This is a genomic window from Pseudomonas sp. TR47, from assembly GCF_044143025.1.
GTDB classification, from domain to species: Bacteria; Pseudomonadota; Gammaproteobacteria; order Pseudomonadales; family Pseudomonadaceae; genus Aquipseudomonas; species Aquipseudomonas putida_E.
In genome coordinates, this window is sequence record NZ_JBHFCS010000001.1 from 1 (window position 1) to 55,249 (window position 55,249).

The 55,249-nt window shown below is 61.1% G+C and carries 57 protein-coding genes and 1 pseudogene (1 of these 58 cut by a window edge); 20 read left to right on the plus strand and 38 right to left on the minus strand.

Annotation, left to right across the window (positions count from 1 at the left end):
- Positions 1-888 (plus strand): LysR substrate-binding domain-containing protein (locus ACEWE8_RS00005; RefSeq protein ID WP_395589203.1); only part of this gene is annotated, 888 nt, incomplete at its 5' end.
- Between the two features lie 43 nt (positions 889-931).
- Here the strand turns inward: ACEWE8_RS00005 and ACEWE8_RS00010 are convergent.
- Positions 932-1,885, minus strand: coding sequence for an AEC family transporter (locus ACEWE8_RS00010; protein WP_046784306.1), 954 nt, complete (start codon positions 1,883-1,885; stop codon positions 932-934).
- Between the two features lie 103 nt (positions 1,886-1,988).
- Between ACEWE8_RS00010 and ACEWE8_RS00015 the strand changes: the two genes are divergently transcribed.
- Positions 1,989-2,876, plus strand: a complete 888-nt coding sequence (locus ACEWE8_RS00015) for a LysR substrate-binding domain-containing protein (RefSeq protein ID WP_046784307.1) — start codon at positions 1,989-1,991, stop codon at positions 2,874-2,876.
- A gap of 28 nt (positions 2,877-2,904) precedes the next feature.
- On the opposite strand, the gene ACEWE8_RS00020 is transcribed toward ACEWE8_RS00015, so the two are convergent.
- From ACEWE8_RS00020 to ACEWE8_RS00085, 14 genes are all read right to left on the minus strand, one after another.
- Entirely contained in the window at positions 2,905-4,218 is a 1,314-nt protein-coding gene (locus tag ACEWE8_RS00020; protein ID WP_046784308.1) for an MFS transporter, read from the minus strand.
- A 72-nt stretch (positions 4,219-4,290) separates the two neighbouring features.
- A complete protein-coding gene (locus ACEWE8_RS00025; RefSeq protein ID WP_009681448.1) occupies positions 4,291-5,130 on the minus strand; it encodes a class II aldolase/adducin family protein in 840 nt (279 codons plus the stop codon).
- A gap of 252 nt (positions 5,131-5,382) precedes the next feature.
- Positions 5,383-5,598 (minus strand): 4-oxalocrotonate tautomerase family protein, encoded by a 216-nt coding sequence (locus tag ACEWE8_RS00030; protein WP_046784309.1) that lies wholly within the window; start codon positions 5,596-5,598, stop codon positions 5,383-5,385.
- 49 nt (positions 5,599-5,647) lie between these two features.
- Positions 5,648-6,745, minus strand: a complete 1,098-nt coding sequence (locus ACEWE8_RS00035) for an alkene reductase (protein WP_080952048.1) — start codon at positions 6,743-6,745, stop codon at positions 5,648-5,650.
- A 28-nt stretch (positions 6,746-6,773) separates the two neighbouring features.
- The gene (locus ACEWE8_RS00040) at positions 6,774-7,340 is read right to left on the minus strand and encodes an OsmC family protein (RefSeq protein ID WP_046784311.1); all 567 of its coding nucleotides are present in this window, start codon (positions 7,338-7,340) and stop codon (positions 6,774-6,776) included.
- A gap of 67 nt (positions 7,341-7,407) precedes the next feature.
- Entirely contained in the window at positions 7,408-8,079 is a 672-nt protein-coding gene (locus ACEWE8_RS00045) for a DsbA family oxidoreductase (protein WP_046784312.1), read from the minus strand.
- A gap of 45 nt (positions 8,080-8,124) precedes the next feature.
- The gene (locus tag ACEWE8_RS00050) at positions 8,125-8,457 is read right to left on the minus strand and encodes a carboxymuconolactone decarboxylase family protein (protein WP_009681453.1); all 333 of its coding nucleotides are present in this window, start codon (positions 8,455-8,457) and stop codon (positions 8,125-8,127) included.
- A gap of 94 nt (positions 8,458-8,551) precedes the next feature.
- Positions 8,552-9,112, minus strand: coding sequence for a TetR/AcrR family transcriptional regulator (locus tag ACEWE8_RS00055; protein WP_046784313.1), 561 nt, complete (start codon positions 9,110-9,112; stop codon positions 8,552-8,554).
- A gap of 58 nt (positions 9,113-9,170) precedes the next feature.
- Positions 9,171-9,956, minus strand: coding sequence for an SDR family NAD(P)-dependent oxidoreductase (locus tag ACEWE8_RS00060; RefSeq protein ID WP_046784314.1), 786 nt, complete (start codon positions 9,954-9,956; stop codon positions 9,171-9,173).
- 409 nt (positions 9,957-10,365) lie between these two features.
- A complete protein-coding gene (locus ACEWE8_RS00065; protein WP_046784315.1) occupies positions 10,366-10,731 on the minus strand; it encodes a histone-like nucleoid-structuring protein, MvaT/MvaU family in 366 nt (121 codons plus the stop codon).
- A 341-nt stretch (positions 10,732-11,072) separates the two neighbouring features.
- The gene (locus ACEWE8_RS00070; RefSeq protein WP_223255076.1) at positions 11,073-11,639 is read right to left on the minus strand and encodes a hypothetical protein; all 567 of its coding nucleotides are present in this window, start codon (positions 11,637-11,639) and stop codon (positions 11,073-11,075) included.
- An 81-nt stretch (positions 11,640-11,720) separates the two neighbouring features.
- Entirely contained in the window at positions 11,721-12,104 is a 384-nt protein-coding gene (locus tag ACEWE8_RS00075; RefSeq protein WP_046784317.1) for a hypothetical protein, read from the minus strand.
- A 2-nt stretch (positions 12,105-12,106) separates the two neighbouring features.
- On the minus strand, positions 12,107-12,577 hold the full coding sequence (locus ACEWE8_RS00080) for a hypothetical protein (protein WP_046784318.1): 471 nt from the start codon (positions 12,575-12,577) through the stop codon (positions 12,107-12,109).
- A 48-nt stretch (positions 12,578-12,625) separates the two neighbouring features.
- Positions 12,626-13,021, minus strand: coding sequence for a DUF6957 family protein (locus tag ACEWE8_RS00085; protein WP_046784666.1), 396 nt, complete (start codon positions 13,019-13,021; stop codon positions 12,626-12,628).
- Between the two features lie 129 nt (positions 13,022-13,150).
- Between ACEWE8_RS00085 and ACEWE8_RS00090 the strand changes: the two genes are divergently transcribed.
- On the plus strand, positions 13,151-13,612 hold the full coding sequence (locus tag ACEWE8_RS00090) for a helix-turn-helix domain-containing protein (protein WP_046784319.1): 462 nt from the start codon (positions 13,151-13,153) through the stop codon (positions 13,610-13,612).
- 274 nt (positions 13,613-13,886) lie between these two features.
- Here the strand turns inward: ACEWE8_RS00090 and ACEWE8_RS00095 are convergent.
- A pseudogene (locus ACEWE8_RS00095) lies at positions 13,887-14,336 on the minus strand (cation:proton antiporter); the annotation flags it as partial.
- Between the two features lie 316 nt (positions 14,337-14,652).
- On the opposite strand from ACEWE8_RS00095, the gene ACEWE8_RS00100 reads away from it, so the two are divergent.
- The 4 genes from ACEWE8_RS00100 to ACEWE8_RS00115 all read left to right on the plus strand — a co-directional run bounded on the left by ACEWE8_RS00100 (position 14,653) and on the right by ACEWE8_RS00115 (position 17,772).
- Positions 14,653-15,000, plus strand: coding sequence for an ArsC family reductase (locus ACEWE8_RS00100; protein ID WP_075043977.1), 348 nt, complete (start codon positions 14,653-14,655; stop codon positions 14,998-15,000).
- A gap of 42 nt (positions 15,001-15,042) precedes the next feature.
- Entirely contained in the window at positions 15,043-16,077 is a 1,035-nt protein-coding gene (dapD, locus tag ACEWE8_RS00105) for a 2,3,4,5-tetrahydropyridine-2,6-dicarboxylate N-succinyltransferase (protein ID WP_046784321.1), read from the plus strand.
- 82 nt (positions 16,078-16,159) lie between these two features.
- Positions 16,160-17,365 (plus strand): cysteine desulfurase, encoded by a 1,206-nt coding sequence (locus tag ACEWE8_RS00110; protein ID WP_046784322.1) that lies wholly within the window; start codon positions 16,160-16,162, stop codon positions 17,363-17,365.
- Entirely contained in the window at positions 17,362-17,772 is a 411-nt protein-coding gene (locus tag ACEWE8_RS00115) for a SufE family protein (protein WP_046784323.1), read from the plus strand. The genes ACEWE8_RS00110 and ACEWE8_RS00115 overlap by 4 nt, the downstream gene beginning before the upstream one ends.
- A gap of 21 nt (positions 17,773-17,793) precedes the next feature.
- On the opposite strand, the gene tcdA is transcribed toward ACEWE8_RS00115, so the two are convergent.
- A complete protein-coding gene (gene tcdA / locus ACEWE8_RS00120; protein WP_046784324.1) occupies positions 17,794-18,603 on the minus strand; it encodes a tRNA cyclic N6-threonylcarbamoyladenosine(37) synthase TcdA in 810 nt (269 codons plus the stop codon).
- 132 nt (positions 18,604-18,735) lie between these two features.
- Here tcdA and ACEWE8_RS00125 point away from each other — a divergent pair, with 132 nt between their 5' ends.
- The 4 genes from ACEWE8_RS00125 to ACEWE8_RS00140 all read left to right on the plus strand — a co-directional run bounded on the left by ACEWE8_RS00125 (position 18,736) and on the right by ACEWE8_RS00140 (position 23,791).
- Positions 18,736-21,327, plus strand: coding sequence for a glycosyltransferase (locus ACEWE8_RS00125; RefSeq protein ID WP_046784325.1), 2,592 nt, complete (start codon positions 18,736-18,738; stop codon positions 21,325-21,327).
- Positions 21,328-21,432: 105 nt separating this feature from the next.
- A complete protein-coding gene (dapE, locus tag ACEWE8_RS00130; protein ID WP_046784326.1) occupies positions 21,433-22,584 on the plus strand; it encodes a succinyl-diaminopimelate desuccinylase in 1,152 nt (383 codons plus the stop codon).
- Complete coding sequence (locus ACEWE8_RS00135; protein ID WP_046784327.1) at positions 22,584-23,396, plus strand: putative RNA methyltransferase; 813 nt, start codon at positions 22,584-22,586, stop codon at positions 23,394-23,396. The genes dapE and ACEWE8_RS00135 overlap by 1 nt, the downstream gene beginning before the upstream one ends.
- Before the next feature lie 17 nt (positions 23,397-23,413).
- On the plus strand, positions 23,414-23,791 hold the full coding sequence (locus tag ACEWE8_RS00140; RefSeq protein WP_012315913.1) for a hypothetical protein: 378 nt from the start codon (positions 23,414-23,416) through the stop codon (positions 23,789-23,791).
- A gap of 99 nt (positions 23,792-23,890) precedes the next feature.
- On the opposite strand, the gene ACEWE8_RS00145 is transcribed toward ACEWE8_RS00140, so the two are convergent.
- Complete coding sequence (locus tag ACEWE8_RS00145) at positions 23,891-24,100, minus strand: cold-shock protein (protein WP_012315914.1); 210 nt, start codon at positions 24,098-24,100, stop codon at positions 23,891-23,893.
- Positions 24,101-24,331: 231 nt separating this feature from the next.
- Between ACEWE8_RS00145 and plsB the strand changes: the two genes are divergently transcribed.
- The 3 genes from plsB to ACEWE8_RS00160 all read left to right on the plus strand — a co-directional run bounded on the left by plsB (position 24,332) and on the right by ACEWE8_RS00160 (position 28,015).
- Positions 24,332-26,818, plus strand: coding sequence for a glycerol-3-phosphate 1-O-acyltransferase PlsB (gene plsB / locus ACEWE8_RS00150; protein WP_046784328.1), 2,487 nt, complete (start codon positions 24,332-24,334; stop codon positions 26,816-26,818).
- Between the two features lie 75 nt (positions 26,819-26,893).
- Entirely contained in the window at positions 26,894-27,292 is a 399-nt protein-coding gene (locus tag ACEWE8_RS00155) for a YbaY family lipoprotein (protein ID WP_046784329.1), read from the plus strand.
- 33 nt (positions 27,293-27,325) lie between these two features.
- Positions 27,326-28,015 (plus strand): DUF4197 domain-containing protein, encoded by a 690-nt coding sequence (locus tag ACEWE8_RS00160; protein WP_046784330.1) that lies wholly within the window; start codon positions 27,326-27,328, stop codon positions 28,013-28,015.
- Between the two features lie 36 nt (positions 28,016-28,051).
- On the opposite strand, the gene ACEWE8_RS00165 is transcribed toward ACEWE8_RS00160, so the two are convergent.
- Positions 28,052-31,117, minus strand: coding sequence for an efflux RND transporter permease subunit (locus tag ACEWE8_RS00165; RefSeq protein ID WP_046784331.1), 3,066 nt, complete (start codon positions 31,115-31,117; stop codon positions 28,052-28,054).
- Positions 31,118-31,123: 6 nt separating this feature from the next.
- Positions 31,124-32,224: an efflux RND transporter periplasmic adaptor subunit gene (locus tag ACEWE8_RS00170; RefSeq protein ID WP_046784332.1), complete on the minus strand. Its 1,101-nt coding sequence runs from the start codon at positions 32,222-32,224 to the stop codon at positions 31,124-31,126.
- A 181-nt stretch (positions 32,225-32,405) separates the two neighbouring features.
- Between ACEWE8_RS00170 and ACEWE8_RS00175 the strand changes: the two genes are divergently transcribed.
- Together ACEWE8_RS00175 and ACEWE8_RS00180 are read left to right on the plus strand one after the other, a co-directional pair.
- Positions 32,406-33,035: a TetR/AcrR family transcriptional regulator gene (locus ACEWE8_RS00175; RefSeq protein WP_046784333.1), complete on the plus strand. Its 630-nt coding sequence runs from the start codon at positions 32,406-32,408 to the stop codon at positions 33,033-33,035.
- 113 nt (positions 33,036-33,148) lie between these two features.
- The gene (locus ACEWE8_RS00180) at positions 33,149-34,114 is read left to right on the plus strand and encodes an RHS repeat-associated core domain-containing protein (RefSeq protein ID WP_080952049.1); all 966 of its coding nucleotides are present in this window, start codon (positions 33,149-33,151) and stop codon (positions 34,112-34,114) included.
- A gap of 39 nt (positions 34,115-34,153) precedes the next feature.
- On the opposite strand, the gene ACEWE8_RS00185 is transcribed toward ACEWE8_RS00180, so the two are convergent.
- Positions 34,154-34,930, minus strand: a complete 777-nt coding sequence (locus ACEWE8_RS00185; protein ID WP_046784334.1) for a class I SAM-dependent methyltransferase — start codon at positions 34,928-34,930, stop codon at positions 34,154-34,156.
- A 104-nt stretch (positions 34,931-35,034) separates the two neighbouring features.
- Between ACEWE8_RS00185 and ACEWE8_RS00190 the strand changes: the two genes are divergently transcribed.
- The gene (locus ACEWE8_RS00190; RefSeq protein ID WP_046784335.1) at positions 35,035-35,655 is read left to right on the plus strand and encodes a hypothetical protein; all 621 of its coding nucleotides are present in this window, start codon (positions 35,035-35,037) and stop codon (positions 35,653-35,655) included.
- A 2-nt stretch (positions 35,656-35,657) separates the two neighbouring features.
- Here the strand turns inward: ACEWE8_RS00190 and ACEWE8_RS00195 are convergent, their stop codons facing one another.
- From ACEWE8_RS00195 to ppc, 7 genes are all read right to left on the minus strand, one after another.
- The gene (locus ACEWE8_RS00195; RefSeq protein ID WP_046784336.1) at positions 35,658-36,344 is read right to left on the minus strand and encodes an extensin family protein; all 687 of its coding nucleotides are present in this window, start codon (positions 36,342-36,344) and stop codon (positions 35,658-35,660) included.
- Between the two features lie 6 nt (positions 36,345-36,350).
- On the minus strand, positions 36,351-37,181 hold the full coding sequence (locus ACEWE8_RS00200) for an oxaloacetate decarboxylase (protein ID WP_046784337.1): 831 nt from the start codon (positions 37,179-37,181) through the stop codon (positions 36,351-36,353).
- A 29-nt stretch (positions 37,182-37,210) separates the two neighbouring features.
- Positions 37,211-38,080, minus strand: a complete 870-nt coding sequence (locus ACEWE8_RS00205) for a DUF72 domain-containing protein (RefSeq protein ID WP_046784338.1) — start codon at positions 38,078-38,080, stop codon at positions 37,211-37,213.
- A 3-nt stretch (positions 38,081-38,083) separates the two neighbouring features.
- Positions 38,084-38,371, minus strand: coding sequence for a hypothetical protein (locus ACEWE8_RS00210; protein WP_046784339.1), 288 nt, complete (start codon positions 38,369-38,371; stop codon positions 38,084-38,086).
- Between the two features lie 129 nt (positions 38,372-38,500).
- Positions 38,501-39,175, minus strand: a complete 675-nt coding sequence (gene tsaB / locus ACEWE8_RS00215) for a tRNA (adenosine(37)-N6)-threonylcarbamoyltransferase complex dimerization subunit type 1 TsaB (RefSeq protein WP_046784340.1) — start codon at positions 39,173-39,175, stop codon at positions 38,501-38,503.
- Positions 39,176-39,262: 87 nt separating this feature from the next.
- Positions 39,263-39,913 (minus strand): adenylate kinase, encoded by a 651-nt coding sequence (gene adk, locus ACEWE8_RS00220; protein ID WP_012270800.1) that lies wholly within the window; start codon positions 39,911-39,913, stop codon positions 39,263-39,265.
- Positions 39,914-40,170: 257 nt separating this feature from the next.
- On the minus strand, positions 40,171-42,798 hold the full coding sequence (ppc, locus tag ACEWE8_RS00225; RefSeq protein WP_046784341.1) for a phosphoenolpyruvate carboxylase: 2,628 nt from the start codon (positions 42,796-42,798) through the stop codon (positions 40,171-40,173).
- A 170-nt stretch (positions 42,799-42,968) separates the two neighbouring features.
- Between ppc and ACEWE8_RS00230 the strand changes: the two genes are divergently transcribed.
- The 3 genes from ACEWE8_RS00230 (at position 42,969) to ACEWE8_RS00240 (ending at position 44,837) form a co-directional block, all read left to right on the plus strand.
- Positions 42,969-43,313, plus strand: coding sequence for a hypothetical protein (locus ACEWE8_RS00230; protein ID WP_039603473.1), 345 nt, complete (start codon positions 42,969-42,971; stop codon positions 43,311-43,313).
- Between the two features lie 271 nt (positions 43,314-43,584).
- The gene (locus ACEWE8_RS00235; protein WP_012315930.1) at positions 43,585-43,998 is read left to right on the plus strand and encodes a DUF4398 domain-containing protein; all 414 of its coding nucleotides are present in this window, start codon (positions 43,585-43,587) and stop codon (positions 43,996-43,998) included.
- A gap of 50 nt (positions 43,999-44,048) precedes the next feature.
- Positions 44,049-44,837 carry an OmpA family protein gene (locus tag ACEWE8_RS00240; RefSeq protein WP_046784342.1) on the plus strand — a complete coding sequence of 263 codons (789 nt, stop codon included), beginning with the start codon at positions 44,049-44,051 and terminating at the stop codon, positions 44,835-44,837.
- A gap of 72 nt (positions 44,838-44,909) precedes the next feature.
- On the opposite strand, the gene ACEWE8_RS00245 is transcribed toward ACEWE8_RS00240, so the two are convergent.
- From ACEWE8_RS00245 to ACEWE8_RS00290, 10 genes are all read right to left on the minus strand, one after another.
- Complete coding sequence (locus tag ACEWE8_RS00245) at positions 44,910-45,236, minus strand: hypothetical protein (protein ID WP_046784343.1); 327 nt, start codon at positions 45,234-45,236, stop codon at positions 44,910-44,912.
- Positions 45,233-46,156 (minus strand): alpha/beta hydrolase, encoded by a 924-nt coding sequence (locus ACEWE8_RS00250; protein WP_046784344.1) that lies wholly within the window; start codon positions 46,154-46,156, stop codon positions 45,233-45,235. The genes ACEWE8_RS00245 and ACEWE8_RS00250 overlap by 4 nt, the downstream gene beginning before the upstream one ends.
- Positions 46,128-47,405, minus strand: a complete 1,278-nt coding sequence (locus ACEWE8_RS00255; RefSeq protein ID WP_039602209.1) for a flavohemoglobin expression-modulating QEGLA motif protein — start codon at positions 47,403-47,405, stop codon at positions 46,128-46,130. The genes ACEWE8_RS00250 and ACEWE8_RS00255 overlap by 29 nt, the downstream gene beginning before the upstream one ends.
- 71 nt (positions 47,406-47,476) lie before the next feature.
- Positions 47,477-48,025 carry a lipoprotein gene (locus tag ACEWE8_RS00260; protein ID WP_046784345.1) on the minus strand — a complete coding sequence of 183 codons (549 nt, stop codon included), beginning with the start codon at positions 48,023-48,025 and terminating at the stop codon, positions 47,477-47,479.
- Positions 48,026-48,054: 29 nt separating this feature from the next.
- Positions 48,055-48,759: a TetR/AcrR family transcriptional regulator gene (locus ACEWE8_RS00265; protein ID WP_046784346.1), complete on the minus strand. Its 705-nt coding sequence runs from the start codon at positions 48,757-48,759 to the stop codon at positions 48,055-48,057.
- Positions 48,760-48,902: 143 nt separating this feature from the next.
- Complete coding sequence (lysS, locus tag ACEWE8_RS00270) at positions 48,903-50,405, minus strand: lysine--tRNA ligase (protein ID WP_046784347.1); 1,503 nt, start codon at positions 50,403-50,405, stop codon at positions 48,903-48,905.
- A gap of 89 nt (positions 50,406-50,494) precedes the next feature.
- Positions 50,495-51,590, minus strand: a protein-coding gene (gene prfB, locus ACEWE8_RS00275; RefSeq protein ID WP_115274014.1) for a peptide chain release factor 2 whose coding sequence is annotated in 2 segments (ribosomal slippage) — positions 50,495-51,517 and positions 51,519-51,590 — 1,095 coding nt in all. Because the reading frame shifts where the segments join, the coding sequence is not laid out codon by codon here.
- 91 nt (positions 51,591-51,681) lie between these two features.
- Entirely contained in the window at positions 51,682-52,686 is a 1,005-nt protein-coding gene (gene wspR / locus ACEWE8_RS00280) for a Wsp signal transduction system regulator diguanylate cyclase WspR (protein ID WP_046784348.1), read from the minus strand.
- A 51-nt stretch (positions 52,687-52,737) separates the two neighbouring features.
- On the minus strand, positions 52,738-53,751 hold the full coding sequence (locus ACEWE8_RS00285; RefSeq protein WP_046784349.1) for a chemotaxis response regulator protein-glutamate methylesterase: 1,014 nt from the start codon (positions 53,749-53,751) through the stop codon (positions 52,738-52,740).
- On the minus strand, positions 53,748-55,249 hold the 3' portion of the coding sequence (locus tag ACEWE8_RS00290; protein ID WP_046784350.1) for a hybrid sensor histidine kinase/response regulator. It continues 766 nt past the right edge of the window; the window shows 1,502 of its 2,268 coding nt (coding positions 767-2,268); the start codon falls outside the window, past its right edge — the gene reads right to left on this strand; it ends in the stop codon at positions 53,748-53,750. The genes ACEWE8_RS00285 and ACEWE8_RS00290 overlap by 4 nt, the downstream gene beginning before the upstream one ends.

A 55,249-nucleotide genomic window follows, 5' to 3' on the forward strand; every position in this document is an offset into this window, starting at 1 on the left:
AAGATTCCTAACTTCGCCACAATCAAAGCATTTGAAGCTGCTGCGCGCCTGGAAAGCTTCGTTGCCGCCGCCGATGAGCTCCATCTATCCGCCTCGGCAGTTAGCCACCAGGTCAGAAAGCTGGAGGCCACTCTGGGCATGGAGCTGTTCAAACGTCAGCCTCGCTCGGTGGAGTTGACGATCCAGGGGCGGGCGCTTGCCCAGCGCTTGACCGTCGCGCTCGACGGCCTGGAGTCTGCACTTTCTATGTGGATGCCGAGCGCCGAGCAACTGCACCTGGCCGTTCATTGCTCGCCAAGCTTTGCTTCCAAATGGCTTTCACCACGCCTCGCTCGCCTCGTCAGTGAACCCAATCCGCTTCATATCCGCCTCACTTCCAGCGCCACGCCGCCTGAGCTCACCCGACACGAGGAGATCGACATTGCGATCACCTACGGGGCGCCGATCCAGCGGGTGGGCGTGATTGCCGAACCTCTGGGGTTGGAGACTATCGCCCCAATGAGCTCGAAGCAGTTCTTCGACGTTTCCCAGACGCTCGAACCGCACCTGCTTAAGCCTGGCTCACTTATCGACTCCCAACTGAGCCCAGTGCGCTGGAGCGACTGGTTCCGCCATGAAGGGATTGCCGAACGCGCAGACTTGGGCGGTTTGTCGTTCGACCGTGCCGCGCTCGTCCTCTCCGCCGCAGCGGATGGGCTGGGTATTGCCCTGGAGTCCACCCGTCTGGCAGAGACAGAGTTGCGCCAAGGCTCTCTGGTCGTACTGAATGGACATCAGCCTCCCTTGCAGCGGGAGATGCATTTCCTCTGCTACCGTGGCTCGATGAAAGGGAGCCGCAAGATTGAGCGGTTCAAGGAATGGATCATGAACCAGATCCATGAAGCTTGATGCTCGCCCTTCACCGCTCCACTGTCAGCAGCAACGGCTAACCCTAGGCCCCTGCAATACCCGTATTCATCCAGATCATCAGCCCGGTTAGGGTAGCCAGGGAACCCAAGGTGGAGATCAGGATGGTGCGGGAGATAAGCCCTGCCTCCCGACGATAGAATTCAGCCAGCATGAAGGGCCCAGTACCGGTGGGCAAGGCGCTGAGCAACAGCGCGGAATTGGCCCACATCGACTGCAGCGCGAAGACTTTGAACGCCAGGAACCAGGTCAGTAGCGGCTGTCCCACGAGCTTGATGGTGACCAGCGGCCAAGGGTTGCTCTTCCCTCCAGTCGACTTGACCGTTTTCTGGCCCAAGAACAGGCCAAGCGAAACGAGAGCACAAAGCGTGGTAGCCGTAGCGAGCATGTCGAGGAAGCTCCTGACTGGGTGAGCCAGCGGAATACCTGTCATTGCCCAGACAGCCCCAGCGATGGGCGCAATCACCAGAGGGTTCTTGGACAGCGCCTTCACTACGACCCCTACTGCTCTGCCGAGATGCCGCTCTTCCTGCAAGCCGATTTCGATGCAGATCACCGCAATGGCGAAGAGCAGGCACACAACGATGATCGTCGAAATGAGCGCCGGTTGAAGACCTGGATGGCCGAAGACAATCGCACACAGCGGAATGCCGATGTAGCCAGTGTTCGCATAGCCAGCGCTCAAGCCGTCGATGCTTGAAGTGGCAAGGCTGTGGCCGGTACTCAACCGCCAAATCAAAGTAGCGACGAAAATGGCCAGCGTGCCGGCTCCGAAGGAAATGATGAAGCCAGGCTGCCAGATTTCAGCCCACGACGCGGTCGCGGTCACCTTGAACAGCAGCGCGGGTAGGCAGAGCCATACCACCATCTTGTTGATCTCGGAGGCGGCCTGGTCTCCGAGTCGGTTGGTCTTGCGGCAGATGAAGCCTGCGAGGATGAGGGCAAAGATCGGCAAAACGATTGCAAGGACGGTGTACATGACTTCCACGTTTGGAGGGGATTTTAGGCCTGCATAGATTAAAATCGCCGACCAATGCAGTCCAATGACTATGAAGTATCAGATCGATACCTCTGGAGCATCAATGATCGAACATCGCCACTTACGCTACTTTCTTGCCTTGGCCGACCACCTGCACTACGGCAAAGCATCAGCGCAGGTAAACGTAGCGCAGCCCTCACTGAGTCGTCAGATTGCTGATCTTGAATCTCAGCTAGGCTGCCGGCTGTTCGCTCGCACCTCCCGGTCGGTGGAGCTCACCGCAGCAGGTTCCGAGTTTCAACGAAGCGCGCAACTGGTCATACAGGCTATGGACTCGGCGATTCGCTCCACTCAAGCTGTCGCTCGGGGCGAGAAGGGGGAGTTGCGTATCGCATTTACGTCCATGATCGCCTGGTCGGGCCTACCCAAGATGATCAAGTCCTACGCTGTAAACGCTCCCGGTGTGAACCTTGAACTGAGCGAGCTGATACCTGGCGCCTTGATGAAAGCTGTCGAGACCGGAGAGTGCGATATTGGCCTGACCTTCAAAGCCACGGTTCAGCCACCGTATCAATATCGGGAATTGCAGCGTGAGTCCCTGAGTATCGCGGTGCCGGGAGATCATCCGCTGGCACGCAAAAAGTCGGTAACAGTCCAAGACCTCATTGATGAGCCCTTCATCTTGAGCCCTCGCGACACCGCCTCCGCCCTGCACGACACAATCTTCAAACTATGTCGAGACAGTGGATTCGAACCTCGCGTGCGGATGTACACCCAGCTGCAAGGGACGATAGTCAATCTGGTTGGTGAAGGTCTCGGCGTCTCGATCATTCCGACGTCCATGTCGAAATCGAATCCAGATTCGGTTCGGTTCATTCCAATTACCAACGCACCCGAGATCACCCTAGGGATGGTCTGGAACATGGAGAACTCCAACCCATGCCTTTCCGCCTTCATTCAATCGGTCGGCGCCCGCCTTGATCAGCCATGATCGCTCGGCGGGCATCGATACTCGATTGCTAACGGTTCACCACCGATTTGGGCATCGCCAGGCAGACCACCGCAGCACACAGCAGCGCAGCCGCGATGCAGTAGAGCGCGATGCTGGTAGAGCCAGTGGTGTCTTTCACCCAGCCGATCAAGTAGGGGCTAATGAACCCAGCCAGGTTGCCGATGGAGTTGATCATCGCGATCCCTGCCGCCGCCGCTACACCGCCTAGGAATGCAGGCGGATAGCACCAAAACTGGCTCATAGCAGTCATCACGCCCATGGCCCCCACCGAGAGAAATGCCACCGTCAACATGGGGTTTTGCTCTGTAGTGGTGGCGAGCACCAACCCCAAGCCGCCGATCACCGCAGGCACCGCCGCATGCCAGCGACGCTCTAGTACATTATCCGAATGCCGCCCGGTCATGACCATGGCAATCGTCGCCAGGGCATACGGAATAGTGGTCAGCAGTGAGACTTCCGCCGCATTCTGAACTCCCGAGTTTTTGATCAGCGACGGAAGCCAGAAGGTGATTCCGTTCAAGCCCATCATCACGCCGAAGTAGCCTGCACTCAGCAGCCACACCTTGGCATTGGTGAAGGCGCTGAAAGCAGAGTGTCCATGGTGCGACTGGTCTTCTCCCTGAAGATTACGCTTTAGGACGGCTTTCTCTTCCGTGGTGAGCCACTTGGCATCGTCCGGATTGTCACGCAGGTAGAAGAGGACGACGAAGCCGGCAATGATCGAAGGTATTGCTTCGAGGGCGAACAGCCACTGCCAGGCTGAATAGCCATGCCACCCGTGAGTGGTCGACATGATCCACCCCGAGAGTGGCCCGCCAAGGACACCCGCCATGGGGATGCCAGTGAGGAACATCGCAGTGATTTTCCCGCGCCGGGAAGACGGGAACCAGTAGGTCAGGTAAAGGATGATACCGGGGAAGAATCCGGCCTCAGCAACCCCCAGCAGGAATCTCAGCATGTAGAACATGGCGGGCGTTTGTACGAACACCATACAGGCTGACAGTACACCCCAGCTGACCATGATGCGGGCGATCCAACGACGAGCGCCGATCTTGTGCAGCATCATGTTGCTCGGCACTTCAAAGATGAAGTAACCGAAGAAGAAGATCCCGGCCCCAAGGCCGTACACAGTCTCGCTGAACTTGAGTTCGTCAAGCATCTGCAACTTGGCAAAGCCGACGTTCACCCGATCCAGGTAAGCGAACACGTAGCAAAGAAAGAGGAAGGGGATCAGTCGAAGGGTTAAGCGCGCGTACAGCTTTGACTCGTCCGGAATGGAACTCGAATCGGGGACGCAGGCAGCATCAAGAGCATTAGGCATCTGCCTATCTCCAGTCATTGTTATTGTGCGGTAAGGAATAGGCGCCGCCCGGACGGACAGCGCCAGAGGGCGTTACGAGAACATGTCAGGCTGCTCAGCCGCAATCTTGTCGTACAGCGCCTGGAAGTGCAGCCAGCCAATGAAGGGGCTGCCCACGTTTTCACGGCTGTAGCGGCAACGCTCTGGCGAGACCAGTTTCGGTGTGATGCCAGAGGCTTCGATCAGCAACTGCTGCTGGCAGCAACGCTCCAGGGCAATGAACCAGAATGCGGCTTCATCGATGCTGTGACGGCTCGCGGTCAGCAGGCCGTGGTTTTGGTGAATAGCAGCGCGCACGTCCTTGAAGTAATCGCAGACGGCGTTACCGGCCTTGGTCTCCACCGCAACGGCACCAGCCTCTGCTGTGATGACGACGTGGTCTTCAAAGAACACGGCAGCATCTTGGGTGATCGGCAGCAGCGGACGCCCGGTGGATGCCCATGCGCCACCATAGATGGTGTGAGCGTGGCACATCGCAACGATGTCCGGGTGCGCTTCGTGAACGGCAGCGTGCAACACGAAACCGGCACGGTTGATGGCGTAGTCACCCTGAACTACTTTGCCCTTGTGGTCGGCCAGGATCAGGTTGGACATCTTGACCTGTGAGAAGTGAACGGCCATCGGGTTCGTCCAGTACAGCTCAGGAAACTCTGGATCACGGACGGTCAGGTGACCGGCAAAGCCGTAATCGAGGCTGTGCTCAGCGAATGCGCGGCACGCTGCCACCAAGTGCTTCTTGCGGTACTGACGCTCTTCTTCGAAGTTCTTGAACTCAGGGATCTCGGGGAAGATGAGCCCTTCCTGTTCAGGCTGATAAATCGAAATGCGCTTCTTACCGCCTGCGGTTGGGTCAAGTTTGAGTACCGATTCCACGATTACCACCTCTGGTTATTGTTTGGGGTGACGTCATGGTCTCGATCTGGCGTGGGGGTGACAAACGATCCGTTTTCAAGCAAGGCTCAATAAAATTCAGTCTTGGCTGTTTGGCATCTACGGCATGAAGCTGGCGTTACGAAAGCTCTCGAGGGCCTGATCGCAATTCAGCCCTTGAAACGCAAAATGCCCTGGAGCGAGTAAACGCCAGGGCACATTGCACTGATGTTGCGATGCAGCGTCGGAAGGGTGTCAGGCGTTTTGCATAGATCTGACTTTGTCAGTGGTAATGAGCTCACCACCGATGCCCCACTCACCGCTCTTCACTTCTTCAAAGATGACCCAGGTCACACCACGCATTTTCTCGCCTTCAACCGAGACCATGGCGTCGGTGATCTTGCTGATGATCTCTGCCTTCTGCTCTGCAGAGAAAACACCTTCGATGCCTTTCACAGTTACCAATGGCATAACCGTACTCCTTCAGTTATTGGGTTATTGCGATGATCAACACGCCTGATTAAGCCTGGTAAGGCGCGTAGTCCGTGTAGCCTCTTGCCCCGATCACACCGTAGAACGTGGAATGATCGCTGGGGGCCAGAGGCCAGCCGTTTTGCATCCGCTCCACCAGATCGGGGTTGGCGATGTAGGAGGTGCCGAAGGCGATCAGATCGTGATTGCCGTTCTGCAGCTCCGCTTCTGCCAGCTCAGCGGTGAAGCCACCTGCGCCAATGACCGTGCCCTTATAGAGCGAGCGGAACTGCTTGTAGAAACCATCCGGGAATGGAACCGCGTCCAGTGTTGGCTGGTAGTTCAGATGGACGAAGGCCAATTCGCGCTCGTTCAATTCGGCAGCAACACTGTTCCAGGTTGCTTCCTCTTCCGGGTACGGGCGAAGGTCATACAGGCGCCCAAACGGCGAGATACGAACACCGACACGGAAGCTGCCAATGGCATCAGCAATCGCGTCGACCGTTTCCAGCAAGAAGCGCTGTCGGTTTTGAATCGAGCCGCCGTACTCATCGGTACGCGTGTTGATTTGGCTGCTCAGGAACTGGTCGAACAGGAATGCGTTAGCCGCCATCAGCTCCACACCATCGAAGCCCGCATCCACCGCTCGCAGTGCGGCGGCAACGAAGTCTTCGGTCACGCGGTGGATCTCATCCACAGTTAAAGCACGCGGGACACTCGGTGCGACCGGGCCAGCCACACCGGGTGCAGTCCAGGCGTAAACCGTAGTACCCACAGCAGGCTCGGCACTTGCCGAAACAGGCGCTGCGTTGCCAGGCTGCAGCGATTCGTGAGACATCCGGCCTACATGCCACAGCTGGGCGAAGATCTTGCCGCCTTTAGCATGAACGGCATCAGTTACCTCGCGCCAAGCGCGGGTCTGCTCGTCGGTGTAAATGCCGGGGGTGTACAGGTAACCGCGCCCCTCGTCGGAGATCGGCAGGCCTTCAGTGATAATTAGGCCCGCCGAGGCCCGCTGCGCGTAATACAGAGCGGTCAGCTCGGACGGCACATTGTCTTCCGTCCGGGTACGGGTCATTGGGGCCATCACAACGCGGTTGGCGAGTTTGAGGCCTTCCAGGTCGTAAGGAGTAAACAGCTTTTTCATGATCTACCTCTGCAAACGACTTCGTGAATCAGGCGGCTGGTTGGCCGGCGATAACTTCCAGCTTGGGCACCATGCGGATGGCCTTCGAGAAGTTGGCGAGGTTCACGGAAGTCTTGGTGACAATGCGGTGTAGCTCTTCCACTTTTTCTGCAGGTGCATCGGTGTGGATGCGCACCACGTAGCTCATCTCGTCGAAGCCTGGGTTGACGCTCTCGTCCAGGCCCAGGAAGCCACGCAGATCCAGCTCACCACTGGTTTCGATTTCCAGACTGTGGATAGTGATGCCCATGGCCGATGCGTTCACCACATAGCCAACTGAGAGGCAGGCGTTCAGGCCAGAGATGAGTAGCTCCTGCGGGTTGGGGGCAGAGTTGGTACCCAGCAGTTCCAGTGGCTCATCAGCCGCGATCTGGACGTTTCGTGGGTAGTCGGTGCCGCTCAGGTGGAAGCGGTCAATGGTCGCCACGGTGCGGGTCTGATGTTCCCACTTGGTGTTGATTTTGAAGCGTGCGTGACGCTTGGCTGGATCTTCAGCGACGCCCTGTGCAAAGGCTTGCAGAGCAGCGACATCGATACCGTTGAGATGCTTGTCCATTTTCAGTTCCTCTCAAAATCGTGGATAAAAAATTAGAATTAAAAAACAGGTGAAGGCGATGGCCTGGTCAGCTCTCGCAACCAGAAATCGAGCAACTTGCTCCACTCACGCTTTCTCCATCGTTCGAAAGATCCTCAACAGCTGATTTCAGCACCTTAGAAAACACCTCAACCTCTTGGGCCCCTGAGAGATAGCGGTTGCCATTGACAACGAACAATGGGATGCCAGTGCCAAGCCCCTTAACGGTTGCTTCATCGCTGAGAATCGCTGCTTCCGAAGAATCGAATCCAAAGAGGTCAGCAGCACCAACTTCAGCTGCAAGATCTTTAAGTGTTCGCTCATCGAAAATGTCGCGCCCCTCTGTAGTTCCAGCTGCGTAGAGTCGCTCTACATATTTCGCCTGTAGCGTCGGACTCGAAATGGCTTTCACGTACTGATGCGCCGCACTGGTGTCCCCGAAACGCATCACATCGAAGCGGTAGTCCAAGCCCTCAAGAGAGGCGACTTCCTGAATAGCTTCCATGAAGACCTGTGCACGAGCCTGGCTACCTGTCTTCAGCACCAGTGCCTTCTCGAATGCGATGGGCTGCATGCCTTTGGCCAAGCGGAAGGCCCTGGGTACAACTTCAACCTCTACGTCGCTCGGAAGAGCGCCGATTGCCTGCTCCAACCGCTTCTTTGCTATCCAGCACCAGGGACAGACAAAGTCGGAATAGACTTCAACCGTGATCTTTTTCATAACTTTCCTCTGCACCTCTGCTGTCACAAAGAACGGCCTGGGCTATCAGCTACGATCCATGGCATCCAGCACGTGGGTGCTGTAAACAACCGCCGCGCCGGCATTCAGATTCACCGCTACTCCAAGTGCCTCAGCCACTTCCTCGGTCGTGATGCCAAGCTTCTTGGCTTCCGCTGCATGGAACGCGATGCAGCCGTCACAGCGAGTCGTTACTGCCACCGCCAGTGCGATCAGCTCGCGAGTCTTCGCGTCCAGGTGATTGGTTTTGTTACCGGCGTTACCGAGCATTGCCACACCCCGCAGGGTGTCAGGCGAATGTGCGCCGAACTCCTTCAGGCGGGCGCTGACGTCGGTGATGGTTTGTTCCCAATTTGGCATGCTAGACATAGTTACCACCCTACTGGTTGATAGGTAAGACATTTCAAAAAAAGGCCGACACGTGACCCGTTTCGGCCCTGTTCTCAAGCAGAGATCAATACTCTGCAACCATCCGAATGACTGACTTATTCACGTGATCATCCTCGTTGGTAGCCCAATTAATGAAGCTTGAGCCTTCAAGGATGCTCAGCAGCAAATACGACTTTTCTCTGGCGCCACGACCTTTGCTAACCTCTCCCGAGGTAATTCCTTGATCCATGACCTTGGTCAACCAGGACAATTGCACGTCGAAGAAACGGCGCGTTTGTCGTTGAAGCCCATCAGGCAAAGCCGCCATTTCTGCAGCCAATGCGCCACACAGAGGCAGCAGCCCACCTTCGGTGCTTGCATGGAACAACACAAAGAACGCATGAAGCCTGTCCAATGCAGTGGGGTGATTGATTTCGATGCGTTCGAACTCAGCCTCCACCCGCGATACGTACTCTTCGACGATTGCAATCCCCAGGTCTTCCTTGGTGGGGAAGTGGTAGTGGATGCTCGCCTTTCGAATACCAACCGCATCGGCAAGATCCGCATAGCTAAATGCCGCGTAACCTTTGGTACGCATCAGCCCTTCAGCGGTTTGAATTAACGCGTCCCGTGTTGCCAGTGCCATAAAATCTCCTGCCAAAATCGCTCGACCAGAAAAGCGATTCCGGCCACTGCACGCTATGTTACTTGCCTTGCTTACGACCGGCCATGACCCCGCCGTCAACATCCCAGACCGCGCCGGTTACCCAAGACGCCTTGTCCGACAGCAGGAAGACGATTGAGTCAGCCACATCACGTGGTGTGCCATTGCGACCCAGCGGGTGGAAATTGTTGAAATCCTTCAGGGCACCGTCCAGCTGATCACCAGGGATGAAGCGTTCGAAGATCTTGGTTTCCACGATACCGGGGCTTACCGAGTTGACGCGGATACCATGCTCTGCCAACTCTGCACCCGCGTGGCGAGTGAGAGTGTCCAGGCCGATCTTGGCCATCGAGTAAGCCGATGCGGGTACGCCTTCAACAGCCTGCCGAGCAGCCGCAGCCGTTACGTTAACGATAGAGCCTGGCTTCTTCTGCGCGACCAACTCCGCAGCCACATGACGGGTCAGGAAGAAAATGGCGCGGTTGAGGTTGAGGAAGTTGTCGTAGTCCTCCAACGAGTGCTCAACGAAGGCCTTGGGGTAATAGATGCCGGCGGAGTTGACCATCAGATCAATATCCTTGTGCTCGGCAGCCAACTTCTCGATCAACCCCTTCACGCTGGCGAAGTCGGTGAGGTCAGCCGAATAGGCAACGACCTTACTCTCACCTACCAGGGCTGCCAGCTCTTTACGGGCCGCTTCGGCCTTCTCGGCACGGTTACCCACGATCACGACTGAGCCGCCTTGTTCCGCCACCATACGTGCGGTTTCAAGTCCGATGCCGCTCGTACCACCTACAACCAGAAGCTTGCGACCTTTGAACTGCATGAGTAATACCTCGTCGGTTTGTCTATCTACTGGTAGGTAGATTAGGCCTGTGTGATTTGAGTGTCAAGCTACCGCCTGTCGTGATCGGCCAGAGGGAGTGGATGACACCGCGAGGGGACGCTAGCCCGGGCGGATCAGAAACCGGTACAACTCAAGGAAGCTAGACCAGCCAATGACCAGCACGAAGACACCATTCATTTGATCGTTCTTGGATTGCCCAAGCCAGGTCGAGACGGAAACAAAAAAACCGCCAACAGGCGGTTTTTAATGGTGTAGCTCGGGGTCTCCGACTCCCCGCGACGGGGTTTGATTTGTCGCTGAAGAGGTCTTTTCCTCAGAGAGGCTTTGGTGTCGGACACATATACGATGAGGCTACCTATCGTGTACTCATTGCGTCAAGGCGCAATGTTTACTGACGCCAGGACTCGACGGTTTCAGCGCCGTGCTCAGCTTTCCATGCCTTCAGAATTGCATGATTACCACCCTTGGTCTGAACCACTTCACCACTGTGCGGGTTTTTATAGATCTTCAGCTCGCGGGGCTTACGGCTGCTCTTTTCCTGGGCGGCTGGGGCCGGAGTACGTGCAGAGGCCTTGGGATCAAGAATGCTGATCACGTCGCGCAAGCTGAAGCCATACTCCCCGAGAAGAGCACGCAGCTTCTCCTCAAACTCCATCTCGGCTTTGATGGCGTCATCACCCTTCATAGCTTCGAGTTCAGCCAGTTGCTGAGCGAGTTTTTGCTCTAGACGACGAAATTCAGCGAGACGGGACATGGGGCGTTTTCCGTAGGAGGCTAATGATCTAGCAAGGTTACAGAATCGGCTGAAGAAAGTCATAGCAATCTCAAGTCGCCTAAGCCCTATGATCCGATGGAGCGGCCCGCCCTTCAGTGACTAGGGTTGTAACGCTAATTCTGGAATGTAACAGCGCCAACGTTACATTCCCAAAACCACGTTACAAGCCCTATAACCATTGGGTTTTCGACCAAATTGCAAGCGGAGCGCGCCGGCCAGGGATGGCCGAAAGGCGGGAGGATCAACGCCCGGAGGGCTAAGCCCGGCAGTAGCAGGGCTTGGTTCACGAGAGCCGTCCGCGACAGCGGCCCGCCCAAGGATCAGCGGTGCAGTTTGCTGAAACGCTCTACAAGCAACGAGGGTGCAATTGACTTCCACGTATCAAGCACTGAAGTCTTGTGAAATAGGTAAATACCGCAACCCACGAAGAACCCTCCTGTCAAAATTCCTATGACTGAGGCTCCGCCATTTATAAAATCCCATTGCTGCGGAGTCGAGCGACCGCTAATCAAAAAATCCGATCCGAAAACCAGGGCAATCCAACTTAAAACAAACGCCACAGCAGCCCAGATCGCAGCAATTACCCAGAAGTGCAGCTGCACTTTATATCTCATGCTGGCCACACGGAGGAGCCGTCCGCTCGTGGTCTTCGCTGCAAGGACGATTGCAGTATTTTTGACCTTATTTTTTGAGTTCTGCACGAGAGCATAGAACTCAACATGTGACCCTTTTTCCAGATCTTCATAGATCTGAATCGGGACTTTAACATTGGGAATTAATATCCCATCAATTTTCATGATGACCTGCACGAAACCCGTGAGATGCTCGAAAACTCGTATGTCCTCTAGGCAGCCAGCAAATTTCAGATATTCAAACTTTATAAACACTTGCAGCTCCTTGCTCAATTGCTGAATGACAGGCAGGGGAAAGCCTTGAGCACAAGTCAACGTGCTCAGACTCGATCTAAATCAGTGCAGCTGTGTATTGGGGAAGTGGTCTCCGACCAAGCGGCAGAAATCCCTCAGGCTCCGGCGCCCACCATCACGGCGAAAAGTTGCCACGACGTATTTCGAGTTCATGGTCGTGATCACCCAAAACTTACCTTCCTTCTTGATAGCCACGATGTCGGAGGTCTGGATCAAGTGCCCATCGGCGAATCGGCCATGAGGCCCTTGCCGCACATGCCCGAAGACGACGCCAACGGCACTGAGTCGATGAATGTGGACATTCACCAGAAACGCAGTGATCTCGCCGTCATACCCCTGGCCCACAGCCCGAGCGATCCGCAGCAGATCGAAATCGCTGTAGCGCTTAACGTGGAAGTCGACCTCTACCGTGTTGTCCTCTGTCATGCCTACGCCCTCCGGGGCTCCGCTGCAGCACTGGCCTGAGCCATACCACGTCGATACAGCTCTTTGACGCCGTTCAGGGAGTCCGCACCGAGACCAGGCTCATGCGTATCGACGTACACAGCACCACCCTCCACTTCCAGAACACAGACGACCACACCAGCCTGGTTGTGTCCCATCGAGAGCGACGTGAGCTTCTCCATCTTCCAACCGGCATCCTTGTTCATCCAGCTCGGGGTAACGGCTTGGACTTCCCGCACAACTAGGCTCTCATCTTGAGCCAACAGCAACTCAACGAGCCGGGCCTCATCGTTGATCATCTCCTCATAATTCCTGAATTGGCCTTCATGGAGACGCTGAACGCTCACGTGGTACCAGTGGGTAGCGAGCGCTCGGGAAACGCCGTGCCAATGCATGAGTCCATCGCCAAACATGCCTGGGATGCCGGCCATGTCGGCTTGGTGGGAATGGAACATATCTTGATCTCTGAAACAGTCGAGTCGTCACAAGCGGGGCCGTGACACTTAGAAGATTGAGAAGATGCCTTGCAGCGAAGACGACTTCCGTTGGCCTGGCCCCTTGAGCAGGTAGACGGTGTTCCTGGTCTCGAAGATGTACCCATCATTGAAGGTTCGAGCGATTGTCGACCGCACCCAATCGCCAGGCTCAAAGCGCCGCTGTTCGTCGTGCACGACATTGTGGGCAAACAAGAACATGGGCTGACATCCAGCCGCAGCTACCTTGGCCTGCTCATCTTCCGTGAGGATGGCATCTAGGATCACCCAATCCTCGACCACGCAAAGAGGCATCCGCTTGTAGTGTTCTCGAGCAGCGAGGAGCACATCGTCAAGGGACAGTTCAGAGCCGACCAGATCAACGCCTCCCTCCCCCAGTAGCCCGTCGCTGAGTGGGCTTTCCATCAAGCACATCCCCGCATTTCATTTTCCATATATTGCAGACCCGAGGGCCTGACCGCCATGTTGAGGAATATATTCGTTTGTTTGGCGATAGGCAAACGCGGCATACATCTTGGTTTTTGGGGATTTGTAATGTCGCTCCGCCAATCCTTTGCGGCAGTGCTCCAGATGCTGCGCCAAAGCAAAGGCAACACGCAGCGCTCCATGGCATCCAGCCTGGATCAAACGACCATCAGCAAGGTGGAGAGCGGTAAGCATTCGGTGACGTTGGATGTGAGCCAAAAATTGGCTGCTGCGCTTGATCTTGAGCTGACCGCCTTGATTGCATTGACCGTTTCTCGGGACAGCAATCGCACGCCTAGGGAAGTCCTCCTCGCCTCGCTGGCCGAGATTGAAGCCCTCGGACTGGCTGACACCAACCAAACCTCGGAGCCTGAAAGAAAGGTTCCGCTCAACGTTTCAGCTGCGCGGAAGAAATGGCAGGCCGTACAGGAGCTGAAGGGAAAAGGGCTTACTCGAAGTCAGGCTGCAAAACAGCTTGGGATGCCCGAGTCGACGTTGCGTCGATTGTGGAATCAGGTGTCCGAAGACTGACGGTTAAGGGGCTGTTCATCTAGATGACACTAACGAAATCGACCACGGTACTGCCCGAGTTATACAGGCGACGAGTCAGCGAATCCGGAGGCAGTGCTCATACCAACCAGGCATCCATCTGGTCGCGGCGGGACATCGCTGAACTGATCGTTCAATTTACCTAATATTGAAGGTGTCCATTTCAGGCTGCGGAGAGATGGACAGTTTCTCGTTTGGACAAACCTAGGTAAACCGGGGGGTTGGCGGTGTCTGTCTGTAGGGCATATAGGGGGTACAAACTCTCCCCCTGAAGCATGCGCATCAGCGGGGTGGGAAGGCGGTCCTGGGTGATGGCCGACACTGCCACGGCGTCGGTAGGCGACAACACGGCCGCCAGGGCAAAGGCCACCGCCAGTGGGATGCTCGGCAGCAGCCAATGGATGAAGTAGCCGGCGCCGACCACCGTGAACAGCACCAGCCCCACGGCAAGTGCCACCACCGGCCCGCGGATGCGCCACAGTTCGCGTTTGGGGATGCGCCAGCCGTCGGCAAACAGCAACGGCGGCAGGAACAGGAAAAGGAACAGCTCAGGATCCAGGGCCACATGCAGCCCCAGGGTCGGCCAGGCCAACAGCGCACCGGCACCGATCTGCACCAGCGGCAACGGCAAGGGGATCACCCGCCCGACCAGTTTCGACACGCTTACCAGCGTCAGCAGGATGAGGACGGTATAGGCTGACTGCATCCGTTAAAGCTTCCTTTGTGAACCGAAGTCAATCCAGGGCGAAAAATCGCCACAGAAGCACTATGTTAGCGGGGTGGGGCAATCATGGGCCGCTGCACCAAAGTCGCAGGAGGCGGATGAATATGTAACATGATGATACTGGAGTTGGGCTGGCAGGGCATGGCGTGAGCCTTACCAGGGCCACTGGGACGCCCCCTCCCCCCGAGTGCGCCCATTTAGCCCCACCCGTGGCGCTCAAAGAGTCGTTCCCGCATAATCGCGCGACTGACATTCGGAAATGGAGAGATTGGGGCAGCCTGTGGCCCCAATGCACACAATGACCTACACGCTCTACGGCATCAAAGCCTGCGACACCATGAAAAAAGCGCGCACCTGGCTCGAAGACCAAGCCATCGCCTACGAATTCCACGACTACAAGACTCAAGGCATCGACCGTGACAGCCTGAACCGCTGGTGCGACGAGCACGGCTGGGAAGTGATCCTCAACCGTGCCGGCACCACGTTCCGCAAGCTCGACGATGCCAGCAAGGCCGACCTCGACCAGGCCAAGGCCGTCGAGCTGATGCTGGCTCAGCCGTCGATGATCAAACGCCCGGTGCTCGACCTTGGCGCACGCACCCTGGTCGGTTTCAAACCTGACCTGTACGCCGCTGCGCTGGCCTGAGTCCATCTACGCATCGCACCCTATTTCGCACGAGGTAATCACATGTCCAATACCCTGTTCAGCCTGGCCTTTGGTGTCGGCTCCCAGAACCGCCAGGGCACCTGGCTGGAAGTGTTCTACGCACAGCCACTGCTCAAGCCGAGCGCCGAGCTGGTCGCCGCCGTCGCGCCGATCCTCGGTTATGAAGGTGGCAACCAGGCCATCACCTTCAGCAATGCCCAGGCCGCGCAACTGGCCGAAGCCGTCAAAGGCATCGATGCCGCCCAGGCTGCCCTGCTGACCCGCCTGGCCGAAAGCCACAAGCCGCTGGTCGCCACCCTGCTGGCCGAAGACGCTGCCCTGGCTTCGACCCCAGAGGCCTACCTCAAGCTGCACCTGCTGTCCCACCGCCTGGTCAAGCCGCACGGCGTGAGCCTGGCAGGCATCTTCCCGCTGCTGCCGAACGTCGCCTGGACCAATCGGGGCGCCGTCGACCTGGCCGAGCTGGCCGAGCTGCAACTGGAAGCGCGCCTCAAAGGCGAGCTGCTGGAAGTGTTCTCGGTGGACAAGTTCCCGAAGATGACCGACTACGTGGTCCCGGCCGGCGTGCGTATCGCCGACACCGCCCGCGTGCGCCTGGGCGCCTACATCGGCGAAGGCACCACCATCATGCACGAAGGCTTCGTCAACTTTAATGCCGGCACCGAAGGCCCGGGCATGATCGAAGGCCGTGTCTCGGCCGGCGTATTCGTCGGCAAGGGCTCGGACCTGGGCGGCGGCTGCTCGACCATGGGCACCCTGTCCGGCGGCGGCAATATCGTCATCAAGGTCGGTGAAGGTTGCCTGATCGGCGCCAACGCCGGCATCGGCATCCCGCTGGGCGACCGCAACACCGTCGAAGCCGGCCTGTACATCACTGCCGGCACCAAGGTCAACCTGCTCGACGAGAACAATGAGCTGGTCAAAGTGGTCAAGGCGCGCGACCTGGCTGGCCAGACCGACCTGCTGTTCCGCCGCAACTCGCTCAACGGCGCCGTAGAGTGCAAGACGCACAAATCGGCGATCGAGCTGAACGAGGCGCTGCACGCCCACAACTGAGAACTCCCGAAGGGTTCGAAGTGTTAAGATCGGGTCTGGCGCACTCACGCCAGACCCGATTTTCATTCCAGGCCCCGTGATCATGTTCCAGCCCTCCCCCTGGCGTGCCGATTTCCCCGCCATCGCCGCCCTGCAACGGCAGCACCAGACCTACCTGGACAGCGCCGCCACCACCCAGAAGCCCCAGGCCCTGCTCGATGCCCTGAGCCACTATTACGGCCACGGCGCAGCCAACGTGCACCGTGCCCAGCACCTGCCCGGCGCGCTGGCGACACAAGCGTTTGAAACCAGCCGCGACAAGGTCGCTGCCTGGCTCAACGCCGCCGAATCGAGGCAGGTCATCTTTACCCACGGCGCCACCTCGGCCCTGAACCTGTTGGCCTATGGCCTGGAACACCGCTTGGAGGCAGGCGACGAAATCGCCGTGAGCGCACTGGAGCACCACGCCAACCTGCTGCCCTGGCAACAACTGGCGCGGCGGCGCAACCTGCGCCTGGTGGTACTGCCACTGGATGAGCATGGCCGCATCGACCTTGACCAGGCGCTGCAGTTGGTTGGCCCACGTACTCGCGTGCTTGCGGTCAGCCAGTTGTCCAATGTGCTCGGCACCTGGCAGCCGCTGCCAGCGTTACTCGCCCATGCCCGCGCCCAAGGGGCGCTGACTGTGGTCGATGGCGCTCAGGGCGTGGTGCATGGCCGCCACGATGTGCAGCAGCTGGGCTGTGATTTTTATGTATTCTCCAGCCATAAGCTCTATGGCCCGGAAGGCGTCGGCGTACTGTATGGCCGTGCGCAGGCGCTGGAACTGCTGCGCCACTGGCAGTTCGGCGGTGAAATGGTGCAACTGGCTGACTACCAGAGTGCCAGCTTCCGCCCGGCACCGCTGGGCTTCGAGGCAGGCACACCACCGATCGCCGGGGTGATCGGCCTGGGGGCAACGCTCGATTACCTGGCCAGCCTCGATGGCCAGGCCGTCGAGCACCACGAGACCCACCTTCACCATCACCTGCTGCGCGGGCTGGCCGACCGTGAGGGGGTGCGGGTACTGGGCACACCACAGGCTGCCTTGGCCAGCTTTGTCATCGACGGCGTGCACAATGCCGACATCGCCCACCTGCTGACAGAGCAGGGCATTGCCGTACGTGCCGGCCATCACTGCGCCATGCCACTGCTCAAAGGGCTGGGGCTCGAAGGTGCTATTCGGGTATCGCTGGGCCTGTATAACGACAGCGATGACCTGCAACGCTTCTTCGATGCCCTCGATCAAGGCCTGGAGCTGCTGCGATGAACCTGCCAGTACACGCCCAGGAAGCATTGGAGCGCTTCGGGCACGCCCGCGGCTGGGAGCAGCGTGCACGGCTTCTGATGCAGATGGGTGAGCAACTGGAACCGCTGAGCGATACGCAGAAGTGCGAGCACAACCGCGTTCACGGCTGTGAAAGCCTGGTATGGCTGGTAGCTGAACAGCACGACGGCCAATGGCAGTTCAAGGCAAGCAGTGATGCGCGGTTGTTGCGTGGCCTGCTGGCATTGCTGCTGGTGCGGGTGCAAGGGCTCGACAGCCGCGAGCTGGCGGCGCTTGACCTGCGCGAGTGGTTTACCCGGTTGGGGTTGGAGCGGCAATTGTCGCCATCGCGCAGCAATGGCTTGCATGCGGTGCTACAGCGGATGGCCGAGCTGGTTTCAGCCAACTGAACCCAGCACCGACCGCGCGCCTTACTCGGCCTTGACCCGCTCCGACGGCCGCCGGGCGCCAGCCACCAGCTTTTCCACCGCCTTGCTCGCCGCCACCATGCCAAAGGTCGCGGTCACCATCATCACCGCGCCAAAGCCCCCGGCGCAGTCCAGGCGCACCCCCTCACCGACAAAGCTCTTCTGCAGGCACACACTGCCATCGCCCTTGGGGTAGCGCAGTTGTTCGCTGGAGAACACGCATGGCACCCCATAATTGCGGCTGACGTTGCGCGAGAAGTTGTAGTCGCGCCGCAGGGTTGAACGCACCCGCGAGGCCAACGGGTCGTTGAAGGTTTTGTTGAGGTCGCCGATCTGAATCTGTGTAGGGTCGATCTGCCCACCTGCTCCGCCGGTGGTAACGATCGCGATCTTGCGCCGCCGGCACCAGGCAATGAGCGCCGCCTTGGCCATCACGCTGTCAATGCAGTCGACAACGCAATCGAGTTGCTCGGTGATGTACTCAGCCATGGTGTCGCGGGTGACGAAGTCAGCCACCGCATGCACCGTACAGGCCGGGTTGATCGCCCGCAGGCGCTCGCCCATCACCTCGACCTTGGGGCGCCCCACCTGCCCTTCCAGGGCATGGGCCTGGCGGTTGGTGTTGCTGACACAGACATCATCCAGGTCGAACAAGGTGATCTCACCCACGCCACTGCGCGCCAGCGCCTCGGCCACCCAGGAGCCCACCCCGCCGATACCGACGACCGCCACATGGGCCTGGTTAAGGCGTTGCAGCCCTTCGTCGCCGTACAGCCGGGCAACGCCTGCAAAGCGCGGATCTTCTGTGCTCATGTTCGTACCCCGAGGCTCATACCGCTAAAACGGCGCGCATTATAGGCCAGCAGCGCGGATGACCTCCATCGTTAGGAAAACACCTACTGATCCTGCTTTAATGTCCTACTACTTCGACAGATATGGACGACAATGTCATCTCGCAAATTCGGCTTGAACCTGGTGATTGTCCTGGCCATCGCCGCACTGTTCACCGGGTTCTGGGCGCTGATCAATCGGCCGGTTTCCGCGCCAGCCTGGCCTGAGCAGATATCAGGTTTCTCGTACTCGCCATTCCGTCTGGGGGAAAGCCCGCAAAAAGGCCAATACCCAAGCGACGCCGAGATGCGCCAAGACCTGGAGCAGATGAACAAGCTGACCGACAGCATCCGTATCTACACCGTCGAAGGCACCCAGGCCGATATCCCGCGGCTGGCAGAGGAGCTTGGGCTTCGCGTCACCCTGGGCATCTGGATCAGCCCGGACCTGGAGCGCAACGAGCGTGAGATCGCCACGGCCATCGAACTGGCCAACACCTCGCGCAGCGTGGTTCGCGTGGTGGTCGGCAACGAAGCGCTGTTCCGCGAAGAGGTCACGCCCGAAGCACTGATCCAGTACCTTGACCGGGTGCGAGCCGCAGTCAAGGTGCCGGTAACCACCAGTGAACAGTGGCACATCTGGAAGGAACACCCGGAACTGGCCAAGCACGTCGACCTGATTGCCGCGCACATCCTGCCCTACTGGGAGTTCGTGCCCATGAAGGATTCCGTGGAGTTCGTCCTCGATCGGGCCCGTGAGCTGAAACAGCAGTTCCCGCGCAAGCCATTGCTGCTCTCGGAAGTCGGCTGGCCGAGCAACGGCCGCATGCGCGGCGGCGCCGACGCCACCCAGGCCGACCAGGCCATCTACCTGCGCACGCTGGTCAACACCCTCAACCGCCGTGGCTACAACTATTTCGTCATCGAAGCCTACGACCAACCCTGGAAAGCCAGTGACGAGGGCTCGGTAGGCGCCTACTGGGGCGTATTCAATGCCGAACGCCAGCAGAAATTCAATTTTGAAGGGCCGGTGGTGGCGATACCGCAATGGCGTGCGCTGGCGGTCGCCTCGGTGGTATTGGCAATGCTCGCCCTCACCGTACTGCTGATCGACGGCTCAGCCTTGCGCCAACGCGGCCGGACGTTCCTCACCTTCATTACCTTCCTCTGTGGGTCAGTGCTGGTGTGGATCGGTTACGACTACAGCCAGCAGTACAGCACCTGGTTCAGCCTGACTGTCGGCGTACTGCTGGCACTGGGCGCACTCGGCGTGTTCATCGTGCTATTGACCGAAGCGCACGAGTTGGCCGAGGCGGTGTGGATTCACAAACGCCGCCGGGAGTTTCTGCCGGTGCAGGGCGACAGTGCCTACCGGCCCAAGGTCTCGGTGCATGTACCCTGCTACAACGAACCGCCAGAGATGGTCAAACAGACCCTCGACGCCCTGGCCGCGCTGGACTACCCGGACTACGAAGTGCTGGTGATCGATAACAACACCAAGGACCCAGCCGTGTGGGAGCCGCTCAAGGCCCACTGCGAAAAGCTCGGCGAGCGCTTCAAGTTCTTCCACGTCGCGCCGCTGGCCGGGTTCAAGGGCGGCGCGCTGAACTACCTGCTGCCGCACACCGCCAAGGATGCCGAAGTGATCGCAGTGATCGACTCGGACTACTGCGTGGACCGCAACTGGCTCAAGCACATGGTGCCGCACTTCGCCGACCCGAAGATCGCCGTGGTGCAGTCGCCGCAGGACTACCGCGACCAGCACGAGAGCGCCTTCAAGAAGCTCTGCTACAGCGAGTACAAAGGTTTCTTCCACATCGGCATGGTCACCCGCAACGACCGTGACGCGATCATTCAGCACGGCACCATGACCATGACCCGGCGCAGCGTGCTAGAAGAACTGGGCTGGGCCGAATGGTGCATCTGCGAAGACGCCGAACTGGGCTTGCGGGTGTTCGAAAAAGGCCTGTCGGCCGCCTACGCCCACAACAGCTATGGCAAGGGCCTGATGCCCGACACCTTCATCGACTTCAAGAAGCAGCGTTTCCGCTGGGCCTATGGCGCCATCCAGATCATCAAGCACCACGCCGCCGCCCTGCTGCGCGGCAAGGGCAGCGAGCTGACCCGTGGCCAGCGCTATCATTTCCTGGCTGGCTGGCTGCCATGGGTCGCCGATGGCATGAACATCTTTTTCACTGTCGGCGCCCTGCTCTGGTCGGCGGCGATGATCATCGTGCCGCATCGGGTCGATCCACCCCTGATGATCTTCGCCATCCCGCCCCTGGCGCTGTTCTTCTTCAAGGTAGCCAAGATCATCTTCCTTTATCGCCGAGCGGTCGGGGTCAACCTCAAGGACGCATTCGCAGCGGCGCTGGCCGGGCTTGCGCTGTCGCACACCATCGCCAAGGCGGTGCTGTACGGGTTCTTCACCAGCAGCATGCCGTTCTTCCGCACGCCGAAAAATGCCGATAGCCATGGATTGCTGGTAGCGATTGCCGAAGCGCGCGAAGAACTGTTCATCATGTTGCTGCTGTGGGGCGCGGCAGCCGGGATCTACCTGGTGCAAGGTTTGCCGAGCTCGGACATGCGGTTCTGGGTCGCGATGCTGCTGGTGCAGTCACTGCCATACCTGGCGGCGCTGGTCATGGCACTGTTGTCGTCGTTGCCCAAGCCCGAGCACAAGATGGCCGAGCCTCAGGAGGCTTGAGGATGCCGGGGCCGCGCAGCGGCCCAATGCCCCGTGCCGACAACCCTTGTTTGATATAAGATAACGCCCCTCGTTTTTCCGCCTTGCCTTGCCCCGGAGTTCCCCATGACGGCCCCAGCCGAGCTCTCGCCTACCCTTCAACTGGCCTGCGACCTGATCCGTCGCCCCTCGGTCACCCCTGTCGACGCCGACTGCCAGGCGCAGATGATGAAGCGCCTGGGCGCCGTGGGCTTTCAGCTCGAACCGATGCGCATCGAGGACGTCGACAACTTCTGGGCCACCCATGGTAACCAGGACGGTCCGGTGCTGTGCTTCGCCGGCCACACCGATGTGGTCCCCACCGGCCCGGTGCAGCAGTGGCAGCATGAGCCGTTCGAGGCACTGATCGATGCCGACGGCATGCTCTGCGGTCGCGGCGCCGCCGACATGAAGGGCAGCCTGGCCTCCATGGTGGTCGCCAGTGAGCGTTTCGTGCAGGACTACCCGAACCACCGCGGCAGGGTCGCCTTCCTGATCACCAGCGATGAAGAAGGCCCGGCCCATCACGGTACCAAGGCTGTGGTCGAGCGCCTGGTCGCGCGCAACGAGCGCCTGGACTGGTGCATCGTCGGCGAGCCGTCGAGCACTACCCTGCTCGGTGACGTGGTCAAGAACGGCCGCCGTGGCTCGCTCGGCGCCAAACTGACCGTGCGCGGCAAACAAGGCCACGTGGCCTACCCGCACCTGGCGCGCAACCCGATCCACCTGGCCGCGCCGGCGCTGGCAGAGCTGGCCGCCGAACACTGGGATGAAGGCAACGCGTTCTTCCCACCGACCAGCTTCCAGATTTCCAACCTCAACTCCGGTACCGGCGCCACCAATGTGGTACCTGGCGATCTGACCGCAGTGTTCAATTTCCGTTTCTCCACCGAGTCGACGGTCGAAGGCCTGCAAGCGCGAGTATCGGCAATCCTCGACAAGCATGAACTGGACTGGTCGATCGACTGGGTGCTTTCGGGCCTGCCATTCCTGACCGAACCCGGTGAACTGCTCGATGCCGTGTCGGCCAGCATCAAGGGCGTCACCGGCCGTGATACCCAGCCGTCCACCAGCGGTGGTACGTCCGATGGCCGGTTCATCGCCACCATGGGCACCCAGGTCGTTGAACTGGGCCCGGTCAATGCAACGATCCACCAGGTCGACGAGCGCATCCTGGCCAGCGACCTCGACCTGCTGACCGAGATCTACTACCAGACCCTGGTGCGGTTGCTCGCCTGATGCTCGCCTGCCCTATTTGCCATGCGGCCCTGACGCGGCTCGACAACGGCGTGGTGTGCCCGGCCGGCCACCGCTTCGACCGTGCCCGCCAGGGTTACCTGAACCTGCTGCCTGTGCAGCACAAGAACAGCCGTGACCCTGGCGACAATCAGGCCATGGTCGAAGCACGCCGGGATTTCCTCGATGCCGGCCATTACGCGCCCGTGGCCCGCCGCCTGGCCGAGCTGGCCAGTGAGCGCCAGCCCGGCGCCTGGCTCGACATCGGCTGCGGCGAAGGCTACTACACCGCGCAGCTCGCCCAAGCCCTGCCACAGGCTGACGGCTACGCCCTGGACATCTCGCGCGAAGCCGTCAAACGCGCCTGCCGCCGCGAGCCTTCGGTCACCTGGATGGTCGCCAGCATGGCCCGCGTACCCTTGGCCGATGCCAGTTGCCAGTTCATCGCCAGCGTCTTCAGCCCGCTGGACTGGGCCGAGGCCCAGCGCCTGCTGAGCCCGGGTGGCGGCCTGATGCGGGTGGGCCCGACCAGCGGCCACCTGATGGAGTTGCGCGAAGTGCTCTACGATGAAGTTCGCCCTTATGCCGACAACAAACACCTGGCCCTGGTACCGCAGGGCATGGCCCATGCCCACAGCGAAACCCTGGAGTTCCGGCTGAGCCTGGCTGCACCCAAAGCCCGCGCCGACCTGCTGGCCATGACCCCGCACGGCTGGCGCGCCAGTGCCGAGAAACGCGCGCGGGTGATCGACCAGGCCGAGCCCTTCGACGTCACGGTTTCCATGCGTTATGACTATTTCGTGCGCCAAGACTGAGCACACCCGGAGCCCTTATGCGCCAACCTGATATCGAGATTTACCTGAAGGACGCTGACGTCGACCACAAGCAGATTGCCCAATGGCTCGGCGAAGCGATCGGCCCCTGCAGCGAATGGCAGCAGAAAGGCCAGACCTTCAAATGCAAGGCCGGTAACATTCCGGTCACCTGGTTACCCAAGGCTGTAGGGAAATGGAACAGCCTTTACCTGGAAAGCGACCAGACCCCATGGGACGATGACGTCGCCTGCGCCCGCGCCGCATTCACCGCACTGGGCGTGGAAGTGCGCTGCGCGCCGGGTGGCTGGGTCGAGGAAGATGGCGAGGAAGATGCCGATCGCTGGATCCGCATCAGCGCTGACGGTGAAGAGGAAATCACCTGGCGTACCTCGTGAGCTGCAAGCTTTAAGCGGCAAGCTGCAAGAGGGTTCGCATCAGGCTGCAAGTTACACGGTCAACTTGCAGCTTGAGGCTTGAGGCTTGAGGTTTGGGACTTAGAGCCCTACCACGTCCTCGGCTTGCAGGCCTTTCTGGCCCTGCACGCAGGAGTACTCGACCCGCTGCCCTTCGACCAGGGTACGATGCCCCTCACCGCGGATCGCCCGATAATGGACGAACACATCCGCACCACCTTCGCGCTGAATGAAGCCAAAGCCCTTGGCATCGTTGAACCACTTTACATTCCCAGTCTCACGAGACGACATCTGAACTACTCCGGATTTTTATTGTGAAGATCGCCTTGTAGACACAGGGGTTCCTCCCCGTGCCGACGCCGCTTGCCGAAATATCCTGCAAGTGGCAGGCCGAGTATATGACACAGAACAAATAATTTTCATGACCGCCGCGCCCTTTGCAGGATTTTGCTGAACTTACGCCGATACGGCAGACTAACTGATTGCACACTTACTAAAAATCACACCCAGGGCACACACCCCATGACCCGTTCTCCCCTGCGCCGCCTGATCTTCGGCGCTCTGCGTCGCCTGTTGTACCTGTGGGTGCGCTCCGAGACCATCAATCAGTCCGCCATGAGCCTGCAACTCGACCGCAGCCGCCCGGTGTTCTTTGCCCTGCCCTCGCCATCGCTCACCGACCTGGCCGTACTCGACCACGAGTGCACCAAGGCGGGGCTGCCGCGCCCGGTACTGCCGGTAGCCGTGGGCACGCTGCACGAGCCGGCCGGTTTCTTCTACCTCACCCCCGACCCGGACTGGCTCGGCCGCCAAGACAAGCGCGGCGCGCCTCCTGCCCTTGAGCGTGTGATTGCAGCAGTCAGCCAGCATGCCGAGGAAGATGCACAGATCATCCCGGTCAGTGTGTTCTGGGGCCAGACGCCTGCAAGCGAATCGAGCCCGTGGAAATTGCTGTTCGCCGACAGCTGGGCGGTAACCGGGCGCCTGCGCCGGTTACTGACCATCCTGATACTGGGGCGCAAGACCCGCGTGCAGTTCTCGGCGCCGATCCAGGTGCGTGACCTGGTGCAGCACAACAAAGGCCATGAGCGCACCGTGCGCATGGCCCAACGCCTGATGCGCGTACACTTTCGCAACCTCAAGACTGCAGTGATCGGCCCAGACATCTCGCACCGGCGCAATCTGGTGAAAGGCCTGGTGCACGCACCACTGGTTCGCCAGGCCATCGGCGAACAAGCCCAACGGGAAAACATTCCCGTGGCCAAAGCTGAAGCACAGGCCCTGCGCTACGGCAACGAGATCGCCTCGGACTACACCTACACCGCGATCCGCTTCCTGGAAGTGGTACTCAGCTGGTTCTGGAACAAGATCTACGACGGTATCAAGGTCAACCACATCGAGCAGGTGCAAGGCATCGCGCCGGGCCACGAAGTTATCTACGTACCGTGCCATCGCAGCCACATCGACTACCTGCTGCTGTCGTACCTATTGTTCCGCAACGGCCTGACGCCACCGCACATTGCCGCCGGCATCAACCTCAACATGCCAGTGATCGGCGGCCTGCTGCGCCGCGGCGGCGCTTTCTTCATGCGCCGCACGTTCAAGGGCAACCCGCTGTACACCGCAGTGTTCAACGAATACCTGCACACCCTGTTCACCAAGGGGTTCCCGGTCGAGTACTTCGTCGAGGGCGGGCGCTCGCGCACCGGGCGCATGCTGCAACCGCGCACGGGGATGCTGGCGATCACCCTGCGCAGCTTCCTGCGCTCATCGCGCACACCGATCGTCTTCGTGCCGGTGTACATCGGCTACGAACGGGTACTGGAAGGCCGCACCTACCTGGGTGAACTGCGTGGCGCCAGCAAGAAGAAAGAGTCGATCTTCGACATATTCAAGGTCATCGGCGCGCTGAAGCAACGCTTCGGCCAGGTCTACGTCAACTTCGGCGAACCGATCCGCCTGGCAGGCTTTCTCGACCAACAGCAACCCGGCTGGCGCGAACAGGCACTTGGCCCGCAGTTCCGTCCGGCCTGGCTGAACGAGACCACCACCCGTCTGGGTGAGACCGTAGCCCGTCACCTCAACGAAGCCGCAGCGGTCAACCCGGTCAACCTGGTAGCCCTGGCACTGCTCTCCACCAGCCGCCTGGCCCTGGACGAAAGTGCCCTGACCCGGGTACTGGACCTGTACCTGGCCCTTTTGCGCAAGGTCCCCTATTCGCAGCACACCACCCTGCCCGAAGGTGACGGCCAGGCGCTGATCGAACATGTCAGGGGCATGAACCTGCTGGCGGAACAGAAAGACGCCCTTGGCCGCATCCTCTACCTGGATGAAGCCAATGCAGTGCTGATGACCTATTACCGCAACAACGTCCTGCACATCTTTGCCTTGCCGGCGTTACTGGCGAGCTTCTTCCACAGCAGCTCACGGATGAGCCGTGAACTGCTCGGGCAGTATGTACACGCGTTGTACCCGTACCTGCAGGCCGAACTGTTCCTGCGCTGGGCACCCGAGCAACTGGACGAGGTGATCGATCAGTGGCTGGCGGCACTGGTCGAACAGGGCCTGCTGCGCCGCGAAAACGATGTGTACGTGCGCCCGGCCCCCAGTTCGCGCCAGTTCGTTTTGCTGACGCTGCTGGCCCGCACCATCACCCAGACTCTGCAGCGCTTCTACATGGCCACCTCGCTGTTGCTCAACAGCGGCCAGAACACCCTCAGCGCCGAAGCACTGGAAGACCTCTGCGTGATGATGGCCCAGCGCCTGTCGATACTGCATGGCCTGAACGCCCCCGAGTTCTTTGACAAGACGCTGTTCCGCCACTTCATCCAGACCTTGGTCGAGCAAGGTGTGCTGCGCCCGGATGGCAACGGCAAACTGGGCTACCACGACAAACTTGGCGAACTCGCCGAAGGGGTGGCCAAGCGTGTGTTGTCGGCAGAGCTGCGCCTTTCGATCCGGCAGGTGGCGCTGCACCGTGAACATGCGCTGGAAGCATCGATCCTCTAAGGCATCATCAACCGGAAAAATCCGTTAAAGTCCTTGGGCTTGGCCACAAGCCAGCCCAAGGACAACGGAGAATCCATGAAAAAGCTCGTTATGCTGTGTTGCGCATCCCTGCTCGCAGCCTGTTCCAGCCACACCCCATCGCCACAGGCCAGCCTGGACGGTGAAGTCTTCTACCTGCAGCGCATTGCCCTGCCGCCCAGCGCCACCTTGAGTGTCGAACTGCAAGACGTGTCGCTGATGGACGCCCCTGCGGTGACCCTGGCCCGCCAAGCTGGCCCGGTCAAAGGCAACGTGCCACTGCCGTTCCACCTCACGTATGACCCAGCCCAGGTCAAGCCTGGCCACCGCTACGCGGTGAGCGCCCGCATCGAGCTGAACGGCAAGCTGCTGTTCATCAACACCGAGCATCATGGGGTCAAACTCGACGGCAGCGATGAGCAGCCAGTACGGATCAAAGTCGATCCGGTGCGCTGATCCCCGCCTACTTCTGTTCAAAAGGAAAGCTTCATGATTCGCTCCTCCCTGCGCTTGACCACCCTGTGCGCCGGCCTGCTGCTGTCGGCCAGCGCGCTGGCCCTGTCACTTGGCGACCTGAGCCAGAAAGACGCCACCGGCGGCCTGAAGGATGCCCTGACCCAAGGGGCACAGCTCGCCGTCAAGCAACTGAGCACCCCAGGCGGGTTCAGCAATAACCCCGACGTACGCATCGAGTTGCCAGGCAACCTCGGCAAAGCCGCCAAAGCCATGAAGATGTTTGGCAAAGGTGATGAGGTTACCGCCCTGGAAGACAGCATGAACAAGGCCGCTGAAGCGGCGGTGCCGCAGGCCCAGGCGATCCTGGTGGACGCGGTGAAGAACATGAGTGTGACCGACGCCAAGGGCATTCTCAGCGGCGGTGACGACTCGGCCACCCAGTACCTGAACAAGAGCAGCCGGGAGCAGATCCGCGCCAAGTTCCTGCCCATCGTCAAGGCGGCGACCGACAAGGTTGGCGTGGTTCAACAATACAACAGCTTTGCCGGCCAGGCGTCAGCCCTGGGCCTGGGCGATGCCAAGAGTGCCAACGTCGAGAGCTATGTGACCGAAAAAGCCCTCGACGGCCTGTTTGAAATGATCGCCAAACAAGAACAGAGCATTCGTCAGAACCCAGCACAGGCGGCTACCAGCCTGGCCAAGAAGGTATTTGGCGCCCTGTGACCCGCGAAGGGAGGGCGACGCCCTCCCCCGCAGCCTTCAGCCCTTCTTCACCCTGAACCACGCCGCATACAATGCCGGCAGGAACAACAGGGTCAGCGCCGTGGCAACGATCAACCCGCCCATGATCGCCACCGCCATCGGCCCATAGAACACGCTTCTGGACAACGGAATCATCGCCAACACCGCCGCCAGTGCGGTCAGCACGATCGGCCTGAAGCGTCGCACGGTAGCCTCGATGATCGCCTGCCAACGGTCCAGCCCCGAGGCGATATCCTGCTCGATCTGGTCCACCAGGATCACCGAGTTGCGCATGATCATCCCCGCCAGGGCAATGGTGCCAAGCATGGCGACGAAGCCGAACGGCTGGCGGAACACCAACAGGAACAAGGTCACGCCGATCAGCCCCAGTGGCGCCGTGAGGAACACCATCACCGTGCGCGAGAAGCTGCGCAGCTGGATCATCAGCAAGCTGAGCACCACTACGATGAACAACGGCATACCGGCGTTCACCGACTTCTGCCCACGCTCGGAGTCCTCGACTGTGCCGCCCACTTCCAGCAGGTAGCCATCAGGCAGCTTGTCCTTGACCTCCTGCAAGGTCGGGGCAATCTGCCTGACCAGGGTCGCCGGCTGCTGCTTGTCATAGATGTCGGCGCGTACGGTCACCGTCGGCAAGCGGTTACGGTGCCAGATGATGCCTTCCTCGAAGCCGTAGTCCAGGGTCGCTACCTGCGATAGCGCCACGCTCTGGCCGTTGTCGGTGGGCAACGCGAGGCTGCCAAGGTTGCCCAGCTCGCCACGTTCCTTCTGCGTGCCGCGCAGAAGAATCTCGATCAGCTCGTTGTCCTCCCGGTACTGGCTTACCGTGGTGCCGGTAAGCGAGCTTCGAAGGAAACTCGACAGGTGCGCGGTACTTACGCCAAGTGCGCGTGCACGGTCCTGGTCGATCGCCAGGAACACCGCCTTGCTCGGCTCTTCCCAGTCAAGGTGCACGTTCACCACATGCGGGTTCTCGCGCACCTTGTCCGCGACTTCGCGGGCCAAGGCGCGCACCTTCTCGATATGCTCGCCCGTCACCCGAAACTGCACCGGGTAGCCCACGGGCGGGCCGTTTTCCAGGCGGGTGACGCGGGCACGCAGGTCAGGAAATTGCTGGTCCACAGTGTTGATCAGCCAACTGCGCAAGCGCTCGCGCTCCTCCATGGACGTGGCCAGCACGACGAACTGGGCAAAGCTGGCGGCGGGCAGTTGCTGGTCCAATGGCAGATAGAAACGCGGCGACCCCGTGCCCACGTAGGCCACATAGTTGTCGATGCCATCCTGCTGCTTGAGCAGGGCCTCCAGTTGCTTGACCCGCTCGGTGGTATTGCCCAGCGACGCACCCTCGGCCAGTTTCAGGTCGACCATCAGCTCTGGGCGGCCGGACGCCGGGAAGAACTGCTGCGGCACGAAGCGGAACAACGCAATGCTGCCGACAAAAGCTGCGATGGTCAGCAGGATGACCGTCTTGCGCCGCCGCACGCACCACTCCACCACACGTCGCACACGCTGGTAGAAAGGTGTGGCATAGGGGTCTGGTGCATGCCCATTGCCGTCATGGCGGGCGGCATGCAGCTTGGCCAGGTCCGGCAGCAACCGTTCACCCAGGTAAGGTACGAACACCACGGCCACCACCCATGAGGTGATCAGCGCGATGGTCACCACCTGGAAGATCGAGCGGGTGTACTCACCCGTACTCGACGCTGCCGTGGCAATCGGCAGGAAGCCGGCAGCGGTAATCAGCGTACCGGTCAGCATCGGGAAGGCCGTACTGGTCCAGGCGTAACTGGCAGCCTTGAACCGATCGAAGCCCTGCTCCATCTTGATCGCCATCATTTCCACGGCAATGATCGCGTCGTCCACCAGCAGGCCCAAGGCCAATACCAGCGCGCCCAGCGAGATCTTGTGCAGGCCGATGCCGAAATAGTGCATGGCGGCAAAGGTCATCGCCAGTACCAGGGGTATCGCCAGGGCCACCACCAGACCGGTACGCAGGCCAAGTGAGAAGAAGCTCACCAACAGCACGATGACCAGCGCCTCGACCAGCACCTGGACGAACTCACCCACGCCCGCCTTGACCGCCGCCGGCTGGTCGGAGACCTTGCGCAGCTGCATGCCGGCCGGCAGGTTGCGCGCCAAGCGTTCGAACTCACCTTCCAGTGCCTTGCCCAGCACCAGGATGTCGCCGCCATCTTTCATCGACACGGCCAGGCCGATCGCGTCTTCGCCCATGAAGCGCATGCGCGGCGCAGGCGGGTCATTGAAGCCACGGTAGACCTCGGCGACATCGCCGATACGGAAGGTACGGTCCCCTACCCGAATGGGAAACTGACGAATCTGCTCGACACTGTCGAACTGCCCGCTGACGCGCAGTTGCAAGCGCTCGCTGGGGGTTTCGAAAAAGCCGGCGGTACTCACCGCGTTCTGCTCCCGCAGCGCTTGCTGCACGGCCTCCAGCGGCACGCCCAGGGTGGCCAGCTTGAGGTTGGACAGCTCGATCCAGATTTTTTCGTCCTGCAGGCCGATCAGTTCGACCTTGCCCACGTCCTTGACCCGTTGCAGCTGGATCTGGATGCGGTCGGCGTAGTCCTTCAGCACCGCATAGTCGAAGCCGGTGCCGGTGAGCGCATAAATGTTGCCGAAGGTGGTGCCGAACTCATCATTGAAGAACGGCCCCTGGATTTCCGGGGGCAGGGTGTGGCGGATATCCGCGACCTTCTTGCGGATCTGGTACCACAGCTCGGGGATGTCCTTGGAATGCAGCGAGTCCCGGGCCATGAAGGTCACCTGCGATTCGCCGGGGCGCGAGAACGAGACGATTTTCTCGTACTCGCCGGTTTCCATCAGCTTCTTCTCGATGCGCTCGGTGACCTGGCGCGACACTTCCTCGGCCGTGGCCCCCGGCCACAGGGTACGGATGACCATGGCCTTGAAGGTAAAGGGTGGATCCTCGCTCTGCCCCAGCTTGGTGTAGGACATGGCGCCAATGGCAGCCAGCAGGATCATCAGGAACAGTACGATCTGGCGATTGCGCAGCGCCCAGGCGGAAAGGTTGAAACCCATCGGGACTTACTCCTTGGCCGTCAGGTTCACCACACGGTTGGTACGGTCCACCGGCCGCACCTCCTGCCCTTCGCGCAGCACGTGGCCGCCGGCGGCAACCACCCAGTCGCCAGGGTTCAGGCCCTCAAGTACGGGGACAGTGTCACTGCCATAAGGCCCCAGGCGCACGACGGCACGCTCCAGTCGACGGTCCTGGTTGACTCGCCAGACGTACGCCTGGCCGTTTTCAGCGGTAATCGCCGAGAGAGGTACAGCCAGCGGGATCAGCCCGTCATGGGCGATGAATACCCGAGCGCTCTGCCCAAGATCGGCGGGCACCTTGGCCGAGTTGAATGCGATGCGTGCGGCGAAGGTACGGGAACGGGGGTCGGCTGCGGGCGACAACTCACGGATACGGCCCTGGAAGCGCTCATTGCGCCGCGACCACAGCTCGACACTGACCTGCTGGCCAACGGCGAAGCGGGCGAACTGCTGCTCCGGCAGGCCGATGACGACTTCGCGTTCACCGTCGGCCGCCAGCGTGAACACCGTCTGCCCGGCAGCCACCACCTGGCCGACCTCGACCTGACGCTTGGCGATCACGCCGGCCTGGGGCGCACGCAACACGGCGTAACCGGCCTGGTTGCCAGCCACGTCGAACTCGGCTTTGGCCTGCTTGAGGCGCGCGAGCCCGGCCCGGTAGAGATTTTCGGCATTGTCGTACAGAGAGTGGCTGACCATCTGCCGATCCAGCAGCTTGCGGTAGCGGTCACGCTCGGCGCGCACCAGCGCCAGGTTGGCCTCGGCGGCCGCCAATTGGGCGCGGTTGGCCTCGAGTTGCAGGCGCACGTCCTGGGGGTCGAGCTCTGCCAGTGGCTGATCGGCCTGGACCCGCTGCCCCTCCTCGACCAGGCGTTTGCTGACCTTGCCAGCGATGCGGAACGCCAGCTCCGGCTCGAAACGCGCTCGCACCTCGCCAGGGTAGCTGTCGGCTGAGGCTTGGGCCGGTTGCGGCTGGACCACCAGCGCCGGGCGCGGAGCAGTGGGCGGGGCGGCTTCCTGCCCGCAGGCCGCCAGCAACAAGGCGGCAGCGGCAGGCAGAGCGAGGCACAAGGCATGACGCAACATGATGAATCCTTTCGCGACGAGCGCATCGAATATTTATACTGTCGAGTATATTAAATCAGGGAACCGAAGCCGGGAAGCCAGCGTCGGAAAGAAAATCAACGTTAACGATGGGCCATTCCCTGAAGCCGGAAGGCAACCGAGCCGGTAAGATGGGGGCCCCTTCAACCAGACACGGATTCCAATGCCCAACGACGCACCCATCGGCCCAGGTCGCCCCAAGGACCTGGCCAAGCGCGAGGCGATCCTCGAAGCGGCCAAGACGCTGTTCCTCAGCCTCGGCTATGCCAACACCAGCATGGATGCGGTCGCTGCGGCGGCAGGTGTTTCAAAACTGACGGTCTATAGCCACTTCAACGACAAGCAGACGCTGTTTGGCTCTGCGGTCATGGCTACCTGCCAGAATCAGCTACCCGACCTGATGTTCGAGTACCCCGAGGGCGCGGCCGTCGAACAGGTGTTGCTGAACATTGCCCGGGGCTTCCAGGCGTTGATCAGCAGTGATGAGGCGGTCAAGTTGAGCCGCCTGATCATGGCCCAGGGCAGTCAGGACCCAAGCTTTGGCGAGTTCTTTTACGAAGCCGGGCCGAAACGGGTGCTGGCGGGCATGGAAGGGCTGTTGCGTGGAGTCGCCGAGCGCGGCCTGTTGCGCATCGACAACCCGTTGCACGCGGCCGAGCACTTCTTCTGCCTGGTCAAAGGAGCGCCCGATTACCGGTTGCTGCTGGGGTGTGCAGGGCCATTGGAGGGAGATGAGGCCGAGGCGCATGTGCGCGAGGTGGTGGGGGTGTTCTTGCGGGCGTTCCAACTCTAAACAAATCCGCCAGAGCCTGTTTAACCAACATGACTACCTGGCATTTTTGTCAGTAGTCAACCATGCAATTCTTCAGCAAGCTCGTATTGAATCTGCGAATATGAGCTCACCCCATGACAGCGCCAAAACTGAAGATTTTTTACAAAGGCAATAAGCTTTCGACTTTATATACAAGCAGTGCTCACCAGACAGTGCTCAGCGCCAATGACCAGAACCTATGCGAAACGACAGGCCTGCCTTCGCAAACAAGCCTCTTGGCCACTGATGCACAAGAGTCAACAGTCAACATTCTCTCAGAAAGCCAGACGACCATCGCCTACGCTCCCTACGGTAATGACAGTCGCCCGTCTGCCAGCCCATTGTTATCTCGATTCACAGGCCAGAGCTGGTTGCCCTCTGCCATAGGCTACATGCTGGGTAATGGTCACCGCCTTTTCAATCCAGGACTGATGCGCTTTCACAGTGCAGATAGCTTGTCGCCATTTGAAAGAGGGGGGATCAATGCTTACGCTTACTGCATGAATGATCCTATTAACAGATCGGATCCTAGCGGCATGTTTTCGATAGTAAAATTCATGACCGGAGGATACAGCGCAAATAAAATCTCTCGTCGCCTGAATCAGCAAAACCCCAACCTCACACGCCGAGAATACAAAATACTTGAAAAACGCATTGCGAGCCAAAAAGAGAAAGGGATGAAGGAGACAAAAGCCCACCAGAGCGAATTTGGAAAAAAAGGTGAGCAAAGAATCCTCAACGCCACCCTCCAAGAATCCATATTAATGAGTCTTACGCCTGTAACAATCAAGGGCAGAACTCGATACATCCGCCCGGCAAGCCACAGGGAGTCAATCGCCTCGATAAAATCAACATCCTGGGAAGGTATAGAAAACAGGTTTGAAAAAATCAAAGCTGCAAGCAGGAGCGACGTTGCTCCTACCTCAGCTACTCTCTCCAGCATGCCAGGTCAGCCGTCGAATACGTGGCCGCGAATCAGGCCAGCATCGCAAAATTTCCTTGATTTCACCGGTAATTACGTCGACAAGGAAGTAGATAGACTCCGCAATATCGTGAGTTAGCCTTGAGGCAAGACTGACAAGATGGTTTCGCAGTTGCGATCAAACTTTTAACGTCTTCTTCGGATAAATGTCATACCGGCTCGACTTGCCTTCCAGGCTATGGCTCGGCTTTGGTCCATCAATGATCGGCGCCTTGCGCGGCCGCTTCACCACCACCCGGTGGCTGGCCAGCGCCAGCGCGGCTTCGAGCAAAGCCGGGGCATCCAGGTCATCGCCGACCAAAGGCCGGAATACGCGCATTTCCTTTTTCACCAGGGCGCTCTTGTCCCGGTGCGGGAACATGGGGTCAAGGTAGATCACCTGCGGCGCCTCCCCTTCCCAGTTGCGCATACGCTCGATGGCGTTGCCTGTCAGCAACCGCATGCGGCCGACGATAGGCCCTACCTCGTCATCCGACCGGGCTCGCGTCAGGCCGTCTTCCAGCAAGGCGGCTATCAGCGGCTGGCGCTCGATCAGGGTCATCTGGCAACCCAGGCTGGCCAGCACGAACGCGTCCTTGCCCAAACCCGCCGTGGCATCTAGCACTTGTGGCCGCACGCCTTGGGCGATGCCCACGGCCTTGGCGATCATCTGCCCGTTGCCACCGCCAAACTGGCGCCGATGCGCTGCCTGGCCTTCGACGAAGTCCACTCGCACTGGCCCGGGTGCCTGCGGGCCCAACTGCTGGATCTGCAAGCCATCGGCGCCCACCTGCACAGCGAAACCGGCTGCATCGTCCTGCAGCGGCAGGCCCAGGCGCTCGGCCCAGGCCGTAGCCTGTTGCGCATATTCAGCCGACATCGCTTCGACTCTGATACCCGTGCCTTGCTCTTCCATCATCCACACCTGAAAATTCGAACCAAGCCCTTAATGAATCGGCACCATCGGCCGATACAGGCAATATCCCGCTATTCTGCCAGAGCACAACGCGCACGACTGCCATGACAGATACTCTTCCCATCGGCTTGACCTACCTGTCGCCCGTCGGCAACTACGGTCGGCAGAATACCCAGGCACTGGGGGGCGTCAGCCACCTGTGGCAGGATTTCTTTGCCCGCGCCATGGCCGAGCAGCAAGGGGATGAGGCAGACAGCACCCATCAGGCGCTGGCGCAGTACGACAAAATCAGCGGCGAGCCGATTGGCGGGGCCAGGGCCCTGGCACTGATCGATGCCCAACGCGCCTGCCCCGTGCACGACACCATCGTTGCACCACCCGAGCCCCTGTTCCTGCCCAAGGCCGAACTGGAAGCCAACCTGCTGGAGCCAGCGCCGGAGCCATTCAGCGCCGCCGAGATGATTCAGCAGCAGCGCCAACTGGACATCAGCAACAGTTGGCTGCGCCCGGTAGTCATGAGCCAGGGTCAGCCGCTTGCCGAGCCAGGCCCTGCGCCCTCGCCGCGCCCGCTGCACCTGCCTATCGCCGAGTTCGAGACGGGCCTGCTCGACCCCGCGCCGGAGCCATTCGACGCAGCGACCATGGCCAAGCAGCAGAACGATCTGGAATTCGACATCCACTGGGCGCGCCCGGTAGTGCTGAACAACGTTCGCATCCACGCCTGAGCTTAACGGCAGATCTGCCACAGCCCCATGTCCAGGTGAAAGTGATTGCGGTGGGCGGCATTGTATTCCGGCCCCAGCACCGTACTGAAGCTCTTACAGGCTGCTTGCTGCACTTGCCGCAGGAATGCCGCCTTTTGCCCGCCTGCCTGCCAGTCTCGCGCCAGCACGATCCGCTGCCCGTCCTGCAGGCGAAAGCCGCTGATATCCAGCGCATTGGCGGTGGCATGCTGACTGAGCCGGCCCTGCTTGCGGTTATAGACGTTGCGGCAGGCGAAGCTGCCCAGATGATCAACCTGCGCCACCGGCTGGCCAAACACCTGCTGCGCTGCAGGTTGCAAGCCATGCTTTTCGAACAGCGCATAGGCCACCGCCAACGGGCAACTGGCCAGGAAGCTGCTACTCAACCGCGCCTGGCCTTGTTCTATACGCCAGACATTTTGCAACGGGCAATTGGCCGATGCCGGGCTATCGGCCTGCGCCCGATAGCGCAGGCTGGTGGTCGCCAACGCTTGGCGGCACAACTGCGGGTCATCACGCAGACGCGAAAGCTTATAGGGCGTCAGCAGGTTCGGCGGCTGACGAACGTCCAGTGCTGCCCACGGATCCCAGGCCTGCGGCAGGCGCCAACCCCACTGCCATAAAAGGCCTGCTACCAGCAGCAGCCCGCACAGCAGCACCAATGCGCGCACCGCGCTTCAGCGCCGGAACAGGTCGTTGAGCTGGGCGAACGGCAACGCCTGCTCACCATAGCTGAACGTACCCTGGTCACGAACTTCCAATGCCGCGCGCTGAAACGCACCTAGCGCCGCACGGGCCAGTGAAGAGCCCACGCTGATGCGGCGTACGCCCAAGTCCTGCAACTGATTGACGCTCAATGGCACACCCGCCAGCCCCATCAGCACATTGACAGGTTTAGGCGCCACCGCCTGTACCACCGCGCGGATCTCTTCGACAGTGCGCAAACCCGGCGCATAGAGCACGTCGGCGCCCGCTTCGGCATAAGCCTGCAGACGCAGGATGGTGTCATCCAGGTCCATTTGCCCGTGCAGCACGTTTTCCGCGCGGGCGCAGAGCATGAAGGGAAATGGCAGGCTGCGCGCTGCCTGCACTGCAGCCCTCACCCGCTCTACGGCCAGGCCCAGGTCATAGATCGGCGCGTCGCTGCGCCCACTGGCATCTTCGATCGAGCCGCCGACCAACCCTGCTTCAGCGGCACGCAGGATGGCGTGAGCACAGTCTTCAGGCAGGTCACCAAAACCATTTTCCAGGTCGGCGGCAACGGGCAAGGCAGTGGCATCGACGATCATCCCGGCGTTGTCGAGTGTCTCGTCCAGGCTCAGCGCCGCTTCGGCATCCGCTCGCCCAAGGCTGAAGGCAAGGCCTGCACTGGTGGTAGCCAGCGCCTCGAAGCCGAGGCTTGCCAGGAGCTTGGCGGAGCCGGCATCCCACGGGTTGGGGATGACGAACGCGCCATCGCGCTCGTGCAGGGCTTTGAAGGCTTCGGCACGTAGGGTTTGTACATCCATGATCACAACCTCCGGCTGGTCGGTAAGGGTCAAAGTAGCCCCAGTTGTTCGACCTCAGGGGCGCGTGGCAATTCCGGCAAAGCTGCCAACCCCGGCAAGCGCGCCATCAGCCGCTGATGAAAACGCTGAGCCAACGCGGCGGCCAGGCGGTTGTCCGAGGTGTGCAGGAAGATGTACGGGCTACGGCCTTCCTCGATCCAGCTGGCGACCTTTTCAACCCACGGCGAAAGAAACGCTTCGTTGGCGTCGAGCTCGGGATGGCCGATAAAACGGACCTGGGGGTGCTGGCTGAAAGCTGCGGGGCGCGGCGCAACCCTGGGCTTCTTGGCTTGCGCGTCGAGCACGGCGGCCTCACGCGAGGTACAGCTGAACAATGCACGCGAGTCCAGGCAGATACGTTCAACACCGCGCTCGTGCAGCAAACGGTTGAGCAGGCGCTCCTCCTCACCCTTGGTGAAAAAAGCCTGGTTACGCACTTCCACCGCCACAGGCACACCGATTTCATCGAGAAAATGCCCCAGCTCAGCCAGGCGAGCCGGGCCGAACTGAGCCGACAATTGCAACCAGTACGGTGACACCCGCTGGCCAAGGGGCGCCATCAGCCGGGTGAAGTCCAGCGCGGCTTCCAGCCGCTCGCGCAGGTCGCCTTCATGGCTGACATCACGGGGGAACTTGGCAGTAAAACGAAAGTGCGCAGGCATGACCTGCGCCCACCGCTCGACAGTGCTCGGCGCCGGGCGGGCATAGAAGGTGGTGTTGCCCTCGACTGCATTCAGCACCTGGCTGTAAAGGCCAAGAAATTCGCCGGTGCGGGCGTCAGCGGGATACAGGTAGTCGCGCCAGGCGCTTTCGCTCCATGACGGGCAACCCAGGAAATAAGGCAGGTGGGATGAACTCATCCCTCAAATGTACAGGTCCAGCCCCAGCACTTCCATGTCCCAATCGGTAAAACCGGCAGTACTGAGGTAGCTGGCCAGCGCAGTGGCCGTGCGGCGGTCACGGGCACGTGGGAAAACCATGTCCTGCTGGCGGGCCGGCAAGCCACCGGGACGGCGGCGCGGCGCCGCTTCCGGAGCAGCGTCGCCCTCTTCGACGAGCTCGGCATCGTCGATGCTCTCATCGCGCACCGCCGCTTTGCGCGGCGCGCGCTTTACCGGATAGGACTGCGGTGAGAAACCGTCGATACGCATGATGAGCACTCAGGACCAATGATGGCAATTTAGCAGCATCAGGGTTCCATCGCTAATGCTCTAGTGATAACTGGACCACAGTTTGCGACAAAGGTTTTATCGACAGCCGCGATAACCGACGAACAGCCGTCAGCGGGCTTTGGGCGTAGCTACGTTATCGCGCAGGTAAACCGGTTGCGCCTGATCGGCAACGATTGCCTCGCCGCGCGCCCAGGCGAAGCTGGCCAAGCTGAGGATGTCCAGTGCATTGGGCAGCGCCGCAGGGTTGCTGGCACTGGCCTGCACGGCCAGACGCTCGGCGTAGCCCCAGCCGGTGCCGGCCCCGTACCAATCGCCGCTGCTGCCATCAGGCAACGCCACGCGCTCCGGTGGCAGCACCGCTTCCAGGCCTTGCAGGCGCATTTCGCCCTCCACCGCCTTGTAGCAACCCCAGTACACCTCGTCCATGCGTGCATCGATGGCAGCCGCTACCTGCTGCGCGCCATGCTCGCGCAACGCACCCTGGGCCAGCGCGGCCAGGTTGGACACTGGCAGTACCGGGCGCTCCAGGGCGAAAGCCAGGCCTTGCACCACGCCGATGGCGATGCGCACGCCGGTGAAGGCGCCGGGGCCACGGCCGAAGGCAATGGCATCGAGGGCATTGAGCGCCACGCCGGAGTCGCCCAGCAGCTGCTTGATCATCGGCAGCAGCTTCTGCGCATGCATGCGCGGGATCACCTCGTAATGGCTGGTTACCTTGCCATCATGCAGCAGCGCGACGGAACAGGCTTCGGTGGCGGTATCCAGGGCCAGCAGGGTGGTCATCGAACGGGTATCCAGGAACAAGTGAAAAGAGCGGCAGTATAAACGACAACGGCCCGCAAGCGGGCCGTCGTGACGCACGGTGATGGATCAGCTCAGGGCTGCCAGCACTTTGGCGGTGATTGCATCTACCGACCCCACGCCTTCGATGTGGCTGTACTTCGGCTTGCCAGCGTTGGCGGCCGACAGCTTCTGGTAGAAGTCCACCAGCGGCTTGGTCTGGGTGTGGTAGACCGACAGGCGATGACGCACGGTTTCTTCCTTGTCGTCGTCGCGCTGAATCAGGTCTTCGCCGGTAACGTCGTCCTTGCCTTCCACTTTCGGCGGGTTGTACTGAATGTGGTAGGTACGGCCCGAGGCCAGGTGCACGCGGCGGCCCGCCATGCGGCCGACGATCTCTTCGTCGTCGACGGCGATCTCGACCACTGCATCGATGTCGACACCGGCAGCGACCATGGCTTCAGCCTGCGGAATGGTGCGTGGGAAACCGTCGAACAGGCAGCCGTTGGCGCAGTCTGGCTGGGCGATGCGCTCCTTGACCAGGCTGATGATCAGCTCGTCGGAGACCAGCTGGCCGGCATCCATGACTTTCTTGAGCTCCAGGCCCAGCGGGGTACCGGCCTTGACGGCAGCACGCAGCATGTCACCGGTGGAGATCTGTGGGATACCGAACTTCTCGGTGATGAATTTTGCCTGAGTACCTTTACCGGCCCCGGGAGCTCCCAGCAGAATTACGCGCATCTCGTGCTCCTCAAATTTTTTTATGAAATTCAATGGATTCGGCAACCAGGGCCAAGTCCGGAAAATCGGGTATGACCATAAATCGGTCAGAAGGCTGCTCAAGATACACAGCGCCCGTCAGCCAGACAAGCTTCCCAAAGTTGCAGGAATGGGCCATCTGTAGCCAAGGCTGCAGGCGGTTGCGCCCAGCGCAACCACCTTCCCTGCCCTGGTTTGGCCCGCAGGGCGGCCCTGCGCGCGGGCAGCCAGCCGTGGCCTCAGCCTGTGTTGCGCAGGCCTGCGGCAATCCCTGCCACTGTCACCAGCAGGGCCTGCTCCAGCGGGCTGTCCAGAGCGGCTTCACGGCTGCGGGAGCGCGCCAGCAGCTCGGCCTGAAGCTGATGCAGCGGGTCCAGGTAGGTGTTGCGCAGGCTGATGAATTCCAGCGTTTCCGGGCTGTGCGCCAGTAGCACCTGCTGCCCGGTCAGGCCCAATACCACCTGACAGGACTGCGACAATAGGTCGCGCAGATGTGCACCTAAAGGAAGCAACTGCGGTTGCACCAGACGTTCGTCGTAGGCCTCGGCAATCTGCGCATCAGCTTTGGCCAGGACCATCTCCAGCATGTCGATGCGGGTACGGAAGAACGGCCACTGCTCACGCATCTGCGCCAGCAACTCACCCTGCCCCCGTGCCAGTGCATTGCTCAGCGCGGTCTCCCACCCCAACCAGGCCGGCAGCATCAGGCGCGTCTGGGTCCAGCCGAAGATCCATGGAATGGCCCGCAGGCTTTCGATGCCACCGGCACGACGCTTGGCCGGGCGGCTGCCCAGCGGCAGGCGCCCCAGCTCCTGTTCGGGTGTGGACTGGCGGAAATACTCGACGAAATCCGGGTTCTCCCGCACCACGCTACGGTAAGCCTTGACGCCATCGGCGGCCAGTTGGTCCATCAAGGCGCGCCAGGCCGGCTCAGGGGGTGGCGGCGGCAGCAAGGTGGCTTCCAGCACCGCCGCCAGGTACAGGTTGAGGTTCTGCTCGGCGATACCTGGCAAACCAAACTTGAAGCGGATCATCTCGCCTTGCTCGGTGGTGCGGAACCGCCCTGCCACTGACCCCGGTGGTTGCGAGAGGATCGCCGCGTGGGCCGGGCCACCGCCGCGGCCGACAGTGCCGCCACGGCCATGGAACAGCAGCAGCTCGACCTGATGCTCACGGCAGATGCGTACCAGATTTTCCTGCGCCCGATATTGGGCCCAGGCCGCGGCGGTGGTCCCGGCATCCTTGGCCGAATCGGAGTAGCCGATCATCACTTCCTGCGGCCCGCGCAAGCCCGCACGATAGCCTGGCAGGCCGAGCAGCCGCTCCATCACAGGGCCCGCGTTGTCCAGATCGGCCAGGGTTTCGAACAGCGGCACCACGCGCATCGGCCTGGTCAGGCCGGCTTCCTTGAGCAGCAACTGCACAGCCAGTACGTCCGATGCAGCGCCCGCCATGGAGATGACATACGAACCGAGCGATGCGCCCGGCGCCGCAGCGATCTCGCGACAGGTGGCAAGCACTTCGGCAGTGTCCGCCTGGGGCATGAAGTGAGCCGGCAGCAATGGCCGGCGGTTTTTCAATTCGGCCTGCAGGAACGCGATACGCTTGTCTTCATCCCAGTGCGCATAGCTGCCCATGCCCAGATAATCGGTGATCTCCGACAGCGCGTCACGGTGTCGGGCGGCATCCTGGCGCACGTCCAGGCGCCCCAGAAACAGGCCAAAAGTCACCGCACGGCGCAGACTGTCGAGCAATGGCCCATCGGCAATCACGCCCATGCCACATTCGTGCAGGGACTGGTAGCACAGCTCCAGCGGCGCGATCAGGTCACGGTTGTCCACCAGCACATCGGCACTGGCCGGCTGGGTAGCGGTGAGCGACGCATGGGCCCAGGCGCGCGTCGCCCGCAAGCGGTCACGCAATTGCTTGAGCACGGCGCGGTAGGGCTCTGGGGTGTCCCCCACCCGCTCGCGCACAGCGCTGTTGGCCTGCTGCATCGACAACTCTGCCGCCAGCGCGTCGACATCGCGCAAAAACAGGTCGGCCGCCATCCAGCGTGCCAGCAGCAACACTTCGCGGGTCACCGCGGCGGTCACGTTGGGGTTGCCATCACGATCGCCGCCCATCCACGAGGCAAAGCGCACAGGTGCCGCTTCCAGCGGCAGGCGCAGGCCAGTGGCGTCGAACAGCGCCTTGTCCACCTTGCGCAGGTGGCTGGGGATGGCATGCCACAGGGAATGCTCGATCACCGCGAAGCCCCATTTGGCTTCGTCTACAGGCGTTGGCCGGGTGCGCCGGATTTCTTCTGTGTGCCAGGCCTCAGCGATCAACCGGCGCAGGCGCTCGCGCACTTGCTGGCGCTCGACCGGGGTCAAATCACGATGGTCTTGCACGGCCAACTGGCCAGCAATGGCATCGTACTTCTGGATCAATGTGCGGCGTGCCACTTCGGTGGGATGCGCGGTGAGCACCAGCTGGATATCGAGCTTGGCCAATTGCCTGGCCAAAGCATCATCCTTGTGCCCGGCCTGCTTCAGACGCGCCAGCAGCTCAGGCAGCACCCGCGCCTCGAAAGGCTCTGGCTGCTCGGCATCACGGCGCCGGATCAACTGGTACTGCTCGGCCATGTTGGCCAGGTTGAGGAACTGGTTGAAGGCACGTGCCACCGGCAACAAGTCTTCTTCAGCCAGGTTCGCCAAGGTGGAACTCAGCTGTTCGCCGGCGCTGCGCCGGTCCGCCTTGGCGCTATGGCGAATGTCCTCGATTTTCTGCAGGAACGCGTCACCGTGCTGCTGGCGGATGGTTTCGCCAAGCAACTCCCCCAACACATGGACATCTTCACGCAAGCGCACATCGATATCAGTCATTGGCCCTCTCTTCGGCGCGGCTCGCCCGCGCTCTGCTCAGGAAACAGCACTGGCCCAAGAGTGCCCACAGCGGGGCCGCCATGGCAAGCCACGACCGGTAAAGCAAACTAAAGTAAAAGTGCAGCAGTCCGATGCAATGCAGCCTTTCCGAGGCGTTTACAGAGGTCATCATGAAAATCCGCGAACTCGCCCAGCACTGGGAACAGAACGCCGCAGGCACCCTGAGCCCGACCGGCCATACCTTGCACCTGGACCTGGAGTCGGAGGCGCGCCTGGCGGCGCTCATCGACATGTACCCCAAGCGCACCGCCGAGGAACTGCTCGGTGAGCTGGTCGCAGCCGCGCTCGAGGAGCTTGAAGCCAGCTTCCCCTACGTGCAGGGCCACAAGGTCATTTCCACCGATGAAGAAGGCGATCCGCTGTACGAAGACATAGGCTCTACACCGCGCTTTCTGGCGCTTTCAAGGCGCCATCTGCACACCCTCAGCAACCCCGGCGACGGCAGCGGAAACTGACGCGCCTGCCTCCCGTTCCGGGCTGCCCTCCAGCCCGGAATACCGCTTCTGACAGTGGAAGTTCCGCTCACACACCACTGACCGATCAGTCAGAAATAGTTGGCATTTTTTTCTGAACTATTCAAAAAACGACCCAGTCACAGCCAATAGCCATCACGCTAAAACCCTGCACACTGTCGTCGTGCACCGTTGAGCTGAAGCACACGGCGATGCCAGGGATTGAGCGATGGGATGGACTGCTACGGACATCGTCGTTATCAGGAGTGATCCAATGGAGCTGACCACCATGAAGACCCGCACTTCGAAACTTTCCTCCACTCATGTGCGCGGGTTCAAGCTGGCCGCGCTGGCCCTGGGCAGTAGCCTGGTCCTGGCCGGCTGTGCGGGCAACCCGCCCACCGAGCAGTATGCCGTCACCCAGTCCGCCGTGAACTCCGCCGTCAGCGCTGGCGGTACCGAGTTCGCCGCCGTTGAAATGAAAGCGGCGCAGGACAAGTTCAAGCAGGCCGAAATCGCCATGCACGACAAGAACTACGAGGACGCCAAGCGTCTGGCCGAGCAGGCCGAATGGGACGCTCGCCTCGCCGAACGCAAGGCCCAGGCGGCCAAGGCCCAGAAGGCCGTGCAGGACGCCCGCCAGGGCGTTCAGGACGTACGTCAGGAAGGCCTGCGTAGCGCTCAGTGAGCGCCGCCCAGCCTGCCTTAGCCTTCGCACTCGATCAAAGGATGAACACTATGCGCAAACACGTCATGATTCCCGCCCTGCTGGCCCTGAGCGTCGGTCTCGCTGCCTGCTCGCACGACCCGAACGCCAACCTGGAGTCGGCCCGCACCAACTTCTCGTCGCTGCAGAGCGACCCGCAAGCGAGCAAAATCGCAGCCCTTGAAACCAAGGACGCACAAGACTGGCTGAACAAGGCCGACAAGGCCTACATGGAGCGTGAGGACAGCAAGAAAGTCGACCAGTTGGCCTACCTGACCAACCAGCGCGTTGAAGTGGCCAAGCAGACCATTGCCCTGCGCTCGGCCGAAAACGAGCTGAAAAACGCCTCGGCGCAACGTGCCCAGGCCAAGCTCGATGCCCGTGACGCGCAGATCGCCAAGCTTCAGGACAGCCTGAACGCCAAGCAGACCGACCGCGGTACGCTGGTGACCTTCGGCGATGTACTGTTCGACTTCAACAAGGCCGAACTCAAAAGCAGCGCCTTGCCCAACGTGACCAAGCTGGCCCAGTTCCTCCAGGAAAACCCTGAGCGCAAGGTCATCGTAGAGGGCTACACCGACAGCGTCGGTTCGGCCAACTACAACCAGACCCTGTCCGAGCGTCGCGCCGGTGCCGTGCGCATGGCGCTGGTACGTGCAGGCGTAGACCCTGTGCGCATCGTCGCTCAAGGCTACGGCAAGGAATACCCGGTTGCTGACAACAGCAGCAACTCGGGCCGTGCGCAAAACCGCCGGGTGGAGGTGACCATCTCCAACGACAACCAGCCGGTAGCGCCGCGTTCGGTGAGCCAGGTGCAGTAAGGCTCACAAGTCGATATAAGAACCCCGCCTTCATGGCGGGGTTCTTCATTTTTCATCGTTGGTTCGAGCGGGTCATTGCATTTTTTGCGGGGTCTGCTCACCCATGCAACGCACCGCACGCTTGCGGTTGTCGACCAGTACCCCGGTAAGGCCCTTTTGCGCTGTGTCGAACAGCACCAGCACACCGTCCACACACTGCGCCACCTGCGGCGCTGGGTCGAGGGAAACCTTGTAGTCCTCACCAGGCACGGTCTTGAGCATGGTGAAATCCTGCAGCAACAACGCATCCTCCGGCTTGGCGAAATGCAGGTAGCCGTAATACCACAGAGCCCCCACCGTCACGATGATGCTGCCGACACCGGTCAGGATCAGCGGGATGGCGTTGCGTTCTTCACTCATTGCTTGTTCTTCTCGTCAGGATAGTTGGGCACTTCGGCCAGCCGCCGCAGGCCGTTGAAATGGCGGGGGTCATCAAGAAAACGCAGCATCACCTGGCGCCAGACCGGGTCGGCAAAGGTCTGTACATGGCCGCCGCGGGTCAGTTGCAGCACCCGTGGTGGCGGTGCGTGCTGGTACAGGCGAATGCCGTTGTTCATCGGCACCAGGTTGTCGTCGATGCTATGGAAGAACAGCTTGGGTGGGCTGCTCAGGCGCTCGACCGAACGGATCGCGCTGTCACCATCGGGTACCAGCCAGGACAACGGCACCTGCAAGGGCCAGGTCAACCACGATGTGCTCAGCGCAAAGCGCCCGACATCGCGGTAACTGGCTGGCACGCCATCGAACACCAGTGCGCTGAAGCGCAGGCATTGCTCGGGGTGGGCTGCCAGGTAGTGGATGGCCATTGCCCCGCCCAGGCTCTGCCCCAGCAATACCAAGGGTTTGCCCTTGACCTCGGGGGCCTGGTCGAGCCATGCCATGGCCGCTGCGATGTCATTGTAGACCTGTGGCAAGCCGGGCTTGCCCTGGGACAGGCCATAGCCCCGGTAATCGATCATCAGCACCTGATAGCCCTGCTCCGGCAGCCAGTAGCTACCGCCCAGGTGCCCAGCCAGATTGCCGCCATTGCCGTGCAAGTGCAGCACCGTGCCCTTGACCTCGACACCCGCCTTGGCCGGCAGCCACCAGCCATGCAGGCGGACGCCGTCGGCGGTGGTCAGGGTGACATCGCGGTACTGCAGCTTGGCACGCTCGGGCGTGAACGGCTGGCCCGGTTCCGGGTAGAACAACAGGCTACTGCACCCGCCCAGGCCCAACAGCGCCAAACCCAGGACCAGGCAGCGGCAGCGCTCAAAGAATGTTCGCGTAGTCGGCTTCAATGCGATCAAGGCTCAGGTGGTTGAGGAAGTTGGAGAAGCACATCCAGGCCGACAGCGCATTGAGGTCGCGAAACTGCTCCGGCAGGTACTTGGGCGGTTCCACCAGGCCTTCTTCGACCAGCTGACGCAAGGTACGCATGTCTTCGAGGGTAGTCTTGCCGCAGAACAGCAGTGGAATCTGCTCGAGTTTGCCCTTTCTCACGGCCAACTGAATGTAGTTGTAAACCATGATGAAACCCTTGAGGTAGGACAAATCCTTGGTAAATGGCAGACCATTGGGCACCGAGCCGCGGAACACCCGGCTTGCATTGCTGTAGCTCTGCGCCATTTCAAAGCCCTGGGCGCGGAAAAACTCGAACACCTGGAGGAAATCGGCGCCCTCCTCGACCATATGGATGGCGCGCGTGCGGTTGGTGAGCTTGCGCAGACGGCTGGGGTAAGAGGCGAAGGCGATCACCTCCATGAGAATCGCCAAACCCTCCTGAGTCACCGTCGACGAAGGCGGGCCCTTCGACAGGAAGGTGCAGATCGGCTGGTTGAGGCCGTTGAGCGTGGTGCCCACATGCACCAGCCCCTCGTGCACTTCCAGCGCGCGCACATCACGGCTGTTGAACATGGCGTCAGCGCGCACCTTGATGTAGTCGGCCCCTGCCGCCGCATCGGCGACGATGCCGTCGGACTCGAACACCCGGATGGTTTCCTCGGCCTCGCCGAACACCTTGTTCAGGCGGCGCTGGAGGATGTCCACGGCCTCTTTGGCAGTCAGGTTTTTCGGCTCGTCCTTGAGGTCACCACGGCCGTCGATGTTGTTCAGGTAATCGGAAAGCATCAGGCCAAGGTCGGCCAGCGTCGGGTCGCCAGCGTGGAATGCATCGGACGCCGCGCCATAGAGTTCCTGGGAGATCAGGCCGAAATCCTCGGTGCCGCGTGCTTCGAGCATACGCACCACCATGCGGTACTCCTTGCACATGCGCCGCATGATCTGCCCCACCGGGTTGAACTGCCCCAATTGTCGGGTGATGTCGCGCTCGATGCTCTGGAACTCGGCCTTGACCGCACTTGAGTCGAACGACAGCGGCCGCGACTGGTAATAGGCGCGGTCCACTGCAGGCGGCTCTTTGCCCTTGGCCTTCAGAAAGCCCTGGCGGATGTTGTCATCCCACTTGACCGCATCGAGCACACGTATAGGGGTTTGCGCGGTGACGATGCGATCGGACAGTGCGCGTATGGTCTGCTGGTACTCGTCCACCGGGAACTCCTTTCTAGAACAAGGCACCTGTACAGGCCCCTCGCCGGCAAGCCGGCGAGGGGCCTGTACGGTCATTTGCCGCTGCGCTGGAAGCGCGCCACCTCGACGAACAGGTCGGAGTTGGCCGGGTCATCCAGATAGGCCAGCACCCGCTCCGACGGGCTGTCGATCAGCACGCCCTCACCGTTGTCCTCCGGTACCTCGGTGTTGCGCCCGGTCAGCTCTTTTTTCTCGACCGCCTGCTGCACCTGTTCCACATCAAGGTTGTAGATCACCAGTTCCTTGCCATCGACGATATCGAAACCGCCAATCAGGAAATGGCCGCCCAGGCGCTTGGGTACACCGGCAGAGAGGTACCAGCGGTTGCCGTGGCGTGACACGGTGAATACGTACTCTTCGGGCTTCTTGCCCTTGGCCGTGGCCACGGCCTTGTAGGCATCGGCGCCGCTGCGGCTGATGGCCAGCTTCAGTGGCTCGCCCCAGGCGTCCTTGCTGCTCCACATGCCCAGCAGGGCCTTGGGCGCCGCCTGATTGCTCGGCAACGGCTCATGGAAGGTCACCAGACAACCGCCCAGCAGGAAGAATGACAACGTCAACAACACCACACGCCAGGCTTTCATCAGGCTCTCCTTGAAAGTTCGTTCTCGGCTCAGGCCGATGCCAACACCAGGTGCAGGTAACGGGTAAGCATAGCGAGCATCTGCCCATCGGCTTGCGCATCGGCATCCTTGAGCAGGCCCTGATATTCCATCTGCTCGATAATCGCCGTCAACATCTGGGCGTCCTGTTCCGGTTGCTGCGAGCCGACCACCTGCAACAGCTGGCGCGTGCCATGCAGCAGAATCTGCTCGTGGGCGCACACCAGTTCGGCCAGGCGCGGGCACAGCAGCGCTTCCTGGCGGAAGGCTTGCTCGGCCATCAGGAAGTCGCGGCGGTTGACCAACTGACGGGAAACGTAGTCGGCAGTCATCTGCGCCACTTCGTCAGCCAGACGCGCCCTTGATTGCGCACTGCCATCACCCTGGGCAAGCAGCTGGCGCAGCACCACTTCGGTATTGGCCCACAGCTTGGCCATGTAGGCGGCGCTGCGTTCGACGTATTGGGCGAAGGTATCGGTGAGCAGGTCCTCGATATCCTTGAAGTAGTAGGTCGTGGCCGACAGCGGCACACCGGCCTCGGCGGCGACCGCACGGTGGCGCACGCCACGCACGCCATCACGCACGACAATGCGCATGGCAGCGTCGAGGATCAACTGGCGGCGCTGTTCGCTGCCTTGGCGGGCGGTCTTGCGACCCTGGTATTGCACGCTTTCGGCGACGGCGGTGGCAATGCCGGCGGCGCCTTGCTGGGCCATTGCGGGTGTCACGGGTGTACCTCATTGATCTTGGGGTGACTGCACCGGCCCTATCGCCGGCTTGCCGGCGATAGGGCCCTGACAAACAACATAAGGCTTCAGGCAAGAAAAAGCCGCCCCGAAAGGCGGCTTGTTCAATTCACTCAGGCCTGTGGGCGCATGTGCGGGAACAGGATCACGTCGCGAATCGACGGCGAGTTGGTCAGCAGCATCACCAGGCGGTCGATGCCGATGCCTTCACCAGCAGTCGGTGGCATGCCGTACTCCAGGGCGCGAACGAAGTCGGCATCGTAGTGCATGGCCTCGTCGTCACCGGCGTCCTTCTCGGCCACCTGGGCCAGGAAGCGCTCTGCCTGGTCTTCGGCGTCGTTGAGCTCGGAGTAGGCGTTGGCGATCTCGCGGCCACCGATGAACAGCTCGAAGCGGTCGGTCACGGCCGGGTTGTCGTCGTTGCGGCGGGCCAGCGGCGAAACTTCGAACGGGTATTCGGTAATGAAGTGCGGCTGCTCCAGCTTGTGCTCGACCAGCTCTTCGAAAATCATCACCTGCAGCTTGCCCAGGCCCTCGTGGCCCAGCACCTTGGCACCGGCTTTCTTGGCGATGTCACGGGCACGCTCGACATCCTGCAGGTCGGCCGCAGTCAGTTCAGGGTTGTACTTGAGGATCGAGTCGAACACCGACAGGCGCACGAACGGCTCACCAAAGTGGAACACCTTGTCGCCATACGGTACATCGGTGCTGCCCAGGACCAGCTGGGCTAGCTCGCGGAACAGTTCCTCGGTGAGGTCCATGTTGTCACGGTAGTCAGCGTAGGCCTGGTAGAACTCGAGCATGGTGAACTCGGGGTTGTGCCGGGTCGAAACGCCTTCGTTACGGAAGTTGCGGTTGATCTCGAACACTTTCTCGAAACCACCGACCACCAGGCGCTTGAGGTACAGCTCCGGCGCGATACGCAGGAACATGGCCATGTCCAGGGCGTTGTGGTGGGTTTCGAACGGTTTGGCCGCGGCACCGCCAGGAATGGTCTGCAGCATCGGCGTTTCGACTTCCAGGAAGTCGCGGTCGATGAGGAACTTGCGGATATGCGAGATCACCTGCGAACGCACACGGAAGGTGTGGCGGGTTTCTTCGTTGACCATCAGGTCGACATAACGCTGGCGGTAGCGCTGCTCGGTATCGGTCAGGCCGTGGTGCTTGTCCGGCAGCGGGCGCAGCGACTTGGTCAGCAGGCGTACGTTGGTCATTTCAACGTACAGGTCGCCCTTGCCGGAGCGGGCCAGGGTGCCTTCGGCGGCGATGATGTCGCCCAGGTCCCAGGTCTTGACCGCGGCCAGGGTTTCTTCCGGCAGGGTCTTGCGGTTGACGTAGACCTGGATGCGCCCGGTCATGTCCTGGATCACCATGAACGAGCCACGGTTGAGCATGATGCGACCGGCTACCTTGACCGGGATCGCTGCAGCTTCCAGCTCTTCCTTGGTCTTGTCGACGTATTGCTTCTGCAGGTCGTTGCAGTAGCTGTCGCGGCGGAAGTCGTTGGGGAAGGCCTGACCCTTCTCGCGCTCGGCGGCAAGCTTTTCCTTGCGCAGGGCGATCAGGGTGTTTTCTTCCTGTTGCAGGTCTTGCGATTCGGTCTTGAGGTCGCTCATGTCGTCATTCTTTCCATCAGGTATTCGTTGCCCTTTTGGGGCAGGGCACGCGATGCCGGCGTGCGGGCATCGCGGCGGTGGTGTGCGGCTTACAGCCCCTGCTTGAGGCTCGCTTCCAGATACTGGTCGATGTCGCCATCCAGCACCTTGTTGCAGTCGCTGCGCTCGACGCCGGTACGCAGGTCCTTGATACGCGAGTCATCCAGCACGTAGGAGCGGATCTGGTGGCCCCAGCCGATGTCCGACTTGCTGTCTTCCAGCGCCTGGGAGGCGGCGTTGCGCTTTTGCATTTCCAGCTCGTACAACTTGGCCCGCAGCATTTTCATGGCGGTGTCCTTGTTGGCATGCTGGGAGCGTTCGTTCTGGCACGCCACCACGGTGTTGGTCGGCACGTGGGTGATACGTACCGCCGAGTCGGTGGTGTTCACGTGCTGACCACCGGCACCGGAGGAACGGTAAGTGTCGATGCGCAGGTCGGACGGGTTGATGTCGATCTCGACCTTGTCGTCGATCTCGGGCGACACGAACACCGCCGAGAACGAGGTGTGGCGACGGGCACCGGAGTCGAACGGGCTCTTGCGTACCAGGCGGTGCACGCCGATTTCGGTGCGCAGCCAGCCGAAGGCGTACTCGCCCTTGATGTGCACGGTGGCGCCCTTGATGCCGGCGACTTCGCCCTCGGAAAGCTCGATGATGGTGGCGTCGAAACCGCGCTTGTCGGCCCAGCGCAGGTACATGCGCAGCAGGATGTTGGCCCAGTCCTGCGCTTCGGTACCGCCAGAGCCGGCCTGGATGTCCAGGTAGGCGTTGTTCATGTCCATCTCGCCGCTGAACATGCGACGGAACTCAAGCTGGGCCAGTTTTTCTTCCAGGCCTTGCAGCTCGGTCACGACGTCGCTCACGGCGCTTTCGTCATTTTCCTCGACGGCCATGTCGAGCAGATCCTGGCAGTCGGCCAGGCCGCCGGACATCTTGTCCAGGGTCTCGACGACCTGCGCCAGCATGGCACGCTCGCGGCCCAGGGCCTGGGCGTACTCGGGCTTGTTCCAGACGGCCGGGTCTTCCAGCTCGCGGTTGACTTCGATCAGGCGGTCAGCTTTTTGATCGTAGTCAAAGATACCCCCGAATGGACTGGGAACGCTCGGTGAGGTCCTTGATGGTGTTCAGGATCGGTTGGATTTCCATGGCGCGCGGCTCTCGTACGAATTCGGTGAAAAGCCCGCGAGTATAACCGATCCAGGGAGCTGCGGCAGCCCGTTGGGCAGCCGCTTGAACCTCAGGCGATACCGACCTGGTTACGCCCGCTGTTCTTGGCCTGGTACAACCCCTTGTCGGCTGCCGAGATCAATTGCCGACAATGGCTGCCGATCGCCGGCGTCTGGGTCGCCAGGCCGATGCTCACGGTCAGGCGCGAATCGTCTTGCGATGCCGTATGCGGGATATTCAGGCCATGTACGGTCTGGCGCAGCTTCTCCGCCACCAGCCGCGCACCGCCCGGGGAGGTGTTGGGCAATACCAGCGCGAACTCCTCGCCCCCGTAGCGCGCCGGCAGGTCGGTAGGCCGTGAGCAGGAGCCGCGGATGGCCTCTGCAACCTGGCGCAGCGCTTCATCACCTGCCAGGTGGCCGAAGCTGTCGTTGTAGACCTTGAAGTAGTCGACATCGATCATCAGCAGCGACAACTGCTGCTGCTCACGCATGGCCCTGCGCCATTCCAGTTCCAGGTACTCATCGAAATGGCGGCGGTTGGACAGACCGGTGAGGCCATCGGAGTTCATCAGCCGCTGCAGCATCAGGTTGGTGTCGAGCAGTTGCTGCTGGCTCACGCGCAGCGCCCGGTAGGCCTCGTCACGCTGCAGCAGGGTCAGGTACGAGCGGGAGTGGTAGCGGATGCGAGCCACCAGTTCGATGGTATCCGGCAGCTTGACCAGGTAGTCGTTGGCCCCGGCAGCGAAGGCCGCACTTTTGACCAAAGGGTCTTCCTTGGTCGACAGAACGATGATCGGGATGTCCCGGGTAGCCGGATTGTTACGGTATTCGCGCACCAGGGTCAGGCCGTCGAGGCCCGGCATGATCAGGTCCTGGAGGATCACCGTAGGTTTGATGCGCATGGCCTGAGCCACCGCCTGATGGGGGTCGGCGCAGAAATGGAAATCGATGTTTTCCTCATGGGCCAGGCCACGGCGCACCGCTTCGCCGATCATCGCCTGATCGTCGACCAGCAAGACCATCGCCGAATTTTCATTGGCGGTCGCAAACCCTTCGATCGGTAGATCAATCATCCCTATTCACCTGATCACGGCCGCAGGGGCGGTGTGATTCAATACATATCGTCATTGTGCAAAGATTTCCATCAGGCGCCCGGCGATTCGCTCCAGCGGACGGATTTCCACCGCTGCATCGATTGCCGCGGCGGCTTTGGGCATACCGTAGACTGCGCTGCTGGACTGGTCCTGAGCAATGGTCAGGAAGCCTTGCTGGCGCATCAGTTTCAGGCCCTGGGCACCATCGCGGCCCATGCCGGTGAGCAGCACGCCCACCGCCTGCCCGCGCCAATAGCGCGCCACACTTTCGAAGAACACATCGATCGAGGGCCGGTAGATTTCGTTGACAGGTTCGGCAGTGTAGGCCAACTGGCCGTTGTGCAGCAGGCGTATATGGTGATTGGTGCCCGCCAGCAGGACCTGCCCAGGCTGCGGCGGCTCCCCTTCACGGGCCAGGCGCACCGGCATGCCGCAGGCACTGCCAAGCCATTCTGCCATGCCGGCAGCGAACACCTGGTCAACATGCTGAACCAGCACGATGGAGGCCGGGAACGCTTTGGGCAAGCCCTTTAGCAGCACCTCGAGGGCCGCAGGCCCGCCGGCCGATGAGCCGATCGCCACCAGGCCGCGGCGCTGGGCGGCATCGCGTAACGGCGCGGCGACCGGTTTGGTCGCGCTGGGCCGCTGTTGGCCGATCAACCAGCTGATGTTGAGGATCTTGCGCAGCAACGGCGCCGCCGCTTCCCGCGCATCACCCGCGCCCAGCGCCGGGGTGTCGACCACATCCAGGGCCCCATGGCCCATGGCCTCGAACACGCGGTGCACGTTCTGCTTGCGGTCGACGGTGACGATGACGATGGCACACGGCGTCTCGGCCATGATCCGCCGGGTCGCCTCCACACCATCCATCACCGGCATGATGAGGTCCATGAGAATCAGGTCGGGCGTTGCCTGGGCACACTGGCGCACGGCCTCGGCGCCATTGCTGGCCACCCAGATCACCTCATGCGCAGGCTCCAGGGCCAGGGCCCGGCGCAACGCCTCTACCGCCATGGGCATATCGTTGACGATGGCGATCTTCATCCTTGAGCACCTCCGATCAGTTCAACCACGGCGTCGAGCAACGCATCGTCGTGGAAGCTGGCTTTTGCCAAATAGTAGTCGGCGCCAGCGTCCAGGCCTCGCCGTCGATCTTCTTCGCGGTCCTTGTACGACACCACCATCACAGGCAGAGACTGCAGGCGCTGGTCGCGGCGCACCAAGGTGACCAGCTCGATACCGTCCATTCGCGGCATGTCGATGTCGGTGATCAGCAGGTCGAAATCCTCGCTACGCAGTGCATTCCAACCGTCCATGCCATCGACTGCCACGGCCACCTCGAAACCGCGGTTGCTCAGCAGCTTGCGTTGCAGCTCGCGTACGGTGAGCGAGTCGTCGACAACCAGAATGCGCTTGCGGCTGGCGCCACGGCCTGCCTGCACGCCGCGCTCGATGCGCTCCAGGCGGCCGGTGCTGAGCAGTTTCTCGACCGAGCGCAGCAAGTCTTCGACATCGACGATCAACACCACCGAACCGTCGTCCAGCAGCGCCCCCGCGGAAATGTCCTGGACCTTGCCCAGCCGTGCATCGAGCGGCATCACGACCAGCACCCGCTCACCGATCAGCCGCTCCACGGCCACACCGTAAAGCTGTTCACGTTCGCGGATCACCACGACCCGCAAAGCGCTTTCATCACCTTGCGCGGCGGGCCGGTTGAGCAACTGGCTGGCCGCCACCAGACCGATATGCCGGCCCTCGTGCCAAAAATGCTGACGCCCCTCGATTTGCACGATCTGCTCGGCCGTCACCTCCACGGTGCGCTCGATATGCGCCAGCGGGAACGCATAAGCCTCCCCGCCGACTTCCACCACGAGGCTGCGTACCACCGAAAGGGTCAACGGCACTTCCAGATGGAAGCGGCAGCCCTGGCCGGCCTGCTGGGTCAGCTCGATCGAGCCGCGCAGGTCCCGCACCAGATGCTGCACCGCGTCCAGGCCAACACCGCGGCCGGAGACTTCGGTCACTTTGTCGCGCATGCTGAAGCCCGGCAGGAACAAGAAGGTCAGCAGCTCCGCCTCGCTCATCTGCGCCACGGTGTCCGCCGGGGACAAGCCGCGCTGAACGATACTGCGCTGCAGCCGTTGCAGGTCGATGCCGGCGCCGTCATCGCTCAGTTCAAGGATCAACAGGCCGGCCTGATGGGAGGCTCGCAGGCGTATTGCACCTTCTTCCGGTTTGCCCGCCAACAGCCGCTGCTCGGGCAGTTCAATACCATGGTCGACTGCATTGCGCAGCAGATGGGTCAACGGCGCTTCGAGCTTTTCCAGCACATCGCGGTCGACCTGGGTCTTTTCACCGTCTATCTGCAGACGCACCTGCTTGCCCAGCGAGCGGCCCAGGTCTCGCACCATACGGCTCTGGCCGGTAAGCACATCGGCAAACGGGCGCATGCGGCAGGCCAGGGCTGTGTCGTACAGCAACTGCGCCCGCTGGCTGGCCTGCCAGCCGAATTCGTCAAGGTCGGCGGTCTGCTGTTGCAGGA

Excerpts from the sequence above, each read along its gene's own strand:
- ACEWE8_RS00020 (WP_046784308.1), bottom strand. The coding sequence starts at position 4,218 with ATGCCTAATGCTCTTGATGCTGCCTGCGTCCCCGATTCGAGTTCCATT.
- ACEWE8_RS00030 (WP_046784309.1), bottom strand. The coding sequence starts at position 5,598 with ATGCCATTGGTAACTGTGAAAGGCATCGAAGGTGTTTTCTCTGCAGAG.
- ACEWE8_RS00190 (WP_046784335.1), top strand. The coding sequence starts at position 35,035 with ATGACAGATACTCTTCCCATCGGCTTGACCTACCTGTCGCCCGTCGGC.
- ACEWE8_RS00155 (WP_046784329.1), top strand. The coding sequence starts at position 26,894 with ATGAAAAAGCTCGTTATGCTGTGTTGCGCATCCCTGCTCGCAGCCTGT.
- adk (WP_012270800.1), bottom strand. The coding sequence starts at position 39,913 with ATGCGCGTAATTCTGCTGGGAGCTCCCGGGGCCGGTAAAGGTACTCAG.
- ACEWE8_RS00260 (WP_046784345.1), bottom strand. The coding sequence starts at position 48,025 with ATGAAAGCCTGGCGTGTGGTGTTGTTGACGTTGTCATTCTTCCTGCTG.
- ACEWE8_RS00285 (WP_046784349.1), bottom strand. The coding sequence starts at position 53,751 with ATGAAGATCGCCATCGTCAACGATATGCCCATGGCGGTAGAGGCGTTG.
- ACEWE8_RS00205 (WP_046784338.1), bottom strand. The coding sequence starts at position 38,080 with ATGAGTTCATCCCACCTGCCTTATTTCCTGGGTTGCCCGTCATGGAGC.
- ACEWE8_RS00200 (WP_046784337.1), bottom strand. The coding sequence starts at position 37,181 with ATGGATGTACAAACCCTACGTGCCGAAGCCTTCAAAGCCCTGCACGAG.
- dapD (WP_046784321.1), top strand. The coding sequence starts at position 15,043 with ATGTCCAATACCCTGTTCAGCCTGGCCTTTGGTGTCGGCTCCCAGAAC.
- ACEWE8_RS00210 (WP_046784339.1), bottom strand. The coding sequence starts at position 38,371 with ATGCGTATCGACGGTTTCTCACCGCAGTCCTATCCGGTAAAGCGCGCG.
- wspR (WP_046784348.1), bottom strand. The coding sequence starts at position 52,686 with ATGATTGATCTACCGATCGAAGGGTTTGCGACCGCCAATGAAAATTCG.
- ACEWE8_RS00110 (WP_046784322.1), top strand. The coding sequence starts at position 16,160 with ATGTTCCAGCCCTCCCCCTGGCGTGCCGATTTCCCCGCCATCGCCGCC.
- ACEWE8_RS00235 (WP_012315930.1), top strand. The coding sequence starts at position 43,585 with ATGGAGCTGACCACCATGAAGACCCGCACTTCGAAACTTTCCTCCACT.
- ACEWE8_RS00050 (WP_009681453.1), bottom strand. The coding sequence starts at position 8,457 with ATGCCAAATTGGGAACAAACCATCACCGACGTCAGCGCCCGCCTGAAG.
- ACEWE8_RS00055 (WP_046784313.1), bottom strand. The coding sequence starts at position 9,112 with ATGGCACTGGCAACACGGGACGCGTTAATTCAAACCGCTGAAGGGCTG.
- ACEWE8_RS00015 (WP_046784307.1), top strand. The coding sequence starts at position 1,989 with ATGATCGAACATCGCCACTTACGCTACTTTCTTGCCTTGGCCGACCAC.
- ACEWE8_RS00100 (WP_075043977.1), top strand. The coding sequence starts at position 14,653 with ATGACCTACACGCTCTACGGCATCAAAGCCTGCGACACCATGAAAAAA.
- plsB (WP_046784328.1), top strand. The coding sequence starts at position 24,332 with ATGACCCGTTCTCCCCTGCGCCGCCTGATCTTCGGCGCTCTGCGTCGC.
- tcdA (WP_046784324.1), bottom strand. The coding sequence starts at position 18,603 with ATGAGCACAGAAGATCCGCGCTTTGCAGGCGTTGCCCGGCTGTACGGC.
- lysS (WP_046784347.1), bottom strand. The coding sequence starts at position 50,405 with ATGAGCGACCTCAAGACCGAATCGCAAGACCTGCAACAGGAAGAAAAC.
- ACEWE8_RS00045 (WP_046784312.1), bottom strand. The coding sequence starts at position 8,079 with ATGAAAAAGATCACGGTTGAAGTCTATTCCGACTTTGTCTGTCCCTGG.
- ACEWE8_RS00060 (WP_046784314.1), bottom strand. The coding sequence starts at position 9,956 with ATGCAGTTCAAAGGTCGCAAGCTTCTGGTTGTAGGTGGTACGAGCGGC.
- ACEWE8_RS00125 (WP_046784325.1), top strand. The coding sequence starts at position 18,736 with ATGTCATCTCGCAAATTCGGCTTGAACCTGGTGATTGTCCTGGCCATC.
- ACEWE8_RS00085 (WP_046784666.1), bottom strand. The coding sequence starts at position 13,021 with ATGGAAAGCCCACTCAGCGACGGGCTACTGGGGGAGGGAGGCGTTGAT.
- ACEWE8_RS00075 (WP_046784317.1), bottom strand. The coding sequence starts at position 12,104 with ATGACAGAGGACAACACGGTAGAGGTCGACTTCCACGTTAAGCGCTAC.
- ACEWE8_RS00035 (WP_080952048.1), bottom strand. The coding sequence starts at position 6,745 with ATGAAAAAGCTGTTTACTCCTTACGACCTGGAAGGCCTCAAACTCGCC.
- ACEWE8_RS00065 (WP_046784315.1), bottom strand. The coding sequence starts at position 10,731 with ATGTCCCGTCTCGCTGAATTTCGTCGTCTAGAGCAAAAACTCGCTCAG.
- ACEWE8_RS00080 (WP_046784318.1), bottom strand. The coding sequence starts at position 12,577 with ATGTTCCATTCCCACCAAGCCGACATGGCCGGCATCCCAGGCATGTTT.
- ACEWE8_RS00135 (WP_046784327.1), top strand. The coding sequence starts at position 22,584 with ATGCTCGCCTGCCCTATTTGCCATGCGGCCCTGACGCGGCTCGACAAC.
- ACEWE8_RS00040 (WP_046784311.1), bottom strand. The coding sequence starts at position 7,340 with ATGGACAAGCATCTCAACGGTATCGATGTCGCTGCTCTGCAAGCCTTT.
- ACEWE8_RS00230 (WP_039603473.1), top strand. The coding sequence starts at position 42,969 with ATGAAAATCCGCGAACTCGCCCAGCACTGGGAACAGAACGCCGCAGGC.
- ACEWE8_RS00115 (WP_046784323.1), top strand. The coding sequence starts at position 17,362 with ATGAACCTGCCAGTACACGCCCAGGAAGCATTGGAGCGCTTCGGGCAC.
- ACEWE8_RS00240 (WP_046784342.1), top strand. The coding sequence starts at position 44,049 with ATGCGCAAACACGTCATGATTCCCGCCCTGCTGGCCCTGAGCGTCGGT.
- ACEWE8_RS00160 (WP_046784330.1), top strand. The coding sequence starts at position 27,326 with ATGATTCGCTCCTCCCTGCGCTTGACCACCCTGTGCGCCGGCCTGCTG.
- dapE (WP_046784326.1), top strand. The coding sequence starts at position 21,433 with ATGACGGCCCCAGCCGAGCTCTCGCCTACCCTTCAACTGGCCTGCGAC.
- ACEWE8_RS00185 (WP_046784334.1), bottom strand. The coding sequence starts at position 34,930 with ATGGAAGAGCAAGGCACGGGTATCAGAGTCGAAGCGATGTCGGCTGAA.
- ppc (WP_046784341.1), bottom strand. The coding sequence starts at position 42,798 with ATGACTGATATCGATGTGCGCTTGCGTGAAGATGTCCATGTGTTGGGG.
- ACEWE8_RS00010 (WP_046784306.1), bottom strand. The coding sequence starts at position 1,885 with ATGTACACCGTCCTTGCAATCGTTTTGCCGATCTTTGCCCTCATCCTC.
- ACEWE8_RS00180 (WP_080952049.1), top strand. The coding sequence starts at position 33,149 with ATGACAGCGCCAAAACTGAAGATTTTTTACAAAGGCAATAAGCTTTCG.
- ACEWE8_RS00145 (WP_012315914.1), bottom strand. The coding sequence starts at position 24,100 with ATGTCGTCTCGTGAGACTGGGAATGTAAAGTGGTTCAACGATGCCAAG.
- ACEWE8_RS00140 (WP_012315913.1), top strand. The coding sequence starts at position 23,414 with ATGCGCCAACCTGATATCGAGATTTACCTGAAGGACGCTGACGTCGAC.
- ACEWE8_RS00165 (WP_046784331.1), bottom strand. The coding sequence starts at position 31,117 with ATGGGTTTCAACCTTTCCGCCTGGGCGCTGCGCAATCGCCAGATCGTA.
- tsaB (WP_046784340.1), bottom strand. The coding sequence starts at position 39,175 with ATGACCACCCTGCTGGCCCTGGATACCGCCACCGAAGCCTGTTCCGTC.
- ACEWE8_RS00175 (WP_046784333.1), top strand. The coding sequence starts at position 32,406 with ATGCCCAACGACGCACCCATCGGCCCAGGTCGCCCCAAGGACCTGGCC.
- ACEWE8_RS00245 (WP_046784343.1), bottom strand. The coding sequence starts at position 45,236 with ATGAGTGAAGAACGCAACGCCATCCCGCTGATCCTGACCGGTGTCGGC.
- ACEWE8_RS00170 (WP_046784332.1), bottom strand. The coding sequence starts at position 32,224 with ATGTTGCGTCATGCCTTGTGCCTCGCTCTGCCTGCCGCTGCCGCCTTG.
- ACEWE8_RS00090 (WP_046784319.1), top strand. The coding sequence starts at position 13,151 with ATGTCGCTCCGCCAATCCTTTGCGGCAGTGCTCCAGATGCTGCGCCAA.
- ACEWE8_RS00265 (WP_046784346.1), bottom strand. The coding sequence starts at position 48,759 with ATGGCCCAGCAAGGCGCCGCCGGCATTGCCACCGCCGTCGCCGAAAGC.